At 71.4% G+C, this 56,303-nt stretch carries 51 protein-coding genes (1 of these 51 running past the window's edge); 29 read left to right on the forward strand and 22 right to left on the reverse strand.

Annotated features, from left to right (window positions below):
• On the reverse strand, positions 1-644 hold a 644-nt coding region (locus tag ABZT14_RS16015; protein WP_356302293.1), incomplete at its 3' end, for a serine/threonine-protein kinase.
• Between the two features lie 836 nt (positions 645-1,480).
• On the reverse strand, positions 1,481-2,326 hold the full coding sequence (locus tag ABZT14_RS16020) for a menaquinone biosynthesis protein (RefSeq protein WP_356302296.1): 846 nt from the start codon (positions 2,324-2,326) through the stop codon (positions 1,481-1,483).
• A 432-nt stretch (positions 2,327-2,758) separates the two neighbouring features.
• Between ABZT14_RS16020 and ABZT14_RS16025 the strand changes: the two genes are divergently transcribed.
• Positions 2,759-2,962, forward strand: a complete 204-nt coding sequence (locus ABZT14_RS16025) for a cold-shock protein (RefSeq protein ID WP_356302298.1) — start codon at positions 2,759-2,761, stop codon at positions 2,960-2,962.
• A gap of 213 nt (positions 2,963-3,175) precedes the next feature.
• Here ABZT14_RS16025 and ABZT14_RS16030 read toward each other — a convergent pair whose 3' ends face one another.
• Complete coding sequence (locus ABZT14_RS16030) at positions 3,176-3,610, reverse strand: hypothetical protein (RefSeq protein WP_356302301.1); 435 nt, start codon at positions 3,608-3,610, stop codon at positions 3,176-3,178.
• Positions 3,611-3,775: 165 nt separating this feature from the next.
• On the opposite strand from ABZT14_RS16030, the gene ABZT14_RS16035 reads away from it, so the two are divergent.
• Positions 3,776-4,327, forward strand: coding sequence for a helix-turn-helix transcriptional regulator (locus ABZT14_RS16035; protein WP_356302304.1), 552 nt, complete (start codon positions 3,776-3,778; stop codon positions 4,325-4,327).
• Positions 4,328-4,377: 50 nt separating this feature from the next.
• Entirely contained in the window at positions 4,378-4,845 is a 468-nt protein-coding gene (locus ABZT14_RS16040) for a VOC family protein (protein WP_356302306.1), read from the forward strand.
• Between the two features lie 209 nt (positions 4,846-5,054).
• Here ABZT14_RS16040 and ABZT14_RS16045 read toward each other — a convergent pair whose 3' ends face one another.
• Positions 5,055-5,525 carry an NUDIX hydrolase gene (locus ABZT14_RS16045; RefSeq protein WP_356302309.1) on the reverse strand — a complete coding sequence of 157 codons (471 nt, stop codon included), beginning with the start codon at positions 5,523-5,525 and terminating at the stop codon, positions 5,055-5,057.
• A 214-nt stretch (positions 5,526-5,739) separates the two neighbouring features.
• Here ABZT14_RS16045 and ABZT14_RS16050 point away from each other — a divergent pair, with 214 nt between their 5' ends.
• The 6 genes from ABZT14_RS16050 (at position 5,740) to ABZT14_RS16075 (ending at position 17,616) form a co-directional block, all read left to right on the forward strand.
• Positions 5,740-6,177 (forward strand): GNAT family N-acetyltransferase, encoded by a 438-nt coding sequence (locus ABZT14_RS16050; RefSeq protein WP_356302312.1) that lies wholly within the window; start codon positions 5,740-5,742, stop codon positions 6,175-6,177.
• Positions 6,178-7,282: 1,105 nt separating this feature from the next.
• Positions 7,283-8,086, forward strand: a complete 804-nt coding sequence (locus tag ABZT14_RS16055; protein WP_356302315.1) for an alpha/beta fold hydrolase — start codon at positions 7,283-7,285, stop codon at positions 8,084-8,086.
• 21 nt (positions 8,087-8,107) lie between these two features.
• The gene (locus ABZT14_RS16060; protein ID WP_356302318.1) at positions 8,108-13,162 is read left to right on the forward strand and encodes an amino acid adenylation domain-containing protein; all 5,055 of its coding nucleotides are present in this window, start codon (positions 8,108-8,110) and stop codon (positions 13,160-13,162) included.
• Positions 13,163-13,369: 207 nt separating this feature from the next.
• Complete coding sequence (locus ABZT14_RS16065) at positions 13,370-15,289, forward strand: condensation domain-containing protein (protein WP_356302321.1); 1,920 nt, start codon at positions 13,370-13,372, stop codon at positions 15,287-15,289.
• 704 nt (positions 15,290-15,993) lie between these two features.
• Positions 15,994-16,458 (forward strand): hypothetical protein, encoded by a 465-nt coding sequence (locus ABZT14_RS16070; RefSeq protein ID WP_356302324.1) that lies wholly within the window; start codon positions 15,994-15,996, stop codon positions 16,456-16,458.
• Between the two features lie 81 nt (positions 16,459-16,539).
• On the forward strand, positions 16,540-17,616 hold the full coding sequence (locus ABZT14_RS16075) for an inositol-3-phosphate synthase (protein ID WP_356302327.1): 1,077 nt from the start codon (positions 16,540-16,542) through the stop codon (positions 17,614-17,616).
• A 275-nt stretch (positions 17,617-17,891) separates the two neighbouring features.
• On the opposite strand, the gene ABZT14_RS16080 is transcribed toward ABZT14_RS16075, so the two are convergent.
• From ABZT14_RS16080 to ABZT14_RS16100, 5 genes are all read right to left on the reverse strand, one after another.
• On the reverse strand, positions 17,892-18,389 hold the full coding sequence (locus ABZT14_RS16080; protein WP_356302330.1) for a GNAT family N-acetyltransferase: 498 nt from the start codon (positions 18,387-18,389) through the stop codon (positions 17,892-17,894).
• A gap of 507 nt (positions 18,390-18,896) precedes the next feature.
• Positions 18,897-19,070, reverse strand: coding sequence for a DUF397 domain-containing protein (locus tag ABZT14_RS16085; protein ID WP_356302333.1), 174 nt, complete (start codon positions 19,068-19,070; stop codon positions 18,897-18,899).
• A 329-nt stretch (positions 19,071-19,399) separates the two neighbouring features.
• Positions 19,400-19,597 (reverse strand): DUF397 domain-containing protein, encoded by a 198-nt coding sequence (locus ABZT14_RS16090; RefSeq protein ID WP_356302336.1) that lies wholly within the window; start codon positions 19,595-19,597, stop codon positions 19,400-19,402.
• 296 nt (positions 19,598-19,893) lie between these two features.
• Positions 19,894-20,079 carry a DUF397 domain-containing protein gene (locus ABZT14_RS16095; RefSeq protein WP_356302339.1) on the reverse strand — a complete coding sequence of 62 codons (186 nt, stop codon included), beginning with the start codon at positions 20,077-20,079 and terminating at the stop codon, positions 19,894-19,896.
• Positions 20,080-20,093: 14 nt separating this feature from the next.
• Entirely contained in the window at positions 20,094-20,918 is an 825-nt protein-coding gene (locus ABZT14_RS16100) for a helix-turn-helix transcriptional regulator (protein ID WP_356302342.1), read from the reverse strand.
• 427 nt (positions 20,919-21,345) lie between these two features.
• On the opposite strand from ABZT14_RS16100, the gene ABZT14_RS16105 reads away from it, so the two are divergent.
• Positions 21,346-21,735, forward strand: a complete 390-nt coding sequence (locus ABZT14_RS16105) for a hypothetical protein (RefSeq protein WP_356302345.1) — start codon at positions 21,346-21,348, stop codon at positions 21,733-21,735.
• A gap of 76 nt (positions 21,736-21,811) precedes the next feature.
• Here ABZT14_RS16105 and ABZT14_RS16110 read toward each other — a convergent pair whose 3' ends face one another.
• Both ABZT14_RS16110 and ABZT14_RS16115 read right to left on the reverse strand, forming a co-directional pair.
• A complete protein-coding gene (locus ABZT14_RS16110; RefSeq protein ID WP_356302348.1) occupies positions 21,812-22,423 on the reverse strand; it encodes a hypothetical protein in 612 nt (203 codons plus the stop codon).
• A 94-nt stretch (positions 22,424-22,517) separates the two neighbouring features.
• On the reverse strand, positions 22,518-23,447 hold the full coding sequence (locus tag ABZT14_RS16115) for a LysR family transcriptional regulator (protein WP_356302351.1): 930 nt from the start codon (positions 23,445-23,447) through the stop codon (positions 22,518-22,520).
• Positions 23,448-23,565: 118 nt separating this feature from the next.
• On the opposite strand from ABZT14_RS16115, the gene ABZT14_RS16120 reads away from it, so the two are divergent.
• From ABZT14_RS16120 to ABZT14_RS16135, 4 genes are all read left to right on the forward strand, one after another.
• Positions 23,566-23,772, forward strand: a complete 207-nt coding sequence (locus tag ABZT14_RS16120; protein ID WP_356302355.1) for a hypothetical protein — start codon at positions 23,566-23,568, stop codon at positions 23,770-23,772.
• A gap of 150 nt (positions 23,773-23,922) precedes the next feature.
• Entirely contained in the window at positions 23,923-25,227 is a 1,305-nt protein-coding gene (locus tag ABZT14_RS16125) for a lipase family protein (protein WP_356302358.1), read from the forward strand.
• Between the two features lie 248 nt (positions 25,228-25,475).
• Entirely contained in the window at positions 25,476-25,673 is a 198-nt protein-coding gene (locus ABZT14_RS16130; RefSeq protein ID WP_356302361.1) for a hypothetical protein, read from the forward strand.
• A 142-nt stretch (positions 25,674-25,815) separates the two neighbouring features.
• Positions 25,816-26,331, forward strand: a complete 516-nt coding sequence (locus ABZT14_RS16135) for a hypothetical protein (RefSeq protein WP_356302364.1) — start codon at positions 25,816-25,818, stop codon at positions 26,329-26,331.
• A gap of 20 nt (positions 26,332-26,351) precedes the next feature.
• Here the strand turns inward: ABZT14_RS16135 and ABZT14_RS16140 are convergent, their stop codons facing one another.
• A complete protein-coding gene (locus tag ABZT14_RS16140; RefSeq protein ID WP_356302367.1) occupies positions 26,352-27,275 on the reverse strand; it encodes an LLM class F420-dependent oxidoreductase in 924 nt (307 codons plus the stop codon).
• A gap of 111 nt (positions 27,276-27,386) precedes the next feature.
• On the reverse strand, positions 27,387-28,694 hold the full coding sequence (locus ABZT14_RS16145) for an acetyl-CoA C-acetyltransferase (RefSeq protein WP_356302370.1): 1,308 nt from the start codon (positions 28,692-28,694) through the stop codon (positions 27,387-27,389).
• An 87-nt stretch (positions 28,695-28,781) separates the two neighbouring features.
• Between ABZT14_RS16145 and ABZT14_RS16150 the strand changes: the two genes are divergently transcribed.
• Together ABZT14_RS16150 and ABZT14_RS16155 are read left to right on the forward strand one after the other, a co-directional pair.
• On the forward strand, positions 28,782-30,131 hold the full coding sequence (locus tag ABZT14_RS16150) for a 3-oxoacyl-ACP reductase (protein WP_356302373.1): 1,350 nt from the start codon (positions 28,782-28,784) through the stop codon (positions 30,129-30,131).
• Between the two features lie 17 nt (positions 30,132-30,148).
• A complete protein-coding gene (locus ABZT14_RS16155; protein WP_356302376.1) occupies positions 30,149-30,979 on the forward strand; it encodes a MaoC/PaaZ C-terminal domain-containing protein in 831 nt (276 codons plus the stop codon).
• Between the two features lie 3 nt (positions 30,980-30,982).
• Here the strand turns inward: ABZT14_RS16155 and ABZT14_RS16160 are convergent, their stop codons facing one another.
• Positions 30,983-31,759, reverse strand: coding sequence for a class I SAM-dependent methyltransferase (locus ABZT14_RS16160; protein WP_356302379.1), 777 nt, complete (start codon positions 31,757-31,759; stop codon positions 30,983-30,985).
• A 157-nt stretch (positions 31,760-31,916) separates the two neighbouring features.
• Here ABZT14_RS16160 and ABZT14_RS16165 point away from each other — a divergent pair, with 157 nt between their 5' ends.
• The 3 genes from ABZT14_RS16165 (at position 31,917) to ABZT14_RS16175 (ending at position 37,200) form a co-directional block, all read left to right on the forward strand.
• Entirely contained in the window at positions 31,917-32,768 is an 852-nt protein-coding gene (locus ABZT14_RS16165; protein WP_356302382.1) for a peptidoglycan DD-metalloendopeptidase family protein, read from the forward strand.
• Between the two features lie 1,010 nt (positions 32,769-33,778).
• Positions 33,779-36,130 carry a hypothetical protein gene (locus ABZT14_RS16170; protein ID WP_356302385.1) on the forward strand — a complete coding sequence of 784 codons (2,352 nt, stop codon included), beginning with the start codon at positions 33,779-33,781 and terminating at the stop codon, positions 36,128-36,130.
• A 98-nt stretch (positions 36,131-36,228) separates the two neighbouring features.
• Entirely contained in the window at positions 36,229-37,200 is a 972-nt protein-coding gene (locus ABZT14_RS16175; protein WP_356302388.1) for an LLM class F420-dependent oxidoreductase, read from the forward strand.
• Positions 37,201-37,233: 33 nt separating this feature from the next.
• Here the strand turns inward: ABZT14_RS16175 and ABZT14_RS16180 are convergent, their stop codons facing one another.
• Complete coding sequence (locus ABZT14_RS16180) at positions 37,234-37,620, reverse strand: helix-turn-helix domain-containing protein (protein ID WP_356302390.1); 387 nt, start codon at positions 37,618-37,620, stop codon at positions 37,234-37,236.
• Between the two features lie 169 nt (positions 37,621-37,789).
• Here ABZT14_RS16180 and ABZT14_RS16185 point away from each other — a divergent pair, with 169 nt between their 5' ends.
• A complete protein-coding gene (locus tag ABZT14_RS16185; protein WP_356302392.1) occupies positions 37,790-38,530 on the forward strand; it encodes an SDR family oxidoreductase in 741 nt (246 codons plus the stop codon).
• Positions 38,531-38,957: 427 nt separating this feature from the next.
• Here the strand turns inward: ABZT14_RS16185 and ABZT14_RS16190 are convergent, their stop codons facing one another.
• Entirely contained in the window at positions 38,958-39,254 is a 297-nt protein-coding gene (locus tag ABZT14_RS16190) for a DUF2530 domain-containing protein (protein WP_356302395.1), read from the reverse strand.
• Between the two features lie 227 nt (positions 39,255-39,481).
• Between ABZT14_RS16190 and ABZT14_RS16195 the strand changes: the two genes are divergently transcribed.
• The gene (locus ABZT14_RS16195) at positions 39,482-40,942 is read left to right on the forward strand and encodes an NCS2 family permease (protein WP_356302398.1); all 1,461 of its coding nucleotides are present in this window, start codon (positions 39,482-39,484) and stop codon (positions 40,940-40,942) included.
• Between the two features lie 219 nt (positions 40,943-41,161).
• On the opposite strand, the gene ABZT14_RS16200 is transcribed toward ABZT14_RS16195, so the two are convergent.
• Positions 41,162-41,368, reverse strand: a complete 207-nt coding sequence (locus tag ABZT14_RS16200) for a ribbon-helix-helix protein, CopG family (protein ID WP_356302401.1) — start codon at positions 41,366-41,368, stop codon at positions 41,162-41,164.
• A 185-nt stretch (positions 41,369-41,553) separates the two neighbouring features.
• Between ABZT14_RS16200 and ABZT14_RS16205 the strand changes: the two genes are divergently transcribed.
• The 3 genes from ABZT14_RS16205 to thpR all read left to right on the forward strand — a co-directional run bounded on the left by ABZT14_RS16205 (position 41,554) and on the right by thpR (position 44,057).
• Positions 41,554-42,012, forward strand: a complete 459-nt coding sequence (locus tag ABZT14_RS16205) for a MarR family transcriptional regulator (protein WP_356302404.1) — start codon at positions 41,554-41,556, stop codon at positions 42,010-42,012.
• A gap of 26 nt (positions 42,013-42,038) precedes the next feature.
• Positions 42,039-43,385 carry an MFS transporter gene (locus ABZT14_RS16210; RefSeq protein WP_356302407.1) on the forward strand — a complete coding sequence of 449 codons (1,347 nt, stop codon included), beginning with the start codon at positions 42,039-42,041 and terminating at the stop codon, positions 43,383-43,385.
• Between the two features lie 105 nt (positions 43,386-43,490).
• Positions 43,491-44,057, forward strand: a complete 567-nt coding sequence (gene thpR / locus ABZT14_RS16215; protein ID WP_356302410.1) for an RNA 2',3'-cyclic phosphodiesterase — start codon at positions 43,491-43,493, stop codon at positions 44,055-44,057.
• Between the two features lie 181 nt (positions 44,058-44,238).
• Here the strand turns inward: thpR and ABZT14_RS16220 are convergent, their stop codons facing one another.
• The 3 genes from ABZT14_RS16220 to ABZT14_RS16230 form a co-directional block, all read right to left on the reverse strand.
• Positions 44,239-45,357, reverse strand: a complete 1,119-nt coding sequence (locus ABZT14_RS16220) for a hypothetical protein (RefSeq protein WP_356302412.1) — start codon at positions 45,355-45,357, stop codon at positions 44,239-44,241.
• Between the two features lie 176 nt (positions 45,358-45,533).
• Positions 45,534-46,799 carry a threonine ammonia-lyase IlvA gene (gene ilvA / locus ABZT14_RS16225; RefSeq protein ID WP_356302415.1) on the reverse strand — a complete coding sequence of 422 codons (1,266 nt, stop codon included), beginning with the start codon at positions 46,797-46,799 and terminating at the stop codon, positions 45,534-45,536.
• A 287-nt stretch (positions 46,800-47,086) separates the two neighbouring features.
• On the reverse strand, positions 47,087-47,578 hold the full coding sequence (locus tag ABZT14_RS16230; protein WP_356302417.1) for a hypothetical protein: 492 nt from the start codon (positions 47,576-47,578) through the stop codon (positions 47,087-47,089).
• A gap of 807 nt (positions 47,579-48,385) precedes the next feature.
• Here ABZT14_RS16230 and ABZT14_RS16235 point away from each other — a divergent pair.
• Positions 48,386-48,679: a LysR family transcriptional regulator gene (locus ABZT14_RS16235; protein WP_356302420.1), complete on the forward strand. Its 294-nt coding sequence runs from the start codon at positions 48,386-48,388 to the stop codon at positions 48,677-48,679.
• Between the two features lie 111 nt (positions 48,680-48,790).
• Here ABZT14_RS16235 and fahA read toward each other — a convergent pair whose 3' ends face one another.
• Positions 48,791-50,014 carry a fumarylacetoacetase gene (gene fahA, locus ABZT14_RS16240; RefSeq protein ID WP_356302423.1) on the reverse strand — a complete coding sequence of 408 codons (1,224 nt, stop codon included), beginning with the start codon at positions 50,012-50,014 and terminating at the stop codon, positions 48,791-48,793.
• 333 nt (positions 50,015-50,347) lie between these two features.
• Between fahA and ABZT14_RS16245 the strand changes: the two genes are divergently transcribed.
• The 4 genes from ABZT14_RS16245 (at position 50,348) to ABZT14_RS16260 (ending at position 55,492) form a co-directional block, all read left to right on the forward strand.
• Positions 50,348-51,361, forward strand: a complete 1,014-nt coding sequence (locus tag ABZT14_RS16245) for a polyprenyl synthetase family protein (RefSeq protein WP_356302425.1) — start codon at positions 50,348-50,350, stop codon at positions 51,359-51,361.
• A 730-nt stretch (positions 51,362-52,091) separates the two neighbouring features.
• Positions 52,092-53,384 carry a DUF2092 domain-containing protein gene (locus tag ABZT14_RS16250; RefSeq protein ID WP_356302428.1) on the forward strand — a complete coding sequence of 431 codons (1,293 nt, stop codon included), beginning with the start codon at positions 52,092-52,094 and terminating at the stop codon, positions 53,382-53,384.
• Between the two features lie 142 nt (positions 53,385-53,526).
• Positions 53,527-54,591, forward strand: coding sequence for an ABC transporter ATP-binding protein (locus ABZT14_RS16255; protein ID WP_356302431.1), 1,065 nt, complete (start codon positions 53,527-53,529; stop codon positions 54,589-54,591).
• Complete coding sequence (locus ABZT14_RS16260; RefSeq protein WP_356302434.1) at positions 54,578-55,492, forward strand: ABC transporter permease subunit; 915 nt, start codon at positions 54,578-54,580, stop codon at positions 55,490-55,492. The genes ABZT14_RS16255 and ABZT14_RS16260 overlap by 14 nt, the downstream gene beginning before the upstream one ends.
• Positions 55,493-55,751: 259 nt before the next feature.
• Here ABZT14_RS16260 and ABZT14_RS16265 read toward each other — a convergent pair whose 3' ends face one another.
• Positions 55,752-56,303, reverse strand: partial view of an SDR family oxidoreductase gene (locus tag ABZT14_RS16265; protein ID WP_356302437.1) — the 3' portion only. The gene runs 240 nt beyond the window's last position; the window shows 552 of its 792 coding nt (coding positions 241-792); the start codon falls outside the window, past its right edge — the gene reads right to left on this strand; its stop codon occupies positions 55,752-55,754.

Consider the following 56,303-nt stretch of genomic DNA (forward strand, 5'->3'; position numbering starts at 1 on the left):
CCGGTGAAGGGGGCGTTGCCGGTGGCGGCGTAGGCGAGGACGGCGCCGAGGGAGAACAGGTCGGTGGCGGGGGTGAGGGGTTGGGCCAGCACCTGTTCCGGCGACATGAACCCGGGGGAGCCGAGGGTGGCCCCGGTGTGGGTGACGGTGGTGGTGGCCTCCATCGCGCGGGCGATGCCGAAGTCGATCAGCCGTGGCCCCTCGGGGGTGAGCAGGACGTTGCTGGGCTTGACGTCCCGGTGCAGCAGCCCCGCCTGGTGGACCTCGTGGAGGGCCTGGGCGAGTCCGGCGCCGAGGGTGCGCAGGGTCTTCTGGGGGAGGGGTCCGTGGTGGTCGATGGCTTGGGCGAGGGAGGGGCCGGCGACGTATCCGGTGGCGATCCAGGGGATGGTGGCGTCGGGGTCGGCGTCGAGTACGGGTGCGGTCCAGGTGCCTTGTACGCGGCGGGCGGCGGCTATTTCGCGGTGGAAGCGGTGGCGGAAGTCGGGTTGTTCGGCGAAGTGGGGGTGGACGACCTTGACGGCGACGGTGCGTCCGCCGGTGGTGCGGCCGAGGTAGACGCGGCCCATGCCGCCGGCGCCGAGGCGGCGGAGCAGGCGGTAGTCCCCGATCGTCCTCGGATCGTCGGGCTCCAACGGTCGCACTGCGTCCCCCTCGCTGCTTCGCGGATCTTCCCCGGGCGTACGGTTCCGGGCCTTCCGTTCCGGTGTCTCCCGGCGTCCGGCCCCGTCACGGCACCCGGGTGTTCCCCCGGTGTTGTTCCCCACCGCGGGCCCCACGCCCCACCGTCCTCGACGGCCAAGAGTCGGACCCTCGCAGTGTCTCGCGGCGTCCCGGTGCGTTTCTCGTCCCGGGGCCCGCTCCCCTCGCACTCCCTCGTACCCGACCGGACCGCCCTGGCGCCAGTGTGGTTCCCGCCGTTGGGGGACGCGCCCGCGCGGCCTCCCCGTGGACGGCGCCCCCGGCCCCGTGACCAGGCGGACCCCCGTCCGGCCCGCCCCGCTCGCGTACGCGGACCCCACGTGAACTCCCCGTGGGTACGGCGGCCGGGTACCGGGCCACGGGGGGCGTGACCCCGCCGACCTTCCCCCGTGGCGGAAACGGTGCCCCTGCCGCCGACGTACCGGTGCCGCACCCGTACTCCCGGGGCGCGCTGGTGGACGGGGAGGGCGGACCGTCGGGGCGGGCGCCCTTCCGACCGCCCCCGAACATGTCCGACGCGTCGCCCGACCTGCGGCGGGGTGCCGCCCGGACGGTGGGGCCGGTGACCGGGTCGCCCCCCGAGGGTGCCGACCGTTCCGTCACCAACCCCCCGGCCGCCCACCGGAGTTGGGCCAGTGGGCGGTACGGGACCGGGTGCCCCGAGGGGCCGGTCAGCCCGTCGGCTGGGGGCGCGGAGTACGCCAGCCGCTGGGGCACCGAAGCGGGTGGCCCCGCCCGGTGGGGGCGCCGGGCGGTGCCGTACGCGGGCCGGGGTGGGTTACAGCAACCGGATACGCGGTTCGGTGGGCAGCCCCAGGTCGCCCCCCACCCGCCGGGCGAACTCCTTCACCCCGGTCAACTGCTCGGGGCCCAGCCGGAAGTCCAGGGTGCGGAAGTACCGTTCCAGCAGCTCCGGCCCGAACGCCTCCCAACGGGCGGTCTGTTCGGCGACCTTGGTGACCTCCTCCAGGGACAGGTCACGGGAGGCGAGGAACGCCCGGTGGACCTCGCGGGTGGTCTCCGGTTCGCGCTCCAGGAACTCGCGCCGTACCGCCCATACCGCGAACACGAACGGCAACCCGGTCCAGTCCTTCCACATCTGACCCAGGTCGTGCACCTCCAGACCCAGCCGGGGGGCGTCGTGCAGCGCGGCCCGCAGGGCGGCGTCCCCGATCAGCACCCCGGCCTGGGCGTCACGCATCATCACGGCCAGGTCCGGTGGGCAGTCGTAGTAGTGGGGGCGTACCCCGTGCCGCTCGTCCAGCAGCAGCCGGGCCAGCCGGACCGAGGTACGGGAGGTGGAGCCCAGCGCCACCCGGGCGCCGTCCAACTCCTCCAGGGGCACCTGGGAGATCACCACACAGGACATCACCGGGCCGTCGCAGCCCACCGCGATATCCGGCAGGGCCACCAGGTCGTCGGCGTTCCGCAGGAATTCGACCAGGGTGATCGGGGCGATATCCAGGTCGCCGTTCACCAGCTGTTCGCTGAGCTTTTCCGGGGTGTCCTTGGACAACTCAAGATCGAGCAGAGTGCCGGTACGGGCCAGACCCCAGTAGAGGGGTACGCAGTTCAGGAACTGGATGTGCCCCACACGGGGGCGTGTGCGCTGCTGTCGGGTCACCCTTGGGAGGGTACGCCCGCCGTCCCGGACCCCCACCCCGCCTCCGGGTACCGGTGCGCGACGGGTGGTCAGGGGCGCTCCGGCGACGGCGAGGGCGGCGCCAGGGGTGGGCCCGGGGGAGTACGGGCAAGTACTGTCGGCGACAGGTCCCCGAGCCCGGACAGCGCCCGGCGAGGAGCGGGGTGAGACCTCGGTCACGGCGCCCGGCCGGCACCCCCGCCGAGCACACATTTCGAGAGCGGGACATCCCATTCCGGGAAGATCCGCAACTCTTCCCCAGCCCACACAGTGCGTGCTAGGCTCCCGCACAAGTTGCAGTTTGGTTTCCCTTGCAGTACAGAGCCTGCGGAGCATGTGACCGCGGGCTCTCGTCGTTTCAGACTTCTTGCAGGTTCTGGGGCAGGGCGACCCTATTAGGCCCAGGGAGGGCTTATGGCTACCGGAACCGTCAAGTGGTTCAACGCTGAAAAGGGCTTTGGATTCATCGCCCAGGACGGCGGCGGTCCCGACGTCTTTGTTCACTACTCCGCTATCAACGCGACTGGTTTCCGCTCTCTTGAGGAGAACCAGGCCGTGACCTTCGACGTGACCCAGGGCCCCAAGGGCCCGCAGGCCGAGAACGTCACCGCGGGCTGATCTCGGAGCCGGTCCCCAGGGCCGGACCCGTGCCCCAAGGAAGGCCCGCCCGGACCGACAGGTCCGGGCGGGCCTTCCGCCGTGTCGGGGCGGCGTACCCCCTCGGCTCGGGGGACGCCTCGGGCCGGGTCCCCTACGCGGGACACCCGCCACCGGGGAAACCGTCGCTTCCTGGGTGCCTCAGCCCCGGATGCCCCCGAGCCCCGGACCCCCTCAGCCCTGGAAGCTGAAGTAGGCGGCCACCACCTCACCGTCCGGGTCGACCAGGTCCATGGACTCGTTCTCCACCCCGTCCAGTACCAGCCGCAGGTCCTCCGCCGGGGGACACAGGGGGTTCTTCTTCCCGCTGACCCACTCCGACTCGTCCAGCTCCAGGGTCAGCTCGTCCGGGGAATGGCCGGTCGCCCGCGCCTCGCACCGCTCCCCGGCCACGGTCTTGAAGATCAGCGTCGCCTCGTGCCGGGTTTCGCTGTCCATCACCGTCACCCGGTCGTCCCCGCTGGGTGTCTCCCAGGTGCCGAGGAAGTCCCGGGGGATCGCCGTGCCGCCCGCCCGGCCCTCGTCCTGGGCCTGGGCGGTACCGACTCCGGCCAGGGTCAACCCGAGGGCCAGCGCCCCGAGTCCGGCCAGGGTCCGCGTACGCGTCATCACAGTGGTTCGCCTTCCTGCCAGGTGGCGCCGTCCTCCGTCGTCCGGGCCGAGGGCCCGGCGTCACGACGCCGGATGAACCGGGGAAGACGCCCCGGCCCGACCACCGGTTCCCGGCGTACGGGGACCCCGTCCGCTGTCGGCGCCGGGTGCCACCATCGGGGTATGAGCCCCACACCCGGTGTCGCCCACGCCCAACGGCTGCGTCGGCTGCGCCTGGCCAAGGACACCATGGACCGGGACTGGGCCCGGCCCCTCGACCTCGACACCCTCGCCGCCGAGGCCGGGTACTCGCGGTACCACTTCCTCCGCGCCTTCCGCTCCGCCTACGGCGAGACCCCCGGGCAGTACCTCTCCCGCCGCCGCGTCGAACGGGCCGAGGACCTGCTGCGTACCGCCGACCTGTCGGTCACCGAGATCTGCCACCTGGTGGGCTTCACCAGCCTGGGCACCTTCCACGGGCGGTTCAAGGAGTTCACCGGGCTCACCCCCGGCCAGTACCGCCGCGTCCACCAGCGGCCCGACGCCGGCCTGATCCCCGGCTGCTTCGTGCTGATGTGGGCCGGCGGCTTCCCCCACCACCGGCCCAGCCCGCCCGTGGAGCGGCGGGACGGGCGGCGGCCGGAGGGCGAGGACCGGGCCCTGGACCAGGACCAGCCCCCGGAGCAGGACCGCAATTTCCGAGAAGCGGACAGCGCCCACCCGCTCCTACCGTGAATCGCGTGGGGCCCGCCTCGGGCCACCTCACGAGACACGGAGACGAGATCATGATCAAGGGCATCGCACTGGTCACCATCTGGACCCTGGACCAGGAGCGCACCAAGCGCTTCTTCATCGACAAGCTCGGACTTCAGGAGCGCGCCGACATGACCATGGGCGACATGCGTTGGGTCACCCTGGGCGCCCCGGACCAGCCGGACGTCCAACTGGCGCTGATGCGCCCGGACGGCCCCACCCTGGACCCCGAGTCCGGCCGCGCCCTCACCGAACTGGTCAGCAAGGGCGTACTGGGCGCCGGCGCCTTCACCACCGACGACTGCCGGGGTGACTACGAGAGGTTCCGCGCCAAGGGCGTGGAGTTCGTCTCCGAACCCCAGGAACGCCCGTACGGCACCGAGGCGGTGTTCCGTGACGACAACGGCAACTGGTACTCCCTCACCCAGCCCAACAAGGACCTGGACCTGTCCAAGGACTGGAACGAGTGCGTCTACGAGGAGGACCCGCCCCGGGACTGACCCGTCCACCCCGACCGCCCGACCCGGTACGCCAACTCGCCCCGTACGGCGGGACGTCGGGCCCGCCACGCCCCGCCCGTGAAGCGCCTCGGCGCCCGGACGGTTCCTCCCCGTACCGGGACGGCCTCGTACCGCCACGGTCCAACCCCCGGGCGACGGAGGGGAGTCGGGGCGCCCCGGCATACGGGGTGCCCTGAGGTGGCCGGGCGTCAGTGCTGGAGCAGGCCCCCGACCGGTACCGGGGGAACGTGACCGGACGCAGGGGCGGTACGGGCCAGGGCGAGGCCGACGTCCACCAGCGAGGAACGGCGGAGGCCGGTCACCTCGGAGACAGGGGTCCACACCGACTCGGCGGTTTCCCCGTTGGGCTCGGGCCGGCTCTCCCCCGCCGTGACACGTACCCGGTAGAAAACGCCGACGTTCTGGTGCTCCACACCCGCCCAGGCGTCCTCCGCGGGGATCACCCGCGAGTCCACCCCCAGCAGCGCCTCGACCACCGCCTCGTATCCCGTCTCCTCGGCCACCTCCCGAACCACCGTGTCGAACGGGTCCTCGGCGTGCTCGACTCCGCCACCGGGCAGGGTCCACGTGGCCTCGCCCTCCGGTGGCATGTGTCGGGCGAGGAGAACCCTGCCGTCTTTCACACACACGGCGTACGCCGCCAATCGAAAGCTCGTCATCGTCACCGATCCTCCCCCATGGACGGTCCAGGCGTCGCGGCGGCCTGAGCATCCGCGACGGCTACGCGGCGGTCCTCCGTGTGGATCAAGGGTGTGAACCCTGTCCAGGCCGGTGAAGGTCGAGGGGGCTCCTTCGCTGGTGGCCCCCGGGCGTGTGGGAAGCGGTTCTCCATGTGCCGGGGTGTGGCGAGCCCCGCTCGGTAGGGTCGGGCGCATGAGCGTTGAGGTCGTGGTGGTCCAGGAGGCGAACGACGAGGTGGTCGGCGGGCTGGCGCGCCTGCTGCCCCAACTATCCGGTACGGCCGGCGTGTTGGACCACCAGACGGCACGGCGACTCCTCGACAGTGGCGCCACCACGGTGCTGCTGGCACGGGTCGGGGGTGAGGTGGTGGGGATGCTGACCCTGGTGGTGTACCCCCTGCTGTCCGGCCTGCGGGCCCGGATCGAGGACGTGGTCGTGGACGAGGCCGCGCGGGGTCACGGCGTCGGCGCTGCCCTGACCGAGGAGGCGGTGCGTCTGGCGGAGGCGGCGGGGGCCCGGACCGTCGACCTCACCTCGCGGCCCTCTCGGGAGGCGGCGAACCGGCTGTACGAGCGCCTCGGGTTCGAAGCCCGTGACTCCCGGGTCTACCGTCGCAGCCTGAACGGTTAAGTGGGACCGTGCCGTCGGGCCGGGCCGACAGGGGTGACGGCTCAGGAGCCCAAGTTCCGGGTACGGATGGGGAGTTGGCTCGACCGAGGGTATCCATGCCTGGCGTCTCGTCCGGGAACGGGGTGTCCGGGCTGGCGAGGTGGTGACGGGTCCGGCGCGTTGCCCCTCCGTCGCGTGCCATACCTGTCGTCCACCGAAGCCTGACGATGCCGTGACGACACTCGGGGCGACCGGGGACCTGTGGTGAGGGGCGGCGGACGGGGCAGGCGATATCGCCGCGAGCCGGTGCCCAGGAGCTCCGCATCCCCACTCGTCATGAGCCGCGTGGGGACCTCACACGGTAGTGAAGCCTTAGTAGACGCCCCTCTGCCCGAGGGATAGGATCCCCGCTGATAATTCGTCAACCGCCAGCAAAAACAGGGCAATAGACAGGAACCTCGGGGTGCATCCCATGGCCGGCGCGAACGCGTGACATCCACAGTGCCACACAAACGGAATTGTCCGGTCGCGCCGTGTGGGTGTCCCTTTTCGCGCCCGCTGGTCCGATTTTGTGCGGGCCCGAGGTTATCCCGAGTTCGCCGATCATGGGTGAACGGCCCTGACGTGGACGGTGCGATCAGGGAATCGGAACTGTTCTGGGAAGTCTCCGTCCACCGGGTCGAGTTGGTGCCGGTTCGGTGGCCCCGGCGTGATGCCGCCAGCCCACCAGGAGCCCTGTATGTCCGCCACGGTTGGTCGGGTCGCTTTCAGAGGGCGCCAACAGGTCTTGCCGGACCGGGTGTTGGGGAGGTCGACCAGCGTCCACCCACTCCGATGTGTCGATGGTCCTCCAGGGCTCCGACGCTCCGGGTGGGTGTTGGTCAACGATCACCGGGTCGTCTGGCGGCCCACCGGAAGGCAGCGGGGCAACCCGAGGACGCCGGACACCCGCGGCACTGCCTCCGGCCACCGTCGCGCTCCAGAAGACGAGGCTCTGATTCACTCGCCCCGATTCTCGGGACCTCTCGAACCGGAACGCCCTTTGCGACGGTCTCGAACTCGGCTACCCGGCAGGCGATCACCCGCATGACGAGTGGCAGCAACCACTGATCAGATGGAGATTCTCATGTCCGTGCGCCCCACCCTCGTCAAGCTGAACGAAAAAGCCGGTAACTCCCCCCTGTTCGCCGTTCACGGTGCCGCCGGCACCTCTTTCCACTATTCCCGGATTGCGCTCATGCTGGAGACGGAATGTCCCGTCCTCGGAATTGAGGCCAGCGGTCTGGAATCAGGTGACACGGTTCTCGACTCCATCGAGGAGATATCGGAATCGTATGTGGACCTGGTTCTCACCACACAGCCCGAGGGCCCCTACCGCCTCACCGGCTACTCTGCCGGCGCGCGCATCGCCTACGCCATGGCCGTACGTCTGGAGGACATGGGTCACGAGGTGGCGGACCCAGTGCTGATCGGAGGTGGTGGGCCGGTCATCACAGGGATCGACGGTCCGGTGGACGAGGCCCGGGCCTTCCACTCCCTCATCGAGTACCCGCTGGAGGAGTTCCGTCAGCTTCCGCCCGAGGTACGCGACCGGCATCTCCTGGAGGTCTACGCCAAGGAGTTCTCGGTGGACCTGGACACCCCCGAGGACGTCGAACTGGTGCGACGCCGCATCGCTGTCTACACGGCCAACTCGCGGGCCCTGTTCAGTTATGACACCCCGTCCTTCGGGGGCGGCGTGGTCCTCGTCGAGTCGGAGGACGAGATCGACGTACACGAGCACGCCCACCAGTGGGCCGAACTCGTCGACGGCGAAGTAACCGTGAAGGTCGTCCCGGGGGGCCACTTCACCATGGTGCTGCGCGAGGTGAACCAGCGGGCCGTCGCCCGCGCCATCGACGCCGCGCTCCAGGGGACAGCCGCCCGCTGAACACGTTGAAGGAACCACCTGATGCACACGACCGACCGACGTGGCCGGACGATTCCCGACCTGTTCGCCGTGACGGCGGCCCAGCGAGGCGACGCTCCCGCGGTCACCGACGGCACCACCGAACTCTCGTACGCGGAGTTGGCCGCCGAGGGGGCGAGGCTGGCCCGGTGGCTCATCGGCGAGCGCGTCGGGCCGGGGAGCACCGTTGGAGTGGCCGTACCCCGGTCTACCGAAGCGGTCGTCGTGTGGCTGGCGGTACTCCAGGCCGGCGCCTCCTACTTCTGGATCGACGTGGACTACCCCGCCGAACGCGTCGCGCACATGGTGGAGGTGGCTGATCCCTCCCTGGTCCTCACCACGGCGGAGACGACCGACCGGTTGGCCCCCCACCTCGGCGGTCGCCGAGGTGTCGGACTCGACGCCATCGAGGGAGAGGTACGTTCGCAGCCCTCCGCCTCCGTCACCGATGACGACCGGACCCTTCCCCTGTCCGCCGACGACACCGCGTACACCATCTTCACCAGCGGTTCCACCGGTGCGCCCAAGGGAGTCGCCGTCACCCACGCGGGCATCGGCAGTCTGGTGGACACCGCAGCGGAACGCCTTGGCATCACCGAGGAGTCGGTGGTGACGCAGTTCGCGTCGATGAGTTTCGACGTGTCGGTCTGGGAACTGTGCATGTCCCTGCTCCTCGGGGGGCGCTGCGTGGTCGTTCCCGCTGAACTCCGGGCCCCGGACCGCGCGTTCGTGGACTTCCTCCGCGCCCACGGGGTGACGGCCAGCGCTATTCCGCCAGCCTTTCTGCGCTACCTCAACGAGCATTCCTCCCTCCTTCAGGATGTCGCCGTCTTCACCGGCGCGGACCGGGTGCACACCGACCTGGTGGATCACTGGACACGGCGGGGGCCGGTCGTCACCGCGTACGGAGTGACCGAGGCGACCGTGAACTCCACGCTGTGGCGGGCGCGTTCGGGGTATGAGGGCACGGCCGCCCCCATCGGCCTGCCGGATCCGGGCACCACGGTCCACATCCTGGACGCGAACCTGTCCGAGGTGCCTCCGGGCGAGGTGGGCGAGTTGTATCTGGGCGGTGACGGACTGGCCCGGGGCTATCTGCGCAACACCCCCCTCACCGGCAGTCGGTTCGTTGCCAACCCGTTCGGTGCCCCCGGTTCGCGCATGTACCGAACCGGCGACCAGGTCGCCCTGGACCCTGAGGGGAACGTCCTGTTCCTCGGCAGGGTCGACGACCAGATCAAGGTGCGTGGTTTCCGCGTCGAACCCGGCGAGGTGGAGTCCGCCCTGGAGGACGTCCCGGAGGTCGAGCAGGCGGTGGTGGTGGCGGTCCCCGACAGCTACGGGGAGGCTCAACTCGTCGCCTATCTGCGTACGGTGGACGGTCGGGACCCCGACGAGGCGGAACTGCGGCGGACCGCCGCGAAGAGGATTCCCGGCTACATGCTGCCGTCCCGACTGCTGTGCGTGGACTCGTTCCCCGTGGCCGTGACCGGCAAGGTCGACCGGAAGGCCTTGGCCTCCCGGGAGATACCGTCCGGCGCACCAGCTCCTTCCCCGTATCCCGAGCACGGCTCGCTGGCGGGCGAACTGTGCGCACTGTTCGCGGAGGTTCTCGGGCAGGCCTCGTTCTCCGGCGAGGAGAACTTCTTCGCCCGGGGCGGCCACTCGCTTCTCGCGACCCGGTTGCTGGGCCAGATCCGCGAACGATACCGCCGAGAGGTCAGCTGGCGCGTCTTCTACGGTTCGCCCACCCCGGCCGGACTGGCGCGCACAATGGCCAGTTGTCCGATCACCCCTGCCTCCGACCCCACCCGGAGCGCCGCGTCCCGTCCCGAAGAGATCCCTCTCGCCCCGGCACAGCGGGGCCTGTGGCTGCTGAACCGGGACAGCCTCGGCGCGGACTCGTACCAGGTCACAGTGGGGATACGGTTGAGTGGCCCGGTGGACGAGAAGGATCTTCGTCTCGCCTGGACGAACACGGTCCGTCGACACGAGATCCTGCGGACGGTCTTTCCCGAGGTGTCCGGCACCCCGGTGCAACGAGTGTGGCCGGTGGACGACGGCAGCGTGCGCTTCGAGACGGTCGAGTACAGCGCGGAGCGGCTGTACCAGGCCGCGCGACACTCCTTCGACCTCACGGCAGAGGTGCCCGCTCGGGTGACGTTCCTCCGTTCCGCGCGGGAATCCCTCCTGCTCTTCGTGTTCCACCACATCGCGGTGGACGAGTGGTCGATCGCCGTTCTTCTCGCCGACTTCCGTACGGCCTACGCCACCGTGATCGGCGACACCGGGACCGGACACCACAGCGGTGAACCGCTTCCTCCACCGACCCAGTACGCGGACTTCACCGTCTGGCACCAGGCCCGCATGGGCGGGCCCGACGACCCGGGCAGCGAAATGGCCCGTCAACTCGAGTACTGGAAGGAGGAGTTGGCCGACCTCCCCGAGGAGATCCCGATGGCCACCGGGGACGACCGGACCTCCACGGAGACCGCATCGGCCGGGACACGGCTCCCCGCCGAGGTGGCTGAGGGCCTGCGTGGTGTGGCGGTGCGGGAGAACTGTTCGGTCTTCATGGTGGTGCATGCGGCTTTGGTGGCGGTGTTGGCGCGTCATGGTGCTGGTGGGGATGTGGTGGTGGGGTGTCCGACGTCGGGTCGTGGGGATGCGTCGGTGGAGCGTACGGTCGGTTATTTCGTGAATCCGGTGGTGCTTCGGGTGCGGGTGCCGGTGGGGGTTTCCCTGCGGGAGTTGTTGCCTCGTGTGGTGGCGGTGGACATTGAGGCTTTCGAGCGGGCTGAGGTTCCGTTCGAGCGGGTGGTGGAGGCGGTGAACCCCCGGAGGGTGGCGGGCCGCAACCCGTTGTTCCAGATCAGCCTCACCCAGACCTATCCGGAATCCGCCGTCCCCGACCTCCCCGGCCTCGACACCGAATGGGCCGACATCCCCACGGACTCCGTGCCGTACGACCTCGCGTTCTCCTTCAACGAACTGTCCGACAGCCCGGGGCTGGGCCTCGCCGCTCGTTTCCGTACCGGCCTCTACGACCGACACCGAGTGGAACAGCTCCTGGAGGACCTGGCCACCACCCTCACCGACCTCGCCAGGGGCTCCACCGCGCCGATCCCCGTGGAGGTGGCGGCAGCCCGGCAGGCGAGTCCACCGGCCCAGGTTCCCCACCTCGATCCCTCAGTGGATCCACGGGTGGTCGACCTGTTGCGGGACATGTTCGGAGAGGTGCTGGACCGGGCTCCGGTCCCGGCCACGGCGAACTTCTTCGACCTGGGCGGACACTCACTGCTAGCGGTCCGCCTCATCGGCAGGGTGCGCGAGCGCTTCAGCTGCCAGGTGTCGCTCAGTTCCCTGTTCCAGGCGCCCACTCCGGTCGAGCTCGCCGGACTGCTTCGGATTCCCGCATGGCCGCCCGCACCGAAGCGGCTGTCCCCGGAGTCGAGGGACGAGCACTCGGGACGGGACGTGTTTCCCCTCGCGCCAGGGCAGCGCGGCCTGTGGTGGTTGGAACGTGAACCCGGCACTTCTGGCGTCTACAACGTGGGCGTCTGCGTACGGTTGCGCGGTTCGGTCAGTGCGGAGGCGACGGCGTGTGCGTGGAGCGACGTCGTGGAGCGCCACGAGATCCTGAGAACCGTCTTTCCGCAGATGGCCGGGATGCCTGTCCAACGCGTGCTGCCTTCCGGCGAGGAGAACCTCCGCTTCTCGTTCATGGACGTCGAAGCCGATGCGGACCTCGTGGCGGCCGAGGAGGAGGCGGTGCGGGAACCGTTCGACCTGGAGTCGGACGTGCCCGCGAGGCTCACCCTGCTCTCCTCGGGGGAGGAGCACGCTCTGCTTTTCGCCTTCCACCACATCGCCATCGACGAGTCGTCCGTCCCGCTCCTTCTGGAGGACTTCGCCCAGGCCTACTCGGCTCGCCTTGAGGGGCGGGTGAACAAGTGGGACTCCACGCCCGCGCGGTACGCCCCCTTCACGCTCTCCCAGCGGCGGCGACTGGGAAGTCAGGACGACCCGGACAGTCCGTTGACCGATCTCCTGGACTACTGGAGCAGGACTCTGGCGGGCGCGCCCGCCACCACGGCGATAGCGGCCGACGGCACTCCGAAGGCCGAGGGGCAGCCGGGAGCCCGCATCCACCGGAGCCTTTCGGCGGACGTACTGCGTGAGCTGCGTGGTGTGGCGGTGCGGGAGAACTGTTCGGTCTTCATGGTGGTGCATGCGGCTTTGGTGGCGGTGTTGGCGCGTCATGGTGCTGGTGGGGATGTGGTGGTGGGGTGTCCGACGTCGGGTCGTGGGGATGCGTCGGTGGAGCGTACGGTCGGTTATTTCGTGAATCCGGTGGTGCTTCGGGTGCGGGTGCCGGTGGGGGTTTCCCTGCGGGAGTTGTTGCCTCGTGTGGTGGCGGTGGACATTGAGGCTTTCGAGCGGGCTGAGGTTCCGTTCGAGCGGGTGGTGGAGGCGGTGAACCCCCGGAGAGTGGCGGGCCGCAACCCGTTGTTCCAGATCAGCCTCACCCAGACCTATCCGGTGCCCCCGCCTCCGCGCGTTCCGGGCGCGGAGGTACGCGACATCGCTCATGTGGGGACCGGCTCGGCCGTGTTCGACCTGGCGTTCACCTGCGAGGAGCGGGAGGCGGACAAGGGCCTCACCCTCGCCCTGGACTACCGCGAGGACCTCTTTCGTGAGCGGACGGCAGACCGGTTGCTCGACGCCCTCGTCGACGCCGTTGGTGGCCTGCTGGACGACGACAGGACGCCGATCGTTCCCGTACTCCGTGAAGAGGAGCCCCCCACCGAGGTGGAGCGGGTCCACGACGGTGACCCGGCCGTGGTGGCCCAGCTGTGCCACATCTTTGGCCAGGTGCTCAGCCGGGAGTCCGTCACCGCTCAGGATGACTTCTTCGAACTGGGTGGTCACTCCCTGCTCGCGACCCGTCTCACCGCCCGCGTACGGGAGTCCCTCGACGTGGACCTGTCCATACGTGATCTCTACGCGACGGCGACCCCCGACGGCCTGGCCGCGCTGATCGCCGCACGGCGGTAGGACCGCTATGGGAGAAGGTGGCGTCCTCGACATTTCCCGGAGGGATCGCGAACACCGGTGCCCACCCGCCCGGTTGGCCGGTGTCCGTTGCGGTCGTGTTTCCCCGAGCGGTTTTGGCAGTCGGAGACGAGCGGGACGGGCGGCCCCTCCTCTGGGCTCGCCCCTTCCCGGATCGTCCGGTGGACAGGAAGAAGGATGAAGCCCCACATGTCACGCACCTCGGGGAACCACACCTCCATGCCCCTCACCTCGGGCCAGATCTCCGCCTGGCTCCTGTTCCACGGGTATCCCGCCACGGGGCTGATGAGGTCGGAACAGTGGCGGTTCCCCGCGCACGTCCGCGAGGAGCACGTGAAAGGCGCGATCCAGGAGATGGTCGCCCGCCATGAAGCGCTTCGCACCACGTTCGCCACCGACGAGGTCGGCCGGCTGGAACAACGGGTCCACGACTTCCACCCGGTCGAGGTCGAGTGGTACGACCGTCCGCCGATCCCCTGGAAGTCCATCAGCGAGGTGGTGGCCGAACTCACCCAGGAGCCCGTCGACATCACCTGTCAGTGGCCCGCCCGGTGGGTCATGGGTCGGCTCACCTCGGGTGACCTGTTCCTCGTCCTGATGGTGCATCACCTCGCCATGGGCGCCCGAGGGGGGCGAGTGATCCGACAGGAACTCGCGGACGTGGCGGGAAACCTCGTGGACGGCGGGTCCGGCAGCGCCGGGCTCTCGACCCACCTGAACCCCCGGGACTTCGTCGCCGAGGAACTGTCGGACCGGGGCGAGCGCACGCGGGAACGGGCTCGCCGGCACATTCGGAGCGTTCTGCGTGGTGTACCGAGCACCCCGTTCCCTCTGGACCTCGGAGCCGACGCCGAGCAGACCGACGCGCCGGGAGAGTCCCCGGCCGGGGAGCGCAGGGTTGTCGGGGAGCTGTACTCCCCGAGGTTGCGGTGGCACGTGGAGAAGCTCTCCGAAGAGTGGGGTGTCCCGGAGTCGGCGATCGTCCTCGCCGGCCTGTCCCAGGTGTTTCGGCGCGTGATTCCCGATGAGCGCGGCCTGGTGTGGCAGGTCTACTCGGACCGGGCCGGACCGGGCAAACGCAACGCGGCGTGCCACGAGCCGGTGATCGGTCTGGTGCGTGCGGTGGAACCGGAGAGCCCCGCCGGGGCTCCGCCGCGCGAAGCCGCCCGAGCGATGTGGGCCGAGATGCTCCGTGCTCTGCGGTACCAGGCGTTCGGCGAGACGGTACTCGTCGAGGAGATCTTCGCGGAGTCGAGGGAGCGGGGTGCCAGGGTCCAGGTCCCCTTCATCTACAACTACATCGCCTTCGGCGGAGGCGCCCTGTGGGACGGGGACAACGTCGCCCTCGACGACGAGGTACTGGACGGGGAGAAGATCAGCGTCAACCACTTCGACCACGCTCCGGGACTCACGTTCACCTGTTTCGTGAGGAGGCTGCCCGGGGCCTTCAAGGTCTCCGTGTACCTGCACGAGCGGTTGTTGGGGGACAACGACCTCCGTGATCTCATGCGGTGCCTCGCCGAGGTCCTCAACGCGGGACCTTCAGCCGAGGTCCCAGCCCTCATGGAGCCCCTGCGCAGGGTGCGACCACAGGAGGACTGGGCCCACCTCTCCGGCAACCGCTGGGCGAAACCCAGCACGGTCGAGGCCGAACTGGGCGGTTTGGCGGGGGTGTTCGACGCCAGGACCGAAACGATCACTGACGACGAGGGTGCACGACTCCACGCCACGGTGCGCGTCCACGACGCGGGACTGCGGGCGGAGAGCCTGCGGCGGCGATCCCTGGGGCTTCTCGACGTCCCTGGCTTCGCCGTTCCCGACACCGTTGACCTCGTCCCGGTTGCCACCTCCGTGGACGCTTCGCAGGCGGAGGATTCCGAGGTCCGGTCTCCGTCGCTCGACGCCCTGGTGAAAGCCCTGGACCCGTTGCTGAACTCGGATGACTGGAGTACGGGCCAGTGCTACTTCGACGCCGGCGGGGAGCTGTCCTCGGTGCCCGCCCTGTTGCTGCGGTTGGAGCGTGCGGGCTGGGAGGGACTGACGTGGCAGGAGATCTGTTCACACCGTCCGGTCAGGGACCTGGCAACCCGTATGCGGCGACGTTCCTGAGGACGACCGGGGTGTGTGCCGTCGTCCCAGGACACCGAAGGCTCTCTGGGTGTGGAGAAGCTCTCGGTGGGTCGGGCGCATGAGCGTGGAGGTCGTGGTCGTCCCCGAGTCCCACGGCGCACCGGTTCAGGCATTTGTGGGCTCGCTCCCTCAATTCGTGTGGGGGACAGACCTGTTGGTTCACCAGGCAGCGCCAGCCCGTGCTCGCGGCGAGGCGAGGGAGGGGCGGTGGTGGTGAGGCTCTCCTCCGCTCTCGAACTCCCCCTCCGTGCCCGCCAGCCCGGGTCGAGGCAATGCCGTGGACGCGGGGGCACACGGCACCGCTTGAGGCCGTTACCGCGAACCGCGTGAGTCCACCTCGTGACCCCGTTGGCCCGTCCGTCGAAGTGTGTGGTGGGGCGATGGGGAACAGCTCAGCTCAGGGGAATCGACGCGGGGGCTCTGGGGCCCCGCAAGGGGTGCAACGAGCCGGTCGGAGGAAAGCGGGGGAAGCGCGGTCCCTCGACTCGACGAGAGGCTTCCCGACGGTTCGACCGACCGCATTCCGCCGGTCGGTAAAGGTCCGACAGTGGGCCAAGGGTGCGGCCTGACGAGCCTTGGTGGGCCGCCTCGAACAAGACTTCCCAACTCCTGGGTTGATCGGTAGGTTGGCGGATCGCTGCCCCGATCTGGGTTGCCGTCAGTTCACACAAGGAGACTTCACCATGCGGGGGTTGGACGGGGAGGCCGCCATCGTCACGGGTGGCACCCAAGGCGTCAGCCAGGAGGTTGACGATCTCTCGCTGGGGGAAGGCGCCAAGACGGCCCTTGCCGACATGCCTCAGGTCCTCGCCCGGGTCATCGAGTTCCCGACCGTGGGTGGCTGTGGTTGGCACGCTCCTGTCGGGGGAATGGACACGGCCCGGGTGATGGGTGTTGCCCGAACGAACCGTGGCGCTTCCGGGGCGGCTCATCGGGGGAGCCGAGGCGACGTAGTCGGTCCGGTGAGAGCAGGGAAGGCACACGGCGAACGCTTCCCGTACGAGGTGCTCGGAAGGTCACGGGAGTCGACTGACAGGTATTGCGGGAACGGTGGCCCACACGCCCACAGGTGGCTGGTGGATCGCGTGGAGGACCCCTTCACCTTTTTCCAGCACGGCGATGTCGGATTCGTCCTGGGCAGAATTTGACGGTTGGCGCAGTTCATATCGCGACGTAGCGCGACCACCATCATTGTTTGGCATTTCCTTTATTTTCCTGGGGGAGGACCCATGGGCGAAATCAGAGTTGCTCTGGCGGGCATAGGATCCTGTGCCTCAAGTCTCGTGCAGGCGGCTGAATTCGTCCGGCTGGGCAGCGGGGCCATGAACGGCATCATGTACGAACATATCGGCGCCTACCGGGTGAGCGACATGCGGTTCGTCGCGGCCTTCGACGTCGATCGCCGGAAGGTCGGTCTGGACCTGGCGAAGGCGATCGTCGCCCCGCCCGTTGCCGCGGAGATCCATGTCGACGTCGAACCGAGCGGGGTCTCGGTGGAGGTCGGGCCCCTGTTGGACGGTGTCGACGGCAACCTGGTCGACGTCATCGAGCCGGATCCGTCCAGCCTGGAGACGACCGTCGACGACGTGGCCGCCCGGCTGGCGGTGGTCGAGGCGGACGTACTGGTGTGCCTGCTGCCAACCGGTGCCACCCAGGCCGTACAGGCCTACGCCCGCGCCGCGGTGCAAGCCGGCGTCGCCTTTATCAACGCGACGCCCGAACGAGTCGTCCACGACCCCGAGATCGCGGCGGCCTTCGTGAGCGCCGGTGTGCCGCTGCTCGGCGACGACCTGCGCAGCCACCTGGGCGCCACCACCCTGCACACCGCGCTGATCGAGCTGCTGAAGTCGAGGGGGCTGACCGTCGCGAACACCTACCAGTTGAATGTCGGCGGTAACACCGACTTCCTCAACCTGGCCGACCCCAAGCGCGCGGCCGGCAAGATGCGGACGAAGCGCAGCGCCCTACACACGGCCGGAATCGACGCGAGTAGTGTCTCCGCCGGCCCTAACGGATTCGTGGAGTATCTGGGCGACGACAAGACCTGCTTCATCCGTATCGAGGCGACCTCGGTCCTGGACTCCAATCTCGTCCTCGACGTCCGTATGCAGGTCGAGGACAGCCCCAACGCGGCCGGTGTACTGGTGAACGCGGTGCGTGTGGCGAAGGTCGCCGCCGAGCAGGGCCACGTCGGCTCGGTCGACGAAGTGTGCGCCTTCCTCTTCAAGAATCCGCGTGTGGGCGCCCAGGAGTCGGTCGGGCTACGCAAGTTCCGCGAGTACGTCGACGCCGCCGCCCGGAACTGACCACGAGGGTCCGACGGCAGCGCGTCGGGGCCGCGCTCTCGACCGGCCGGTGGCCGGGTACGGAGCCACAAGGCTGGCCCCGTTGGCGAGGTGCCGGACGAGATGGGGCGCGTGTGCGTCGCCGGTGGCCCTGGCCGGTGGCTGATGTGGCCCGGGGCCCGCTGGCCACCGGGTTACGAGCCGTGGGGGAAGGGCCAACCGCCTCGCGGGGCTCGGAGTTCATTCCCTCGCGGACCCCGGCCGTTACCCCCGAGTGCGGGTGGGTGGCCCCGACGTCACGGTGCGGGAGACCGTGCCCCGAATTGGAGGCGGGGGTCGGACCAGCTGCCTTCCGGTCGCGTAGCTACATGCAGTAACGCGGTCTTGTGAGGGAGTTCGATTTCTCGGACGGGGTTCATCCCGGCTTTGACCATCACCTTGGACACCGCCACGTTCCTGATGTTCGGCTCACCCACGACCCGTCGGGCCCTGGCGTACTGACGGAAGAGTGACGCGACCAACTTCGGTACGAACATGCTGCCGATCCCACGGCCGATGAACTCGTGGTCCACCACGGCGATATGGAACCCGAGGTCGTGGCTGGTCCAGTCGCCGAACTCCGCGAGGTTCGAGTGGAGGACCTCGTAGATCTCGACGTAGGCGTACTCCTCCTCCCCACGGTGGACAAGGAAGGGACGGGTGTGGCCACCGCGGATCTGTTCACGCAGCTCCTCGGTCCACTGTTCGGGGGGCCATGCCTGGTCCCAGGAATCGATCAGATAGGTCTGGCCCATCCAACGAGACAGTTTCTCGCCATCTTCGGGCGTTCCCCGCAGCGGTATCGCTGACCATGGAGTAGGAAGTTCCAGGCGGGGCTCGATCACGATGGCTCCCTGCGTGTGTGTGGCTGTGTCTCGGCCATTCCATCGGTTGCGGCCAGAGGCTGTTCGGGGAAGCTGTCCGTGGCCCCGTCTTCCCCGTGCCGTGTGGAATCCACGAACATATGTGGACGGAAGGCGGCGAGTAAAGTGCCGCGATCAAGGGTTTCACCGAGGCATCACCCCGTGGCGGCGGGGCGACCGCCGGGTCGGGGTGAGGCCCTCGTCGAGACCGCCCGAGCCGAGAGCCGTCTTGGCTGGTGAGGGCCCGTGGAGTGACAGAGGAGTCTTCTCCACCACTCGGGAGCGGGGCGGTGGAGAGGGCGAGTGCGCCCGATGCTGAGGGAGACAGTCGCGGAGTCGTTGTGCCCTTGCGTACGTCCCAAGCCCCTTACGTGGGCGGGGAGTTGGCCGCCGGTGGGGTTAGGCCTTGAGCTTCTGGGTGAAGGTGGTCCAGGCCTCGGGGGTGAGGGTGAGTTGGGGGCCGTGGGGTGTCTTGCTGTCGCGTACGAGGGTGGTGGGGAGGTTGGTGGCGACTTCGACGCACGCGCCGCCGTTGGTGCTGTGGGAGGGCTTGTGCCAGATGGGCTCGTTCATCGCTCGGTGTCCCTTCGTACCTGCGTGATCAGGGCTGTGGGATGGGCCAGGGGATGGAGCTTGGGCTCGTCTTGATGGTAGGAGCGGGGGTGGGGTTGGGAGGGTTTGTTCGCTCACCTGACGGGCTTTGACGGTGGATTTGGCCGGGGGTGCGGCCTTGACGTTCGGGTTGGTCGCGGTGCTGAGCGGGTGGGGACGCGAACGACGAAGCCCCCGCGTCTCCCGTGCCTTGGTGGGCGGGGTGCGGGGGCTTCGTTCCGCCGGTTCGCTTCAAGTCGCGGTCGTGGCGGGGTAGTTCAGGGGCGGGCTTCGCCTGGGTGTGGGTGTGTTCAGCCCTTGAGGTCCTGGACGAAGGCGTGCCAGGCGGTGGGGGTGAGGGTCAGCTCGGGGCCATGCGGCGTCTTGCTGTCCCGCACGGGAACGACACCCGAGGTCGACACGGACGACGGCGCCCACTCCACGCAGCTCCCACCTCCGTTGCCGGAGTAGCTGGACTTCACCCAAGTACGGGTCGGGTCGGTGTTCATGTGGGAGTCCCTCCAGAGGCTTGGCGTGGTTGTTCCTGGTACGAGACCTGTCAGCACAGGCCCGTAAGCGGCTGAGGTCGCTGACGAGGTGCTGTAGCTGGTCTGTCCATTCTGGAGGGGAGTCGAACCACGGCCATGGCACGCCTTCGCCGGATGAGCCTGGTGCCTGGCACGAAAGCCCCCGCGTCTCCCGTGCCTTGGTGGGCGGGGTGCGGGGGCTTCGTTCCGCCGGTTCGCTTCAAGTCGCGTTTGCGGCGGGGTAGTTCAGGGGCGGGTTCGCCTGTGTGCGGGTGCGTTCAGCCCTTGAGGTCCTGGATGAAGGCGGTCCAGGCGGCCGGGGTGAGGGCCAGCTCGGGGCCGTTCAGCGCCTTGCTGTCCCGCACGGGAACGATGCCATCGGTGGTGACGAGGTTCGTGGCGACCTCAACGCAGTCGCCGCCGTTGGAGCTGTAGGAGGACTTGTGCCAGCTGGGCTCGTTCATCGCGGGGGATCCCTTCATGCCTGCTTGATCAGGGCCACAGAGTCGGCTTGCGACAGGGCTTCGGCCTGTAGTTGATGGTAGGCCGTCAGAAGCGGTAGCACGGCCGTGGGCTCTCGTTCCACATGCCCCTTCACCTGCGATTCACCGTACGCGACGACAGAACGGTCCGCCAACGTCAATAGGTTTACCGGGAGGTTGAAGGGCCTCAGGGCCCCGAGGGTGTGGGGGGCCACCTGTACCACCCAGTTGGGGAGGGCTGCTATCTCTACCAACCGTTGAAGCTGCGCGCTCATGATCTCCGGCCCTCCGATGGGGTGGCGGAGGCAGCTCTCGTCCATCACAACGAGGACCATCGGGGGTTTGGGGCGATCCAGAGCGGCCTGCCGTTCGGCTACGAACGAGACGCGTTCGGTTGCCTTGTTGGGAGTGATGGCCCCTCGATGTACGTCGGCCTCCGCCAACGCCCGTGCGTACTCCGGTGTTTGGAGCAGCCCTGGAATGAGGCCGATCTGGAACAGCCTGATCTCGACTGCTCGCCCCTCGTATCCGACGTACTCCGGGAAGCCCTCCAACAGCACCCCGTGGGTCAACTCACGCCAGAGACGCTCGAACGAATCCGCCGTACCGGCCAGGTCGAACGTCTCGTCAGCGCTACGCGAGAAGCGCAAGGTTGGAAGCTTGCGGCCAGTTTCGACAGCGCTGATGTGGGTGCTGGAATAACCCATGAGGGACGACAAGTCCTCCTGTTTCCAGCCGCGTTGCTCTCTCCATGTGCGTAACCGCGCCCCGAAAGCGGCTTGAGGAGAACTGTCCGGGCTCAACTCCTTGATGTTGACCACGACACGGCCCAACTTTCCGTTCCTGTCTGACAGGTTGCTCGACCAGCAAGGCTAGGCCACGCTGAGACCGCTTGGTAGTGGCAGCGCTACGGAGAGGTACGTCGTCTGTGGTGCACCGCTTCAACGAACGTCGCCCCTGGTGGGTGCTCATCCCTGCCAGGAATCTCCCGCCAGGGGCGACCTCCAACCTCCGTGGAGAAAGAAGGAGTTGACCCATTATGGACGAGACGGCGACCCCACCACTACCGGAACGCACACTGCCCCCGGCGCACTGCGACCGGTGCGGGCACTGGGCGGAGGAACCCGTTCTCATCGTCGCGATCCGGCTCGCCAACGGACCGGGGAAGGGGCACGTCGGGTGCCGTGACCGGTTGGAGGAGAGGGCGGGGTTCCGCCAGCCCCTCCGTGCGGTGACGGGGGTGGCCGCGTGATCTCCGACGCCGTATCAGACACCGACGCCGTATCGGGTGCCGCGCCCCAGGTCGGGCCGGCGAACCTCCGCCTGCTTCCGTGGACCGACGCGGCGGGGCGGGCGTGCTACCTGAAGCAGGGGCGTACACCCGGCTACGTCTCGCGCATGGCCGACAAGGTGGAGGCCGAGCAGATCGACAACGCGCGGGAGTGCGTGGAGTACGCGGACGAGGTGCTGGCCGACGAGGAGCCGGACGAGGCCGAGTTGCTGTTCCTGGTCGAGCCGATGAGGGACGCCCTGCGGGACCTCCTGCGGGTCATCAGGTCCCGGGAGGACCGGCTCCCGGACGGGGAACCGGACGAGGAACCGGACGAGGAGGAGGACGCGGGGGAGGCCTCCGGCTGACCGCCCCGTTCACCGGAGGACCCCCGCACCGTGAGCCGGTACGGGGGTCCTCCGGGGTGGGCCGCTGGTGGGCCGGTCAGTCGCGGGGGCCGTCGACCTTGCCGAAGCCGCCGTTGCCGCCCTCCCAGCGCAGGGTGTAGAGGCCGGCATCGCTGTTGTAGAGGAACACGACCTTGTCGCCCTCGTCGGTGATGCTGGTGTCCTGCCAGCCGTCGAAGCCCTCGGTCATGTTGATGTCCCACTTGGTGAGGTTCCCGGTGCCCACTCCGGCGACGGACTCCTGGGGCGGCTCGCCGTCCGAGCAGTACAGGCCGAAGTCGGCGATCAGGGAGACGGTGCCGTTCTTCTCCTCCAGGCCCACGCCCTGGCAGAGGTCGGCCTTGGACTTGTAGAGGGTCTTCCAGGCGCTCCACTCGGTGGAGTCGGCGGTGGTGTGCCGCTCCCGTACGCCGGTGCCCTTGACCAGCTTGACCTGGACCTTGCGGCCGTCGCTGAGCTTGAGCGTGGACTGGTAGTCGTCGTCGGCCCGCCGCTCGGTCTGCTGGGTGGTGCTCGGAGGCGTGCCGCCGTTCTGGTCGTCGCCGGCAAGGGCCACGCTGGTTCCGTAGCCGGTGGCGAGCAGACCGGTGGCGGCCAGGGTGGCCAGTGCGGCCCGACGTGACGTACGTGTCCCCACGATGTTCCTCACCGTTCCTCGATTCCTGTAGGGGGTGGTTCGGTGCCAAGACCCACCAGGGACGGTGAGGGTTGTACGGGATACGGAATCTGTGGAGGCCCCTGGTTCAGGCGGTGTCGAGCTGGCCGGCCACCCGTTCCAGTTCCTCCAGGGCGGCGGTGACCGCCGGGTTCGCGTCCGCCCCGGACCGGGTGACCGTGATCAGCTTGCGGCGGGGGCGGGGCGCGCTCCCCAACCGGACGCGGCGGACCGGCAGTTGCTCCGAGAGGCACGCCAGCCGGGGCACCAGGGCCACCCCGAGGTCGTGCGCCACCAGGTTGGCGACCGCGTTCCACTCCAGGGCGTAGTGGGAGACCTGGGGGTTGAACCCGGCCGCGCCGCAGGCCGACATCACGTGCTCCCGGCAGGTCACCCCCGGCATGGAGAGGACGAACTCCTCCCGCGCGGCGTCCGCCAGGGCCACCGATCCGGGCTCCCGCTCGTCCCGGGCGGCCAACGGGTGGTCCTGGTGCACCAGCAGGTCGAAGGGGTCGTCCAGCAGGGGCCGCTGGTCGAAACGGCTGTCGCCGCTGGGCGGGTTGCTGGCCACGGCCTCCACCACGGTCAGGTCCACCTCGCCGTCGAACAGTTCGTCGAAGGCCTCGTGTGGCTCCAACTCCCGTACGCGGGCGGTCAGTCGGGGGTGGCGCTCTCGTAGGGCGGCCACGGTCGGGGCCAGCAGCCGGGAGACGGCCACCGGGAAGCCGGCCAGCCGCAGGAGTCCGGCCGGGGCCCGGTCCGCCATCCGCAGTTCGGCCTCGGCCCGCTCCCAGCGGGCCTCGATGGCGTCGGCGTGCTCCAGCAGTCCCAGGGCGGCGGGGGTCAGCCGTACCCGGCGGCCGTGGGGTTCCAGCAGGGTGACGTCGAGTTCCCGGCCGAGCTGGCGGATCTGCTGGGAGGCGGCGGAGGGGGTGAAGTGCAGGGCCTCCGCCGCGGCGGTGACCGTGCCGTAGTGCGCGACCGCGCGGAGGACCCGGAGCCGGCGTACGTCAATCATGTAGTCGAGGCTTCACGGTTCCGTGCGGAAAGTCAACCTGGACCTGGGGGGTTCCCGCCCCCAGTCTGGAAAGCACGGGCAGCCGCCCGGACCCGTACCACCCGAGGAGGAATGCGGCGTGACCAGCAGATGCCCCCACTGCGGATGGCCGGACGCGGAGCCGTTCCAGGTCGTCTCCCGCCACCACACCGGCCGGGGACAGACCGTGTGGACCCGGTGCGGCTGCGGCTCGTTGCAGATCCGTTCCGTCGACGAGACCGGAGTACGGGTCCTCAGCCGGGGAGCCCCCTCCGAGCCGGCCTCGGACTACTGCGACAGCCAGTGAGCCACCCCGGTGGTGGGGAACACTCACTTCGGTGAGTGTTCCCCACCACGAGCGGGCGCGAGTTGGACGTACCGGGGTCTACGCAAGCGGCCTCCGCCTGGCTACCGTTCGGGCAGTCAACCCAGCACCTTCCGCCGTTGGGGGAGTCGCATGACCAGACCGTCACCGCACAACGGAGCGCGGTGGGGAGCGGCCGTCGCCGTCCTCGCGCTCTCCACCCTCGCGCTCACCGGCTCGGCCGGTGCCCGGGAGGCGACCACCACAGACCGCACCGGCAACGCGGACCAGGCCCGCGACGGTGAGCGGGGTGGCACGACCCCGGGGAAGAAGACCAAGGCGCCCCGCACCGCCCACCCGGGCGACATCGTCAGCGCCGAACCCTCCTCCTACCGGCCGCTGCCGGACCTGCCGTCCGACGCCAAGGCGTGGAAGATCCAGTACCGGTCCACCGACGCGAACGGCCAGCCCAACGTGGTGTCCGGCACGGTGATCATCCCCGACGACGACCGCACCGGTCCCCGTCCCCTGATCACCCACGCCGTGGGCACCGTCGGCCTGGGCGACCAGTGCGCCCCCTCCGCCGGCTTCCACGACGGCTCCACCCGCGAGGGCGCGCTGATCCACGGCGCCGTCCAGCGGGGCTGGGCCGTCGCCATCACCGACTACCAGGGCCTGGGCACCCCCGGGGACCACGCCTACACCGTCGGGCCGGCCGCCGGTTCGGCCGTACTGGACGCGGCACGCGCCGCCCAACGGCTCCCCGACTCCGCCGGGTTGGGCGTGAGCACCGACTCCCCGGTGGGCCTCATGGGCTACTCCCAGGGCGGGCAGGCCAGCGCCTGGGCCGCCGAGATGCACCACTCGTACGCCCCCGAACTGAAGGTCAAGGGCTCCGCCAGCGGCGGCACCCCCGCCAACCTGTTCAAGGTCGCGGAGGCCAACAACGGCGGCGACCACGCCGGGTTCCTGCTGATGGCGGCGGTCGGCTTCAACGCCTCGTACCCCGAACTGGACCTGGACAAGTACTTCAACGACCGGGGCAAGAAGCTCACCGACGAGGCCCGGAACCAGTGCGGCGGCGACATCCTGGCCGCCGCCAAGGGCGTACGGATCGAGGAGCTGACCACCACCAACCCCCTCGAACAGCCCGACTGGCAGCAGCGGTTGGGGGAGTCCACGCTCGGCACCAAGAGCCCGGGCGTACCGGCCCTGCTCTACCACAGTGACGCCGACGAGATCATCCCGTTCGAGGTGGGCCGGAAGCTGCGGGCCGACTGGTGCGCGGCCGGCAACCCCACCGACTGGTACACCTTCCCCGGCCTCAGCCACACCACCGCCGCCATGAACGGCTACGGCTGGGCGCTGGAGTGGATGAACGACCGCTTCGAGGGCAAGCCCCAGGACGGCTGCGGCACCAACAAGCTGCGCGTCGGCAAGGCGTCGTCGGCGCGGTAACCGCAGGAGTGGAGCCCCCAACGGCCCGCCGGTGACCGGCCGTTGGGGGAGGCGGGGGCGCGGCGTCGCTGGGCGCGCCCCCGGTCGCCGGTCCCGAGCCGGTCGCCCCGCACGGGTCGCCCTGTTGGCCTGTGCTGGTCGCCCCGCGCGGGTTGCCCCGCGCGGGTTGCCCTGCGGGGTGGAGCGGTACGGAGCGGATGCCCTACCGTCGGGCGGGCCCGTCCGGCGTCCCCCAGCGAGGAGTTCCCGTGCCCACCCCACCGCGCGCCACCGGCCCCCGGGACCTGCTGCGACGGCACGGTACGAGCCTGCGGATCGCGGCCTGGCTGGCCGCCACCGTCTGCTGGGTGGCCGCCTACGTGACCCACGAGCCCCTGCTGTACCTGCCCCTCGGGGTGGTGGCGGTCGCCACCCTGCTCGCCACCGCCCTCCGCCGCCGCGACTGAGGCCCCCTCGGTCGGCGCCCCCGGAGCCGGGTGCCGGCTGGAGGCCCGCGCACCTGAGCCACTGACAGCCGTGCGGGTGGCGCGGGGCTCGTCAGCGCCCCGCCCGGAGCCGGGGCCGCGACCTGGCCTACGCTCCGGTGGCGTGGCCGACATTCACGAGGTTCTCCTCACCGCCGAACTCCCGGCCGAGCTGCCGGACACCGAACTGGCCGAACTGCGCTGGCACCTCGGGCTGGGCCCCCACCCCGAGCGGTGCGTCATCGTGGTCGACCACTGGCCGGTGCGGACCGTCGACGAGGAGGGCGAACCCCTGCCCGAGGACCGGTGGGAGGTCGAGCGGTACCCGCTGCTGGACGCGCGGGGAGCGGCCGATCCACGGATCGGTGGGGCCGTCCTCTCCGCGCTGGTACGCCGGGACGGGCCGGGCGACCCCGGCTGGGCGCTCACCTCGCGACAGGTCCTGCACGCCGAGGAGTTCCCGCTGCTGGAACAGCTGCTGCGGTGGCTGCGCCAGCGGGCCACCGGGCACCGGGGAGGGCCGGCTCGCCTCCACTGCCACATCCGTTCCCCGGAGGACGGGCCCGTTCTGAGGCCGGTGCCGCTGGACGGGGCGGGACTCGACGGGTTGGGGTCGGAGGGGGCCGGGGTGGAGCCGTAGCCGTGTCGGCACGTCGGCGCTCAGTCGGCCAGCTCCCCGAGGAGTTCCCAGGTGCGCAGGCGGTCGGACTCCCCGGCGATCTCCGTACCCGAGAAGACCACCTCCGTCGCCCCCGCGTCCCGGTAGCGCCGTACCTCGGCCGTGACCGTCGCCTCGTCGCCGATCACCGCCACCTCCACGGCCCGTTCGGCCCCGGAGAGCCCGATGGCCCGCGCGTAGGACGGGAACCGCTCGTAGAAGGCCAGCTGTTCGGCGGCCTTCTCCCGTACGGAGTCCACGTCGTCGGTGACCACCCCGTAGACCAGGGCGACGATCCGGGGCGCGGGCCGGCCGGCGGCCTCAGCCGCTGCCGTCACCGCCGGGACGATGTGCTCGTCCAGTGCGCGGGGCCCGGCCAGATAGGGCAGGATGCCGTCCGCCAACTCGCCGCTGGCGCGCAGCGCCTGGGGCCCCATCGCGGCGACCAGCAGCGGCACACCGCCCTCGGCGCCCGGCACCCGGGCGGACATCGGTGTCCTCGCGGTGAGCAGTTCGCCCTCGAAGTCGGCGGTTCCGGTCTCCGTCAGCTGGCGCAGCGCGGTGAGGAACTCGCGGAGTCGCCGGATGGGCCGTTCGTAGGGGATACCGAAACCGGCTTCGGTCAGCGGTTTCGTACCGAGGGCCAGTCCGAGGCTGTAGCGGCCGTGGGTGGCCGCCTGTGCGGTCTGGGCCTGGCTGGAGAGCGGCAGCGGATGGCGACCGAAGACGGGAACCGCCGACGTCCCCACGCGCAGCCCGGGCACCTCGCGACCGACCAGCGCCGCGAGCTGGGGCGAGTCCGCGCCGAAGGTCTGCCCGAACCAGGCTGACCGCAGACCGGCCGCCGCGGCCTCGTGTGCGAGCCGTACGGAGGCGTCGACCTGGTTGCCGGCGTCGGACGCGTTGAGTGCTACTCCTGTGGTCATGGCAGCAGAACCAGCGCCGTCCGCCCCACATTCCGGTCTGGCATGACAGCCGTGTGTCGTTCGTGTGTACGGAGGCGCCCACCGCCGCGCGGCGGGGCGGCGGCTCCACGGTCAGGCCTTCTCCAGCACCGCCGTCACGCCCTGACCGCCGGCCGCGCAGATGGACACCAGACCGCGCGCCCCCGGCTTCGCCTCCGTACGCTCGGCCAGCAGCTTGGCCAGGGTGGCGACGATGCGGGCACCGGTGGCGGCGAAGGGATGGCCGGTGGCCAGGGAGGAACCGGCGACGTTGAGCCGCTCCCGGTCCACCGGCTCCAGGCCCTGCTTCTCCCAGGCGGCCAGGGTGGCCAGCACCTGGGAGGCGAAGGCCTCGTGGATCTCGTACAACGCGAAGTCCTCCAGGCCCAGTTCGGCCCGGCGCAGCATCCGGGGCACGGCCAGGGCGGGGGCCATCAGCAGGCCGTCGTACTCCCCGGTGCCGTCGACGAAGTCGACCGCGGCGGTCTCGTAGGCGCTCAGATAGGCCAGCGGGCGCAGCCCCCGTGCCTCGGCCCACTCCTCGCTGGCCAGCAGCACGGTGGCCGCGCCGTCGGTGAGGGGAGTGGAGTTGCCGGGCGTCATGGTGGCCGACTCCGGGTCGTCCCGGAGCCCGAACACCGGCTTGAGCTGGGCGAGCTTCTCCGGGGTGCTGCCGGGGCGGAGGTTCTGGTCCCGGGCCAGCCCCTCGAAGGGGGTGACCAGGTCCTGGAGGAAACCGTCGTCGTAGGCGGTGGCCAGCCGCTGGTGGCTGGCGGCGGCCAGCTCGTCCTGGGCCTCGCGGGGGATGCCCCACAACCTGGCGGTACGGGCGGCGTGTTCGCCCATCGACAGCCCGGTACGGGGCTCGGCGTTGCGGGGGACGTCCGGCACCAGGTGGCGGGGCCTCAGCCGCGAGATGATCTTGGCGCGGGCGGCCGGGGTCTTGGCGCGGCGGGCGGCCAGCATCAGGGTGCGGGCCTGGTCGTTGACGCCCAGCGGGGCGTCGCTGGCGGTGTCCGAACCGCCCGCGACACCGGCCTCGATCTGGCCGAGGGCGATCTTGTTGGCGACGGTGATGACGGCCTGGAGGCCGGTGCCGCAGGCCTGTTGGATGTCGTAGGCGGCGGTGGTGGGGTGCAGCCGGGAGCCGAGGACGGTCTCCCGGGCGAGGTTGAAGTCACGGGAGTGCTTGAGCACGGCACCGGTGACGACCTCCTGCACGGCACCGGGCCCGTCCAGGGCGTAGCGGTCGACCAGCCCGTCCAGGGCGGCGGCCAGCATCCGTTGGTTGGAGCAGGTCGCGTAGGGGCCGTCGCTGCGCGCGAAGGGGATACGGCTGCCGCCGATGATCGCCACCCTGCGGGGTGCCTCGCTGCGCATGAGGCCGAACGTCGCACTCATCCTCGACCAAACTCCTGACCTGAAAGTAACCTTACCGCCTGGTAAAAACCGCCCGGCAAAAATACCGCGAGCCCGAGGAGTAAGGGAATGGCCGACCACTACCTCCGCTGGACGAACACCGGGCCGGGACGCTTCGTCTCCAGCCGCCTCGGCCTGCCCCAGCCCACCCCACTGGACCGCTGGAAGGACAGCCAGACCACCCTGCGCGGCGGCCCCCTGCTGCACCTGACCGCCGGCGAGTCCACCCTCGACGCCCCCGCGCTGGCCACCCTACTGAACACCAGCGGCATCCCGGTGCGTACCGAACCCCTGCCCGAGGGCGGCCGGCACGCGGCCGTGGTGGTGGACGCCACCGGGGTCCGCGAGGTCGCCCAACTGCGCGGCGTGCACCAGGCGTTGCACCCGGTGGCCCGAGCCCTGACCACCTGCGCCCGGGTGGTGGTGCTGGGCACCGTGCCGGACCGGAACGACCACCACCAGGCCGCCGCACAGCAGGCGCTGGAGGGCTTCGTACGGTCCCTGGGCAAGGAACTGGGGCGCGGGCGCACCGCCCAACTGGTGCGCTACGCGCCCGGAACGCCCACCGCCGCCGCGACCTCCACCCTCCGCTTCCTGCTGTCACCCCGCTCCGCCTACGTCAGCGGCCAGGTGATCACCGTCGGCGACGGGGTGGAACCGCTCGCGGTGAAGGAGGTCGGCCAGCCGCTGAAGGGCCGTACCGCCCTGGTGACCGGGGCCTCCCGGGGCATCGGCCGGGCCGTCGCGGAGAAGCTGGCCCTGGAGGGCGCCCGACTGGTCGTGCTGGACGTGCCCCAGGCCGAGGAGGAGCTGGGCGAGGTCGCCCGCCTGCTCGGCGGCACCCCCCTGACCCTCGACATCACCGCCGAGGACGCCGGCGAGCGGATCACCGAAGCGCTGCCCCCCGAGGGGCTGGACGTGCTGGTGCACAACGCGGGCATCACCCGGGACCGCAGGCTGGCCAACATGGCCGGCGACCGCTGGGACTCGGTGCTCGACGTCAACCTGGACAGCGTGCTGCGCACCACCGACCACCTGCTGCGGGCCGGGGCGCTGCGCGAGGGGAGCGGGCGGATCGTGGGCACCGCCTCCATCGCCGGCATCGCCGGCAACGTGGGCCAGACCAACTACGCGGCCAGCAAGGCCGGCGTCATCGGCCTGGTCCGCTCCCTGGCGCCCCGCGCCGCCGCCGAACACCGGGTGACCGTCAACGCGGTGGCGCCCGGCTTCATCGAGACCCGGATGACGGCGGCGGTACCGCTGCTGATCCGGCAGGCCGGACGGCGGATGACCTCGCTCGCCCAGGGCGGGCTGCCGGTGGACGTGGCGGAGACCGTGACCTGGCTGGCCCACCCCGGTTCCGGCGCCGTCAACGGCCAGGTGGTCCGGGTCTGCGGCCAGAGCCTGTTGGGGGCGTGAGCGGCATGGGTGACTCGATGGCGTCCACCCTCGTCCGGGGCGTGTGGGGCTCGTTCCGCAAGCGCGGACCGTACGAGGGGGCCGTACTGCCCCCGGTACGGGAGGTGTGGGGCCACGCCCGGGTCGACCCGGACCGGCTGGCCGCCTACACCCGGGTGTGCGGGTTCCCCCCGCCCGAGGCGGGCCGGCCCCTGCCCGTCACCTACCCCCATGTGCTGGGCTTCGGCCCGACGATGCGGCTGATGTCCCGCCGCGACTTCCCGTTCCCGCTGCTGGGTCTGGTGCACACCGACATCGAGATCCGGCAGCAGGGGCCACTGGACCCGGCGGAACAGCCCGAACTACGGGTGTGGGCCGAGGACTTGGAGCCCCACCGCAGGGGCAGCCGGTTCACCGTGGTGACCGAGGTACTGCGGGACGGGGAAGCCGTCTGGCACTCCCGCAGCGGCTACCTGTGCCGCCACCGCCGCGAACAGCCGGTCGAGGGCACCCGGCCGCCCGCCCCCGCGCCCCTGCCGGTGCGCGGAGTGTGGGAACTGCCCGGCGACCTGGGCCGCCGCTACGGCGCGGCCTCCGGCGACCGCAACCCCATCCACCTGCACCCGCTGACCGCCCGGGCCTTCGGCTTCCCCCGGGCCATCGCCCACGGCATGTGGACCTTCGCCCGCTGCCTGGCCGAGGCCGGCCCCGAGGCGGAGGGTGAACGGCTGCGGGCGCGGGCGGAGTTCCGGGCGCCGGTACCGCTGCCGACCCGGGTGGCCCTGGGCCGGGACGGCCACCGCTTCGAACTGCGGAAGGAGAGCGACCCGGAACGGCTCCACCTCACCGGGGAGTGGTGGACCGGGTGAGGCTCAGGCGGGCGCCTTCTCCCAGACCGACACGTGCTTGCGGCTGTCGGCGGTGAAGGGCTCACCGTCCCAGCCGGCCCAGCGCTCCACCCGTCGCATCCCCGCGATCCGGGCCATCAGGTCCAGTTCGGAGGGCCACACGTAGCGGAACGGGATGGAGCGGTGGGAGGCCCGCCCCTCCCCGGAACGCAGGTGGTGGGACCACATCGCCTGGGTCACGGTGTCGTACTCGTCGAAGCCCCAGTAGCCGGGCGTGGAGGCGAACGGCACCACGGTCTGACCGGGCGGCAGCAGACGCAGGTCCGGCACCCCCACCTCGACCAGGAACCGTCCCCCGGGCGCCAGATGGCGGGCGGCGTTGACGAAGCACTCCACCTGCGCGTCCTGGGTGGTGAGGTTGTTGAGGGTGTTGAACACCAGGTACGCCAGCGAGAACCGCCCCGGTACGCGGGCGGTCGCCATGTCCCCCTCGGTGACCTCCACCCGGTCACCCCCGGGCTTGGCCCGCAGCCGCCTCAGCATGGCGCGGGACATCTCGATACCGGCGACCTCCACCCCGCGTTCGGCCAGGGGCACGGCCACCCGCCCGGTGCCCACGGCGAACTCCAACGCCCGCCCCCCGTCGGCCAGTCGCTCCAGTACGTCGACGGTGCGCCGTACCACCTCGGGCCGGAACTCGGCGTCGGTGGACTGGTCGTAGACGGCGGCGACCTCCTCGGGGAAGTAGCCGTCGTCGTGGGAGAGGTCGGAAGGGGAGGGGCCAGCAGGGGTGTCGTCCATGGCGACCGACTGTAGGAGCGCGGTAGCGCACGGCACCAACGGTTTTCCGTGGTGGGGGTGTTCGGGAATGCCGACGGGCGCCACTTCTGGTGGCCGGGGGGCGGCCCGGGTACGTTCAGCGGGTCCTGCTCGGCCGCTCTTCCCCCAGGGAGTACCCATGAGTGAACGTCGTCCCGTCCCCCTTCCCGGACTCAGCCGAAGAACCCTCCTGCGCGGGGGCACCGTCGGACTGGGCGTGGCCCTGGGCGGCGGCCTGATCACCAGCGGCACCGCACGCGCCGCCGACTTCTACCACCCCTTCGAGGCCTACCCGCTGACCGGGACCTGGCAGGAGCACCTCGACCGGGGTTCCCTCGGCGGCCTCGACTTCGGCATGGGCGTGGGCACCGAACTGCCCGCCGCCGGTGGGGGTACGGTCACCAACATCCCGGAGAACGGCACCGGCGGGCACACCGTCAACATCCAGCACGACAACGGCTACCAGACCCAGTACATGCACCTGTCGGCGTTCGTGCTGAACAACGGCGACACCGTGGCGAGGGGCGGAGTGGTGGGCCTCTCCGGCGGTGAGCCGGGCGCCCCCGGCTCGGGTTCCTCCACCGGCCCCCACGTGCACTGGCACATGATCGACCCCAACGGCACCCGCATCAATCCGCTGGACTACCTCGGCGGAGGCGGCGGGGGCAAGCTGCCCAAGACCAGCACCGAACAGGACGGCGAACCGGGCCCGGTGATGTGGCAGCGCGCCCAGAAGTGGCTGTCGGTGGAGTCCGGTTACACCGGCCCCATCGACGGTGACCCCGGCAAGGCCACCTACTCCGCCCTCCAGACCAACATGCGCGGTTACGGCTACACCGGCCCCATCGACGGGGTACCCGGTACGGCGACCTGGTCCGCCGTACAGCGGCTGGCCGCCAAGCACGGCTACGGCGGCCCGATCGACGGCGAGATGGGCCCCGAGTCCTGGAAGGGCTTCGCCCGCTTCCTCAACCAGGATGCCTGGGACTGAGGCCACGCGGGCCGTCCGGGCCGCACTGGCCGGCGGACGGCCCGCCGGGACCCGGCCGGGGCTGACGTCGGGGCCCTGCTGGGCCTGACGTTCCCCCGGCGGGTCCCGCTGCCGGCCCCTGCCGGGCGGGCGCCCCTGAGGACGCCGGGGGCGCGGGGGCGCAGGGGGTGCGGGGGCGCCGGCTCCTCCGGCCTTCGCCGTCCGGTCTTTTCGCCGGGTCTCGGGTGGGGGCTCGGGTGGGTGGGCCTGCCTCCGCGCTTCGACCTCGCGGACGGTTCGGCGGTGACCACCGGCTCCCGAGGGCGCCCGGCTCCCGGAGTCCCAGGACCCGGTGATCGCCGCCCTCTACGAGCGGGGCGAGCTCGCCCCGGGCCGCAAGCGCACCCCCTCGGCCAGGGTGCTCGCACCCCGGCTGGGTGACCGGGCGGAGGGGGTCTGCCACCCGCTACGGGTCGCGGCTGGGCGGACCCGGCACGCTTGCCGGGCATGACGGTCGCCGGCCCGTACCCGCCACCGACCGTCGCCCGGAGCAGGGGTACGGCCCCCGGACCGGCCATCGGCCCCACCGGTCCCACTGGTCCGGCCGTACCCGCCACCAGGCGAGCCCCGAGTGCGGGGGCGGCCCCGGACCGACGGCGACCTGGCGCGCCCCGACCCACGGAGCCGGTCCGGGGCGGCCGGACAGGGGTGCGCCCCGGACACACGGGCGGGGCCACGAAGGGGAGACAGCCGGCGTCGGCGGGAGCGGTGGGGCGAACTACCGGGCGCCGAGGGGGAGTTGGCCGGACGTACCCGACACCCCCGCCGTGCGGTGCTCCCGGTGGCCGGGAGAACGGGCGCCACATTCCCTACCGCGTACTTCTCAGCGCACTTCGTGAATTCCCGTGACCGTGCTCGCCCGCGCTTGCCGAAAGAAAATCCCGTCCGTTATCTTCGGGGGTTTGTGTGGCAAAAGAAAAAGCCACCTCAACGGTGGCTGCTGAACACAGTGTAGCGGAGGTCGGGGCCGAATGTCGAGTGCGGAAATCGAAAAGGAACAGAGTTATGTGTCGATGCTCTACGGGCGACTCGACCAGATGCGTGAGGAGGAGCGCCGGTACCTCAACGAGGCGCTGGCGCCCACGAGTTCGGGACACCAGGCCCGTACCGAACGAGAGGCGACGGTGGGCCGGCGGGCCCGCGCGCTGGCCCGTCTGACCGGAGTGGAAGAGGGCCTGTGCTGTGGCCGTATCGACCTGGAGAACCCGGAAAGGAATCCGCCCCGCTATGTGGGACGAGTGGGAATCCGGGACGAGCGGGACGATTTCCGTCCCCTCCTGGTGGACTGGCGCGCACCGGCCGCCCGCCCCTTCTACACCGCCACCGCCGCCTCACCCGAGGGAGTACGGAGGCGGCGGCACCTGGCCACCCGTGGACGTACCGTCACCGGACTGCACGACGAGCCGCTCCACGTGACCCCGACCGACCCGGAACACGAGAGCCTCACCGGCGAGGCGGCCCTGCTGGCGGCCCTCACCGCCCGGCGTACCGGACGGATGCGGGACGTGGTCGCCACCCTCCAGGCCGAGCAGGACCGGATCATCCGCGACGACCACCGGGGGGTACTGGTCGTGGAGGGCGGGCCCGGCACCGGGAAGACCGCGGTGGCCCTGCACCGGGCGGCCTACCTGCTGTACTCGCGGCGGGAACTGCTGGAGCGGCGCGGGGTGCTCATCGTCGGCCCCCACCCGGTGTTCCTGCGCTACGTGGAACAGGTGCTGCCGTCCCTGGGGGAGACCTCGGTGATGCTGGCGACCGTGGCGGAACTGTTCCCCGGGGTGCGGGCCACCGGGGTGGAGTCGTCCGAGGCGGCCGAGGTGAAGGGGCGGCCGGAGATGGTCCGGGTGCTGGCCCGGGCGGTCGAGGACCGGCAGGGGAGAGCCGAGGGGGAGTGGGAGGTCCCCTGGGAACGGGAGACGCTGTGGCTGACCCCCGAGATCCGGGAGCGTGCCCGGGGCCGCGCCCTCGCCGCCGGGCTCACCCACGAGCAGGCCAGGCCCCTGTTCGTACGGGCCCTGCTGGAGGAACTGTCCGACCAGGTGGCCGAGTTGATCGGCACCGACCCACTGGGCGGGGAGAACCTGCTGGACGAGCCCGAACGGGCCCAGATCCGCGAGGAGTTGGCGGACACCCCGGAGTTCCACCGGGCGCTGGCCGAACTGTGGCCCTCGCTGACGCCGCAACGGCTGTTGCGCGAACTGTTCGCCGAGCCGGAACGGTTGGAGTGGGCGGCGGACGGGCCCGGCGGGCTGACCGCCCGGGAACGGCGGTCCCTGCACCGGCCGGCCGACAGCCCCTGGACGGCCGCCGACGTGCCGCTGCTGGACGAACTGGCCGAACTCCTGGGCGCTGAGGGCGCTGAGGGCGCTGAGGGCACGGACGACACTGAGGGTGCCGAGGAGCGCGGCGCCGAGGAGGCCGAACGGGAGGAGGAGGTGGCCTACGCCCGGGGAGCCCTGGAACTGGCCTACGGCTCCCGCTCCCAGGACGAGGAGGAGGCCGAGGTGTCCGAGGTGCTGTCGGCCTTCGACCTGCTGGACGCCGAGGCCCTCGCCGAGCGCTACCGCGAACGCGACCAGCGCACCGTCGCCGAACGGGCCGCCACCGACCGGCACTGGGCCTTCGGACACCTGATCGTCGACGAGGCCCAGGAACTGTCCGCCATGGACCTGCGGCTGCTGATGCGCCGCTGCCCCTCCCGCTCCATGACCCTGGTCGGCGACCTGGCCCAGAGCGGTTCGCCGGGGGCGGTCCGCACCTGGGCGGAACTGCTGGAACCGCACCAGGGCGACCGCTGGCGACGCGAGCGGCTCACCGTCAACTACCGTACGGCCGCCGAGATCGCCGAGGTCGCCTCCGGGGTACTGGCCGCCACCCACCCCGACACCCGGCCACCCCGGGCGGTACGGCACTCCGGCGTCCCGCCCTGGCGGATGCCGGTCACCGAGGACCGACTCCCGGCCGTACTGGGGGAGTTGGTGGCCCGGGAAGCCGCCGAGGTGGGTGACGGGCGGCTGGCCGTGGTGGTACCCGACGCCCTGCGCGCGCGGTTGGCCCAGACGGTGCGCGCGGCCGTACCGCACGCCTCGGTCGGCCCCCGGCCGGACCTCACCCGAGGGGTGACCCTGCTGGGCGCGCGCCAGGCCAAGGGGCTGGAGTTCGACTCGGTGCTGCTGGTGCGGCCCGAGACGATGGCCGGCGCCCCGGGCGGGCCGGGCGACCTCTACGTGGCGGTCAGTCGCGCCACCGAACGGCTCGGCGTCCTCCACGTGGGCCCGCCACCGGCCGGGCTGGACCGGCTGCCGGTACGGGGCGGGGGGTGACGGCGCCCTCTCGCCGGGCGGGGTGACGGGCCGGTGGGCCGGGGGCCGGGCGCGGAACCGGGAGGTTTACCGGGCGCGGAAGGGGCACTCGGGGGCCCATGGTGCGAATCGGATACACGATGATGACCGAACAGGCCGACCCCCGGTCCCTGGTGGAACACGTGGTCGGGGCCGAGTGGGCGGGGTTCGACTTCGCCGTCTGCTCCGACCACTACTTCCCGTGGCTGGCCTCCCAGGGCCACTCGCCCCACGCCTGGACGGTACTGGGCGCGGCGGCCCAGGCCACCGAGCGCATCCCGCTGATGACGTACGTCACCTGCCCCACCTTCCGGTACCACCCGGCCGTGGTGGCCCAGCAGGCCGCCACCCTCGCCCTGCTCTCCGACGGCCGGTTCCGCCTCGGCCTGGGCGCCGGGGAGAACCTCAACGAACACGTGGTGGGCGGCGGCTGGCCCCCGGCCGACGTACGCCACCAACGGCTGGAGGAGGCGGTGGAGATCATCCGGGAACTGTTCGCCGGCGGCTACGTCAACCACCGGGGCGAACACTTCACCGTGGAGTCCGCCAAACTCTGGGACCGCCCCGACCGCCCGCCCCCGATCGGCATCGCCGTCTCCGGCCGGCAGTCCTGCGAGCTGGCCGGCCGGCTCGCCGACCTGCTGATCGCCACCGAACCCCGACCCGAACTGGTACGGGACTTCCAGCGGGCCGGAGGTCAGGGCAAGCCCTGTGTGGGACAGCTCCCGCTGTCCTACGACACCGACCCCGACGCCGCCCGGAAGCGGGCGCACGACCAGTTCCGCTGGTTCGCCGGCGGCTGGAAGGTCAACTCCGAGCTGCCCGGCCCCTCCTCCTTCGAGGCCGCCACCCAGTTCGTACGCCAGGAGGACGTGGCCGCCTCCATCCCCTGCGGGAACCGGGTGGACGCCGTGATCGAGGCGGTACGGCCGTTCGCCGACGCGGGGTTCACCGAGGTGGCGCTGGTGCAGATCGGCGGCGACCAGCAGGCCCCCTACCTGGACTGGGCCCGCGACGAGCTGCTCCCCGCCCTCCGCGAGGCCCTGCCCTGAGGGCGGCACGGCACGCCCACCGCCCGTGACCCGTCACCGGCGCCGGGGCTCCGGCGGCCCGGGAGGTGACGCGGGGTGCGGTCCCCGCCGCCGGGCCTCCTCGATGGCGGGGGCATGGCGGCGTAGCCAGTCCGACAGCGCGCCCAGGGGTACCGAGACGCCCTCGCCCAGTTCGGTCAGCGCGTAGCTGACGGCAGGCGGAGAGGTGGGCTCGACCGTACGCAACACCAGGCCGTCGGCCACCAGGGTGCGCAGGGTCTGGGACAGCATCTTCTCGCTGACCCGGCCGACCCGGTCGCGCAGCTGGTGGAAACGGAGCGGGCCGTCCCGCAACGCGCCCAGCACCGCCACGCCCCAGCGGCTGGTGACGTGGTCCAGCACGCCCCGGGCGGGGCAGTCAGCGTGAGCCGTGTCACCCACTCCCGTACCCCTCCCCGGCTGACCTCCGAGCCGACCTCGACGTGCGGCCCTTACCCCGAGGTGCGTTCTTACCCGGGTGAGCCCGCCGAACCTAGCGTAGGCGCCGCATTCGACGGCGAGGCGGCGTGTGGAGCCCCGGGGGTCCGCACGCCCACCCAGGGGAGGGCACGTGGTGGAACGGTGGGCACTGGTCACGGGAGCGGGACGGGGCATCGGGGCGGAGACCGTACGGGAGCTGGCCCGGCGCGGCTTCGCCACCGTGGTCAACTACCGGGGAGACGCCCGGTCCGCCGAGGCGGTGGCCCGGTCGGTCCGGGACGCCGGGGGCCGGGCCGAGACGGTGCGGGCCGACGTGACGGACCCGGACCAGGTACGCCAACTCCTCGACCAGTGCCCGAGGTTGGACGCGCTGGTGTGCAACGCCAACATCCAGCCGCCCTTCGCCCCGCTGGCCGAGATGGGCTGGGACGACTTCGCCCGGAAGGTGACCGGTGAACTCGCCGCGGTCTTCCACGTCAGCCAACGGGGCCTGGCCCGGATGCGCCGGCAGGGGAACGGCCGGGTGGTGTACGTCTCCAGCGTCAGCGCGGACCGGGTACGGCCCGGAGCGGTCGCCCACGCCACGGCGAAGGCGGCCCTCAACACCTTCGCCGACCACGTCGCGGCCGAGGCGGCACGGGACGGGATACGCGTCAACACCGTCGCCCCCGGACTGGTACGCACCGACGCCACCGCGGGGCTGTTCACCCCGGAGGCGGAGCGGGCCCGGGCCGCCACCTCGGTGCTGGGGCGGCTGTTGGAACCCGGCGACATCGCCCCGGTGATCGGTTCCCTGGTCGCCGGTGACCTGGACGCGGTCTGCGGCGTCCACCTGCGCGTCGACGGAGGGGAACGGGTGCTGGCCGGGTAGCTCGCGGGCCCGTTCCCGGTGGGCGGCCACGACGGGGCCCTCGGGGCGGTGTGGGGCGGGGGGAGCGCCGGTTCGGGCGTGGTGTGGGGCTGTCGCGCTCCCGGTGTCGGCTGGCCCCGGCGTGGGGCTTCGCCCTCGGTGGTTCCCGTGGGGGCGCGTCCGTACGTGGCCGGTTCCGTGGCCCGGCCGCCGGGGTGGGTGGCCGTGACCTGGCGGGGTCGGGGCCTTCGGGGTGGGGGGCCGGGGGTGGCCGCGCCCCGTGCGAGGACCCCCGCGCTGGGCCGCGCCCTGTCCCTCCGCCCCTCGGGTGGTTGCCGGCGCGAGGCGGGGCCGGGCTCGCGGGGTGCCGTGGCCGGGGTGCGGTGTCAGGGGAGCCCCGGTCTCCTCGGGGTCGAGGCTCCTGGAGGTCGCGGGAGTTCCCGGGGCTCTACGGGGTGGTGTCCTCGGGGGCGGGCCCCGAGGCGGCGGCCTCCGCCTCGCGCTGTAGGGCGGCCTCCCGGCGCCAGACGTACCAGAGCCCGGGGAGCCCCAGGACGCCGCCGGCCGCGCAGGTCCACAGCCACCAGGTGTGGCCGTTGTCCCGGAACCAGCCGTAGAAGGGGAGTTGGACCAGCAGCAGACCGAGCCAGATCGCGACACCGACCAGGACCGTACCGACGACGTTGCCCTCCAGGGGCTCGGGTGCCTCCCGCTCGCCGCTCGTCCACTTGCTGAACAGGCCCATGCCCCTCGCTCCCTCCCGTGACCGGCGGGCTCGCCGGGCGTGCCCAGCGTACTGCCGGGCCCACGGCCGGGCCCGCGCCCGCCCCCGGGGACGGCCCGCGCCACGAAGCCCGCGCTCGGACACACCCGGAGATTTACCGCGACACCCCCGCTCGTCCATACTGCGACGGTTGCCCAGCAGCGCCCCAGTGTCGTCGGCGCGGCCCCAGCCAGTCACCGAGGTTCCGCATGTCCGCCACACCTCCCGCCCCCTCGTCCCCACCCACCAAGTCCGGCCCCGGAGCGGAGGCGCTCGACCGCTTCTTCCACCTGTCGGAGCGCGGCTCCTCGGTCAGCCAGGAGATACGGGGAGGGCTGGCCACCTTCTTCTCGATGGCCTACATCATCGTGCTCAACCCGATCATCCTCAGCGCCGGCCAGGACAAGTTCGGCCAGCAGCTGGAGATGGACCAACTGGTCACCGCCACCGCGCTGATGGCGGGACTGTCCACCCTGCTGATGGGGGTGATCGGCAACGTACCCATCGCCATCGCCGCCGGCCTGGGCATCAACGCGGTGGTCTCCCTCCAGCTCGCCCCCAGGATGAGCTGGCCGGACGCCATGGGCATGGTGGTGCTGGCCGGACTCGCCCTGCTGATCCTGGTCGCCTCCGGCCTGCGGGAACGGGTGATGGACGCCATCCCCGGCAGCCTGCGCCGGGCCATCGCCATCGGCATCGGCCTGTTCATCACCCTCATCGGGCTGGTGGACGCCGGCTTCGTCACCCGTAACCCGGACTCCGCGCACACCACGGTGCCGCTGTCCCTCGGGGCGGGCGGGCAGCTCCAGGGCTGGCCGGTGCTGATCTTCGTGCTCGGTATGGCCACCACCTTCGTCCTGCTGGTACGGAAGGTGAAGGGCGCCATCCTGCTGTCCATCGCGGCGATGACCGTACTGGCCATGACCATCCACGCCCTGGCGAACGTCCCCGAGCGGGACTGGGGACTGACCGTGCCCAAGCCGCCGGCCGACGCCCTGGGGGCGCCGGACTTCGGCCTGCTGGGGGAGGTGTCGCTGTTCGGCGGCTTCCACGAGGTCGGGGTGCTCACCGGCTGCCTGTTCGTCTTCACCGTGCTGCTGTCCGGCTTCTTCGACGCGATGGGCTCCATCATCGGCGTCGGCGAGGAGGCCGGACTGGTCAACGAGAAGGGCCAACTGCCCGGCATGGGGCGGATCCTGATGGTGGACGCGGTGGCGGTCGCCGGCGGCGGGGCCGCCTCCTGCTCGGCCAACACCTGTTTCGTGGAGTCCACGGCGGGCGTCGGCGAGGGGGCCCGCACCGGACTGGCCAACCTGGTCACCGGCGGGCTGTTCCTGCTGGCCCTGGTCTTCACCCCGTGGGCGACCGTGGTCCCCTCCCAGGCGGCCACCCCGGCCCTGGTCGCCGTGGGCTTCCTGATCATGGCGGCCAACGTGCGGGACATCGAGTGGTCCGACCCCACCCTGGCGATCCCGGCCTTCCTCACCATGATCGGCATGGCCTTCACCTACAGCATCACCAACGGCATCGGCCTGGGGGTGCTCGCCTTCATCCTGCTGCGCGCGGCCACCGGCAGGCTGCGGGAGGTGCCCTGGCTGATGAACGCGGTGGGGGTCAGCTTCCTGGTCTACTTCCTGCTGCATCCCATCGAGCAGGCCCTCGGGGTGTAGCCGGGCGGCCGGCCCGGAGGGGCTGGCCACGGGCCCAGCGCCGTACGACCTCCGGCCGGGCCGGCGTACGAGGGGCGTGCGCCGCCTGGCGCGAGCCGGCCCCCGGGCGGGCCCGGACGTACCGGAGCCGGGGTCGGTGGCCCGGCTCGTGGCGCGGCCTGCGTCGCCGGACGCGTCCGGTCGCCGTGCCGGTCACGCCGCCGGGGCGCGCCCGTACGGTCAGTGGCCGTGGTCGCCGGGGGAGCAGGGGCCGCCGTAGAAGGCGTCGACGCGTTCCACCGAGGCGCGGAACCGTTCGTCGAAGTCGTCCCGGTGGAGTGCGCGGATCACGTAGTCCTGCACCGTCATCCCACGTTTCGCGGCGTGCTCCTGGAGGCGGTCCAGCAGCTCGCTGTCTATGCGGAGGCTGAGCACTGAGGAGGTCATGCCCCTCACCGTCGCCGGCGGCGCGGGCCCGGTGCCGGGGGATCGCCTGGAGGCTCACCCTTATGTGTGAACCCTCGGTCAACTCCCGCCCCGAGGGCTCACCGGTCCGGTCGTCCCGTGGGGTGGGCGGGCTCACTTTTGCCAGGACTTTTCCTTAGGTCAAGTAATGAGTTACCCTAACGACCATGTCGGAGATCCTCCCCACCCAAGACGCGACAGCGATCAACGCCCTCAGGTCCGGCGTGATGCGACTGTCCCGCCGCATCCGACACCAACGCGTCGACGAGTCCCTCAGCCCCAGTGAGATGTCCGTGCTGGGCACCCTCACCCTCTGCGGATCGGCCACCCCCAGCGAACTGGCCCGACGGGAGCACGTACAGCCCCCGTCCATGACCCGGCTGGTGGCGATGTTGGAGGAGAAGGGCCTGGTGCGGCTGGAGCCGCACCCCGACGACCGCCGACAGAAGCGCGTCAGCACCACCGAGCGCGCCGAGGACATGCTGGCCGCCGCTCGCACCAAACGGAACGCCTGGTTGACCGAGCTGACGACCCAACTCGACGAGGACGAGTGGGCCACCCTTCGAGCCGCCGCACCGGTCCTGGAGAAGCTCGCCCGCCTGGAGGGTCCCCGACAGCCCCGATAACCACCCGCCAAGGAGGCGAAAACCCATTGAGTACGGGCCACGGAGCAGCTTCCGCACCCGCACCAGCCACCCCCGAGTCCGCGAAGACCTCGATGTTCAGCTCGCTGAGGATCCGTAACTACCGGCTCTTCGCCATGGGACAGGTGGTCTCGAACACCGGCACCTGGATGCAGCGCATCGCCCAGGACTGGCTGGTCCTCAGCCTCACCGGCTCCGCCACCGCCGTCGGTGTCACCACCGCCCTGCAGTTCCTGCCGATGCTGCTGTTCGGCCTGTACGGAGGCGTGCTGGCCGACCGCTGCAACAAGCGCCGACTGCTGCTGGCCACCCAGGCGTCCATGGCGCTGACCGGACTGGTGCTGGCCGCCCTGACCCTCAGCGGCCAGGTCCACGTCCTCCACGTCTACGCGCTGGCCTTCGTGCTCGGCATGATCACCGTGGTCGACAACCCCACCCGGCAGACCTTCGTCTCCGAGATGGTGGGCCCCGACCAGCTGCGCAACGCCGTCTCCCTCAACTCCGCGAACTTCCAGAGCGCCCGGCTGATCGGCCCGGCCATCGCCGGTGTGCTGATCACCGCCGTGGGCAGCGGCTGGGCGTTCCTGCTCAACGGACTGTCCTTCGCCGCTCCGCTCGCGGGGCTGCTGATGATCCGCACCGGGGAACTGCACCCGGCCGAGCGCGCGCCCCGCGCCAAGGGCCAGCTACGCGAGGGCCTGCGCTACGTCGGCAACCACCCCGAACTGGTGTGGCCGATCGTGCTGGTCGGCTTCATCGGCACCTTCGGTTTCAACTTCCCGATCTGGCTCAGCGCCTTCACCGACCGGGTCTTCCAGGAAGGTGCCGGCACCTACGGCCTGCTCAACTCCCTGATGGCCGCCGGTTCGGTGGCCGGGGCGCTGCTGGCCGCCCGCCGCAGCCACACCCGGCTGCGGCTGATGGTCGGCGCCGCCGGACTGTTCGGGCTGCTGGAGATCGTCGCCGCCGTCAGTCCCTCGTTCTGGCTGTTCGCCGCCCTGCTGGTCCCCATCGGGGCGGTCGGCCTCACCTTCAACGTGACCGCCAACTCCACCGTCCAGCTGGCCAGCGACCCCGCCATGCGGGGCCGGGTGATGAGCCTGTTCATGATGGTGTTCGTCGGCGGTACGCCCATCGGCGGGCCGCTCATGGGCTGGATCACCGACACCTTCGGGGCCCGCGTCGGCTTCCTGTCCGGCGGGGTGATCGCGGCCGTCTCGGCACTGCTGGTCGGACTGATCCTGGCCCGCGCCAGTGGACTGCGGCTCAACGTCGACCTGAGGCGGGGCCGGCGCCAGCTGGCCTTCGTACCGCGCGAACCCGCCGACCGGAAACGGCTGACCACCACGGCCTGACCCCCGCCGCGTCCTGGCCCCGCCGTCGGACCATGGCTGGACCGCCGTCGGACCGCCGACCCGGGACCGGGCGGTCACCGGGGGGCGGCGAGGGACACTGGAGGTATGCGCCTCTTCGTCGCCCTGCTGCCGCCCGCCTCCGTGACCGCCGAGCTGGGCCGGGAGGTGGAGCGGCTGCGCCCCCTGGTGGAGGCCGAACGGCTGCGCTGGACCGACCCCGCCGGCTGGCACATCACCCTGGCCTTCCTGGGCGAACTGGAGCCGGCCCGACTCCCGGGCCTGGGCCGGCGGCTGGAACGCGCGGCCCGAAGACACCCGCCCCTGCGGCTGAGGCTGCGGGGCGGTGGACGGTTCGGGGACCGCGCCCTGTGGACCGGGGTGGACGGTGACCGCCGACCGCTGAGCCTGCTGGCCGCCTCGGTGGCGGCCGGTTCCCACCGGGCCGGTGCCGAGGTCACCCGGGGCGGGGCCTTCCGGGCCCACCTCACCCTGGCCCGCGCCCAGGGGAAGGGCGCCGAACTGGGGCCGGCGGTGGCCGCGTTGGCCCACTTCACCGGGGCCGAGTGGACGGCGGGGGAGGTCAGCCTGGTGCGCAGCCATCTGCCGGCGGGCGGGGTTCCGGGCGCCCGACCGCGTTACGAGCCGTTGGACTCCTGGGCGCTGACCGGCTGACCCGCCGCCTGCCGGACGGCCGGCCGGGCCGGCCGGCTACCTTGGAGCCGTGGACCCCAAGACGCGTATCCGCGTAGTACGAGCGACCCTGGCCCTGCTGTTGGTGGTGGTCGTGGTGGCCGCCCTGGTGGGCGGCTGAGCGTTGCCGGTGCCTCCCGGTCACCCGGGAGGCACCGGGGGGTCACCCGTAGCGCTCGACCCTGGCCAGGGCCGGGGGAGAGGTGGAGTAGCGGGAGTCGGAGCCGACCGACCAGATCTGGTCGGTGCCCGGTACGGCCGCCAGGTGCCGCATCATCGGGGTCTGGGTGCCGGCGTCCGGGCCCCGTTCGCTGACCCAGTCGTCGCCGTCGCGGCGGAGGTAGTGGGTGCGGTGGCCGTCCCAGAAGTCCCAGCCGACGACCAGGTCCGGCCGGTGGTCGGCGTCGCCGATCATCGCGTACAGGCCGCCGACCCGGAAGGGCAGCCCCTCGGTGAGGTCGGTCCACCCGGTGCCGTCCCAGTGGGAGAACACCGCGCTGGTCGGCTTGTCCGGTGGGCCGCCGACGCCGAAGGAGGCGCCTACCACCCACACGTCGTCCGGTGCGGGGGCCAGCAGGTCGCCGATGCCCTGGCGGATGCCCTCCGGCTGGGGGAGCACCGTCCAACTCCCCTGGTCCCAGCGGGCGATGACGTCACCGGAGACCCACACCGCGCCGGCCGGCCCCACCCGTACCTGGTACGGGGTGCCGCTGTCCTCGGGCAGGGGGTCCAGCCACTCGAAGGTCCCGTCCGTGCCGCGCAGCAGCGCGTACCGCCCGTCCCGCTCGCCGGACGCCCACACCGTCCCGTCGTCCGCCACGGCCAGGCCGATCAGCCGGGTGCCCGCACGGGTGGAGTCGGGGAACGCGGTCTCCCGCCAGCTGTCCCCCTCCCAGCGCAGCAGGTGGCTGGACTCGCCCTCGCCGCCCAGTGCCCAGGCCGACTCGGGGGAGGAGGCGGCCAGTTGGGTCAGCGGCCCCTCGAAGTCCAGGTGCCCCAGGTCGAGTTCCGTCCACTGGTCGCCGTCCCAGCGCAGTGCCAGCGGGGTGCCCGGGGTGGTGCCGTTCCGGCCCGACTCGCCCACGGCCCAGGCCAGTTCGGTGGAGACGGCCGCCACCCGGGTCAGCCGACTGGCCGGCTGCCCGGTCGGTACGGTCACCTGCCCCCAGCCGGCCGCCTCCCGGGCGCCGGGCGCGGCCACCGCCGTACCGGTGCCCAGCCCCCAGCCCACGGTGGCGGCGGCGACCCCGGTCACGCCGGTCAGGAATCTTCGTCTACGCATGGCGCTCATCCCCTCCTCGAACGGTGAGCCCACATCGTCGACCCCTGAGGGGCACCGGGCAATGGCGGGGAGTGAGCGGGTGCCGGCCGGTCCCTGTCACCGGGGTCGGCCCGTCGTCCGGTCGCCCGTCGTGTCCCGCCGTCCCCCGGTGTGGTGCGTGCCCGGGTACGGGCGGGTCAGAGCAGGAAGCGGAACAGGGGGGAGTCGGGGCGCACCTGCTCGATGGACAGCGGGCTGGCCGCCATCCGCGTCCGCAGCCCGGCCAGGTCCTCGGGGCGGTCCAGGTCGATGCCCACCAGGGCGGGGCCGGTCTCGCGGTTGTTCTTCTTGACGTACTCGAAGACCACCACGTCCTCGCCCTCGCCCAGCACCTCGTCCAGGAAGTGCCGCAGCGCGCCGGGCTGTTGGGGGAAGGTGACCAGGAAGTAGTGACGCAGCCCGACGTGGAGCAGGGAGCGTTCCACCACCTCCGCGTACCGGCTGACGTCGTTGTTGCCGCCGGAGGTCACGCACACCACCGGGCCGGGGCTGTCCGGCACCGCCCAGCGGGCCGCCGCGCTGGCCAGGGCGCCGGCCGGCTCGGCGATGACGCCGTCGGTCTGGTAGAGGTCCAGCATCTCGGTGCACACCGCGCCCTCGTCCACCGGCACGATGTCGTCGACCAGGTCCCGCACCAGGGGGTAGGTCGCCGAGCCGACCCGGCCGACGGCCGCCCCGTCCACGAAGGAGTCCAGCTCCGGCAGCCGTACCGGGCCGCCCTTGTCCAGCGCGGCCCGCATACTCGCCGCCCCGGCCGGCTCGGCGCCCACGATCCGGGTACCGGGGGAGTGCTCGCGCAGCCAGAGGGCGATGCCGCTGATCAGCCCGCCGCCACCGACCGGCACGATCACGGTGCCGGGGGGTTCCGGGGACTGCTGGAGCAGTTCCCGGCCGACGGTGCCCTGGCCGGCGATGGTGCGGGGGTCGTCGAAGGGGTGGGCGTGGACCGCGCCGGTCAGCCGCTCCTCTTCCCGGGCCGCCGCGCTGGCCTCGTCGTAGCTGGAGCCGGTGACCACCAGTTCCACCGCGTCGCCGCCCAGGGCGCGGATGCGTTCCCGCTTCTGCCGGGGGGTGGGGTTGGGCACGAACACCCGTCCCCGTATGCCGAGTTGGCGGCAGGCGAAGGCGACTCCCTGGCCGTGGTTGCCGGCGCTGGCGCACACCACGCCCCGGGCGCGCTCCTCGGGGGTGAGGGAGGAGATCAGGTGGTAGGCGCCGCGCACCTTGTAGGAGCGGCACAGCTGGGCGTCCTCCCGCTTCAGCGACACCGGCCGGCCGAGCAGTTCGGTCAGCCGCGCGTTCGGCTCCAGCGGGGTACGGCGTACGACGGGCTCCAGCACCCGGGCGGCCCGCTCGACACGGGAACTGGTCAACGGTGCTGGCTGGGGGGCGGTTCGGGTCATCGCGCTTCCCTGGGTGCCGGGGTCGTGAGTGCCCGGGCCGTACCACGGGGCCGGCCCGGCGAGGCAGCAGCATCGCACGGGGGCCACCGGGGAGGTCGCCAGTGGTCACCTGTCGGGACGGGTGCTCGGCGAGGGCTCGCGTGACCCGATCGTTACGCCGGGGGAGCGCCGCGGGGGAGGGGCGTACGACGGAGGAGGGGCACCCCCGGCAGTGGGGGTGCCCCTCCTCGTCGACGGGTGCGGGACCGGGCGCCCTCCCGCGTGGGGCGGGCCCGGTCCCGGTCGCGTCAGGGTGCCTTGGTGGGCAGGTCCGACAGGTCGGGCATCTCCCCGGGGTCGCCCTTCAGCCGCTGGAAGGTCTCGTCGCCACCGCCGTCCCAGGCGATGGTCAGGGTCTTGCCGTCGGCGTTCTTCACGGTGCCCTTGGCGCGGTCGGTGCCGCCCTTGGCGCACTTCATGTCGACCTGGGAGCTGGCCTTGAGCACCTCACCGGTGCAGGTCTCGCCCTCGTAGGTGACGCTGATCTTGCCCTTGTACACGGACAGACCCACGCTCTTCTCGCCCGCCGTGGTGTACCAGATGCCCTCCATGCCCTTGGCGGTCGTCTCGTCCAGCGGGTCGTCCGCGCCGCCCTTGTCCTGGCTCTCGCTCTGACTGGGCTTCGGCTCGGCCTTGTCTCCGCCGTCGTCGTCGCTGCCGCCGCATCCGGTGAGGCTCAACGCGAATACCGTCGCCACGGCCACGGCCCCCGTCATCCGCGCGGTCTTGCGCATGGTCATGTCCCTTCGCTGGGTGGGTTTCGAGTCAAGCTAGCAGTTGGCTGGGACAGCCGAGGGCCGGCCGCTGTCCGGCCCCGGCCGGGCCGCCGGAGCCCGGTACGTGGCCGGTCGAGAGTGACAGGTGTGGGTTGGTGAGGTGTGGGAAGGCGCTGGGGAAGTATCGGGATGTCGGAGGGATTCGCATGGTTCGACAATGCGGCGGTGGTGGTCCCGGGCCGGACTGGTTGACGGGTAAAGCGATTCCGTGAACTTTGTACGGCGTGTTTCACGGAGGTGTCGCGGTACGTACCTTTCCCCTTGTCGGGTGTCGGGACGTTGAATTCTTGGGCCGTGTTTTCCGGTCGGGAGTTCCACCGCGATGAAGTGTTGTCGAAATTGCTGGCCGTAATCACCGACTTTCGGCGCGCGTTCAACGCGTGGTTGAATTACGGGGATGTCGTTTTCGTCTCAACCGTCCCCAACCGCCGGTGGTTGGCCCAATGTAAGACGGCATCCGACAGGTAAGCGCATTCCCTCAGGGTGTGCGACGGACCCCGAGACGTGGCCCGTCGCCGCTCGTCGAGGAACTTCGGCCCCCAGGCCGGGTGTTCGGAAACTCCGAAGACCTATTCACGGCCGTTGCCGCGGGGGGTTCGGAGGGGCTGAACCCTCAGATCTGGCTCAAATGGAGATCTGAGGTGTGGCGGTGAAGGGTGGGAACGTGATACCCACGAATGGCAAAATCCTCCCGGGGCGCCTGACCATCGCCCCGGGAGTAAAGGCTAAATGACGGAATTCACGGTCTTGTCGCTCCAAAGGGGGAGCCTCGTGAATGATCGAATGTTGAGGGCGTTCGTCACCTGCGCACGGACGGGAAGCCTGACGAGGACCGCGCGAGAGCTGGGGTACTCCCCGGCCAGCATCAGTGAACAGATCCGCCAACTGGAGCGGCTGACGCACAAGTCGCTGTTCCACCGCTCCCACGAGGGCATGATGCTCACCGCCGCCGGCGAGGACATGGTCCGGGTGGCGAGCGAGATCCTGCGTCTCATCGACGAGTTGAAGCACCGTGGCCCGCTGGAGGAGCTGCGCCGCCGGCCGGAGCCGGTGCGCGTCGCCTGAGGCGGCACACCCCGACGCGGTGACCGTCTACGGGGGCCGAGGCCGAGCCTCGGCCCCCGTAGACGGTTCGTGAGGCGTCCCACCCCGACCCGGGACGCGTTCACCGGGACCTCAGGACCCCGACGCCCCGTCCTGACGGGCGGCCTCCACCCGGCCGGTCACCTCGCCCAGCCCGACACGTGAACCGTCCGGCCCCGGGGCCCAGGCGGTGAGGGTCACCTCGTCGCCGTCCTGGAGGAACGCCCGCTCGCCGTCGGGCAGTTGGACCGGGTTCTGACCGGACCAGGTCAGCTCCAGCAGGCAGCCGCGCTGGTGCTCCCCGGGCCCGGACACCGTGCCGGAGGCGAACAGGTCCCCGGTACGCAGCGAGGCCCCGTTGACCGTCATGTGCGCCAACTGCTGCGCGGCCGTCCAGTACATGGCGGAGAACGGCGGCTCCGCGACCGGATGCCCGTTCAACGACACCGTGATCCGCAGGTCCAGCCCGGCCGGCTCCCGGTCGGCGTCGTCCAGGTACGGCAGCAGCGGATGGCTGCGCTCCGGCGGGCGGACCCGGGCGGCGTCCAGCGCCTCCAGCGGGGTGACCCAGGCGGACACCGAGGTCGCGAAGGACTTGCCGAGGAACGGCCCCAACGGCACGTACTCCCACGCCTGGAGGTCCCGCGCGGACCAGTCGTTGAGCAGGCACACCCCGAACACGTGGTCACGGAACGCGTCCTGGTCCACCGGCTCCCCCAGCGCCGAGGGCGCGCCCACCACGAACCCGACCTCGGCCTCGATGTCCAGCCGCACCGACGGCCCGAACAGCGGCGCCGGCTCGGTCGGCGGCTTGCGCTGCCCGACCGGGCGCCGCACCGGCGTACCGGACACCACCACGGTGCCCGCCCGGCCGTGGTAACCGATGGGCAGGTGCTTCCAGTTGGGGGTCAGCGGCTCACCGTCGGGGCGGAAGATACGGCCCACGTTGGTGGCGTGGTGTTCGCTGGCGTAGAAGTCGACGTAGTCCGCCACCTCGAACGGCAGGTGCAGGGTGACCTGGTCCAGCGGCAGCAGGTGGCCGGCCGCCCGGCCGTCCGTGAGCACCTGCCGCACGGCGGCCCGTACCTCGCTCCAGACCGTCCGGCCCGCCGCCATCAGCGGGTTGAGGGTGGGCGCCGAGAGCGTGCGCGGGTGCAGGTCCACCGCCGAGGCCACGTCCAGCACCTGGTCGCCGTACCGCACGCCCAGCCGACGCCGGTCCGGGGCGTCGGCGGTGGAGAAGACGCCGTAGGGAAGGTTGCCCAGGCCGAAGAGGTGGTCGTCGGGCAGGTCCAGGGGGCCCTGGCTGTCGGCCATGTCGGATGCCTCGCCTTCGAGAGTGCGTGCGCCGGATCGGGTCGCCCCACAGGCTACGTGCGCCCCCGGTCGGCGGTCACCGGTGCCCGATGTCCGTATAACGGATGCCCCACGAAGGGCAGTTGACACCCGACCGCCCCACCCGACCACCCCGCCCCACGGGCACCCTGCGACCCGCTTACCCCATCCGGCGCACCGGCCGGCTGTCCCGGGTACGCGCCCATGATGATCGAACACGAACCGGATACGCTGCCCTGAGGAAGCGGGTGGTGGTGGACGGACCACCCGGAACGCCCTGTATCCACCGACCGTGTGTGCAGACGGGAGACCCCAGTGACCCTCCACGGGCCCTTTGGGCTGAGCGTGCGCGACCAGGCCCTGGAAGCCCACATCCGGGCCGGACTGACCGGAGTGGAAGAGGGACTTCTGGAGGCCACCAAGAGCGAGGTGCCCTTCATCACCGAGGCCGCCCAGCACCTGGTACGGGCCGGCGGCAAGAGGTTCCGCCCCCTGCTGGTGATGCTGGCCGCCCGGTTCGGCGCCGAACCGCAGTCCCGCGACGTGATCTCGGCGGCCGTGGTGGTGGAGCTGACCCACCTGGCCACCCTCTACCACGACGACGTGATGGACGAGGCCGAGGTACGCCGGGGCGTCCCCAGCGCCAACGCCCACTGGGACAACTCGGTGGCCGTCCTCACCGGCGACTTCCTGTTCGCCCGCGCCTCCCACCTGCTGGCCGACCTCGGCCCGGAGGCGGTACGGGTCCAGGCCAAGGCCTTCGAACGGCTGGTGACCGGTCAGATCCTGGAGACCGCCGGCCCCGCCGAGGGCGAGGCCCCGGTGGACCACTACCTCCAGGTACTGGCCGGCAAGACCGGCTCCCTGGTCGCCGTCGCCTGCCACCTGGGCGCCCGGATGGCCGGCGCCGACGAGGAGGCCACCGCGGTCCTGACCGAGTACGGCGAACGGATCGGCACCGCCTTCCAACTGGCCGACGACGTACTGGACATCGCCAGCGACAGCGAGGACTCCGGCAAGACCCCCGGCACCGACCTGCGCGAGGGCGTCCCCACCCTGCCGGTGCTCCACCTGCGGGCCCAGGCCGCCGCCGGCGGCTCCCCTGAGGACCAGGCCCTGGTACGCCTGCTGGAGAGCGACCTGCGCGACGACGCCCGGCACGCCGAGGCCCTCGCTGGACTCCGCGCCCACCCCGCCCTGGCCCTGGCCCGCCAGGACACCGCGCGCTGCGCCCACTCCGCGCGGGAACTGCTCACCCGCCTCCCCGAAGGCCCGGCCCGTACCGCGCTGCACGACCTGTGCGACGCGGTGGTGCACCGCGTCGGCTGACCGGATCGGCTATCGGAGACGAGACCCGGGGGCCAGCCTCCGGGGCGTCCCCGTCAGCTCGTCGGCAGCGCCCGTTCGACGCCCTTGCGGCGTCTTTTCGGCACCTTTCCGGCGTTTTCTCGGCGCTTCCCGGTGCCTTTCGGCCGCGACCACGACCGCCGCTCCCGGACGGGAGCGGCGGTTCGCGTGTCCGGTGCGGTGGCGGTCGGGGCGGGCTGACGTTCCTGGGGGCGGTGCCCCGACCTCGCCCCGGACGCGGGACCCCCATGGGTGGGCGGCCCCGTACCGGCCCGGTGGCCCGGTACGGAGTCGCGTCGGGACCTCCCCTGTCGCGGCGCCGGCCGGAACGTACGCCCCGGCCACCTCCGTTCACCCCGGGCGCCCCAGCCGGTACGGCCCGGGGAACCCCGGGCGGTGCCGCGTCCGTTACCGGAGTGGTCACCCTAGGGGCGGACCCCGCCCCGAGATGGGGGTTCGTCCTCCCAGGGGCGTACACGAGGTTGATCCCGGCGGCTGACGCCCCCGGCCGCGGACTCTGGTGACATGGAAGGCGTAAGTCAGGCAGTCACACCGCTGGACTTGCCGCACTCCCACTCCGGGCCCTGCCGGGCCACAATGACGGGGTGGGGTTCACCGCCGGGCGCAGGGGGTGGGTGGACACGTGCGAGAGCCACGGCTCCACACGACAACCACGAGCACGCAGCCGCCGACCACGGAGGTAGGCAACGAGATGGCAAGGACCCACGGCAACGAATCCGACCAGGCGGGCCAGGGGGAGGTCGGCGAGACCGCCTCGCGCCCGGTGAGAGGCTCGGTCCGCTACGGCGTACCCGCGGCGGTGGCCGGTCTGGCCGCCCTCACTCTCGGCCTGGGCCCCGCGCTCGCCGACAGCGGCGACCCCGACCTGCCCAAGATCAGCACCGAGAAGCTGTTGGCCAAGCTGGCCAAGTCCGACGTACGCAGCATGTCCGGCACCGTGAAGATCGACACCGACCTGGGCCTGCCCCAGCTGCCGGGCGGCCAGCGCGGCGGCGGCGCCTTCGGCGGGGACCAGGGCTCCGGTGAGGACGGCGAGGGCTCCAAGGGCTCCCAGGCCGACCCCCGGAAGAAGCTGATGGAACTCGCCTCCGGCAGCCATGTGCTGCGGGTGGCGGTGGACGGACCCGAACGGCACCGGGTCTCGGTGGTCGAGGAGACCGCCGAGTACAGCGCCATCCACAACGGCGACGAGCTGTGGACCTACGACAGCGCCAGCAACTCCGCGTACCACGTCGAACTCCCCGAGGGCCACGGCGAGAAGAAGGGCGGGGACCGGTCCGGTACCCCCCGGGGCCTGGAGCAGCTCACCCCGCAGGAGGCGGCCAAGCGCGCCCTCGCAGCGGTGGACGACACCACCTCGGTCAGCGTGGACGGCACCTCCCGGGTCGCCGGACGGGACGCCTACCAACTGCTGATCAAGCCCAAGGAGTCCGGCGACAGCACCATCGGCGCGGTACGGATCGCGGTGGACGCCCAGAAGGGCGTACCCCTCCAGTTCAGCGTCGCCCCGCGCGGCGGAGGCAAGGACATCGTCAAGGCCGGCTACACCAAGGTCGACTTCGGCAAGCCGGCCAAGAGCACCTTCGACTTCTCCCCGCCCAAGGGCACCAAGGTGACCGAGGGCAAGGTGCCCGGCGAACTCGCCGAGAAGCACCAGAAGAAGAAGGAACCCCAGCGGGACCTGGACCCCTCCGGGCTGAACCTCCTGGGCCAGGGCTGGGACACCGTGGTGGAGCTGAAGGGCCCCAAGGGCGCCCTCCAGGGGCTGGGCTCCTCCCCGGGCCGTGACGCCGGCGAGGGCCGGGCCGGACAGGCGGAGAAGTTCCTCGACAGCCTCACCGACAAGGCCAAGGGCGAGTTCGGCGAGGGCCGGGTCGTGGGCACCCGGGTGGTCAACGTCCTGATCACCGACAAGGGCAAGGTCTACGCCGGCACCGTCACCAAGGAGGGACTGGTCAAGGCGGCCAACAAGGCCGCACGGTAAGCGAGTCGGCCGCCCCGCCCGCCCTTCCCACCAGCCACCGGGAGGGTGGGCGGGGCGCCGCCCGTAGACCGCCCGAGTATCTTCCCCCCACCGCCCGGTACCTCCCGCCCACCGCCCAACCACCCCGGGGACGCACCCACTCATGAACGGCACAGCAGGCCCTCCCACCGGCGACCCCGCCCCACCGGCCGCGCGGCCGACCACCGACACGGCGCCCACGGCCACGGAACCCACCGCCACGGCGCCCTCCGGCACCGCGTCGGACACAGTGGTGCAGACCTCTGACCTCACCAAGCGTTTCCCCGGCGGCCACACCGCCGTGGACTCCCTGGACCTGAGGGTGCCGCGCGGCAGCGTCTTCGGCTTCCTCGGCCCCAACGGCTCGGGCAAGACCACCACCATCCGCATGTTGCTCGGCCTGATCGCCCCCACCCGGGGCACCGTCCGGGTGCTGGGCCAGCCCATGCCCCGGTCCGCGAACCGGGTACTGCCCCGGGTGGGCGCCCTCATCGAGGGCCCCGCGCTGTACGGGCACCTGTCCGGCCGGGCCAACCTCGTACGGCTGGACACCGCCGACGCCACCGCCCCACCGGCCACCCGGTCCGCCCGGGTCGCCGAGGCCCTGGACCGGGTCGGCCTCACCGCCGCCGCCGACCGCAAGGCGCGTGCCTACTCCCTGGGCATGAAGCAGCGACTCGGTCTGGCCTCCGCCCTGCTGCGCCCACGGGAACTGCTGGTGCTGGACGAGCCGACCAACGGCCTCGACCCGCAGGGGATGCGCGAGATCCGCGCCCTGGTACGGGAGTTGTCCCGGGACGGCACCACCGTGTTCCTCTCCTCGCACCTGCTGGACGAGATCGAACAGCTCTGTGACCACGTCGCCGTGATGCACCAGGGGCGGCTGTTGACGCAGGGGCCGGTGAGCGCCCTGTCCGGCGGACTGCCGGTACGGCTGACGGTCACCACCCCGGACCCGGCCGAGGCCGCCCGGGTGCTGAAGGAGCACGGGGTGACCGACGTGACGACCGACCGGGACCGGGTCACCGGCGTCCCGCCCACGGACGCCGACCCCCCGACGGATCTGGCCGACCTCAACGCCGCACTGGTCCACCAGGGCGTGCGGGTACGGGCCTTCGGCGCCGAACGCACCTCCCTGGAGGACGCGTTCGTGGCCCTGACCGGGGAGGGCTTCGATGTCGCGGGCTGAACCGCGCGCCCAGGCGCACGCCGTGAACGCGACCGGCCCCAAGGGCGGCCCCCCGCCGGCCACCTGGTGGTGGACGTGGGGCCTGCTGCGCAGCGAACTGTCCCTGACCTTCCGCCGCTGGCGCACCCTCGCGCTGCTCGCCGTGCTGGCGGCGGTGCCGGTGCTGGTGGGGATCGCGGTCCGTATCGAGACCCGGGACGGCGGCACCGTCGGCGACGGAGGCGGGGAGGGGCCGCCCTTCATCACCCAGGTCAGCAACAACGGGGTGTTCCTGGTGTTCACCGCCCTGGCCGTGACCCTGCCGATCTTCCTGCCGATGGCCGTCGGGGTGGTCGCCGGGGACGCGCTGGCCGGCGAGGCGGCGGCCGGTACGCTGCGCTACCTGCTGGTCGCCCCCGCCGGCCGTACCCGACTGCTGCTGGTCAAGTGCCTCACCAGCCTGACGTTCAGCCTGGTGGCCACGGTGACCGTGGCGGTGTCGGCGCTGCTGACCGGGTTGGTGCTGTTCCCGGTGGGCGAGGTGACCCTGTTGTCCGGCACCACCGTGCCGTTCTCCGAGGGGCTGTGGAAGGCGCTGGTGATCGCCCTGGTGGTGGCCGGGTCCCTGGTGGGGTTCGTGGCGATCGCGCTGTTCGTCTCCTCGCTGACCGACAGCGGCATCGCGGCCATGGCGGCCACCGTGGGCCTGCTGGTGGCGGTGCAGATCGTGGACTCCATCCCCCAGCTCCACGCCGTGCACCCCTACCTCTTCCCGCACCACTGGCTGTCGTTCGGCGACGTGCTGCGGGAGCCGATCTACTGGGAGGAGATCTCCAAGAACCTCGGCCTCCAGGCTCTCTACCTCGCGGTGTTCGGCTCGGCGGCCTGGGCCCGGTTCACCTCCCGGGACGTCACCGCCTGACCGGGGACAGAAGACTGCTGAGGTTCTGGGGTCGGTCTGGCCCTGTCGAAGTGTTGGGGCCGGAGCTGTTGGGCTCTTGCGCTGTCCAGGGGGAGCGATCCTGGGGCGCCGACGACGGACGACGCCTGGGGCCGTCGGTCAACCCGTTTGGTGCGTCCAGGAGTTGTGGGTCGGTTCCGTCGCCCGGTGCCTGGTGGTGCCACTTCGTACGCGCCACCACCAGGCACCGGGCGCTCCCTCACCTCCGGGTGGCCGTACCTCAGGGCGCTTCGGCCATCGATGCCTTGTCCTTCCCCCCCGCCTCGGCCAGCAACGCGTCGAAGTTGTCCGTACCTACGTGCAGAAACCGCCCGGCCAGCGCGTCGAGTTCGCCGTGAGCTACCCGGACCAGCGCGGCTACGAAGCGTGCGGGATCTGTCCAATCCTCGCGACCTGCGCAGACGGCCATGCCCAGCGTCATGTCAGTGCGGACCATGCCGGGGCTGATGTCGAAGAGGTGAACCCCGTTCTCCCTGAGCGAGTCTGCTAGGACGGCGGACAAGGCCAGCACGGACGCTTTGGACGCGCTGTAGGCGGAGTAGCGGATGTCTCCTCTCACCGCGAAGATTGAACTCATATTGACGATCCGGCCCGACCGGCGCTGGATCATCTCGGACGCGACCGCCTGGCAGCCGTTGACGGTGCCACGCAGGTTGGTCTCGAAGACCTCCCACCAGTGCTCCTGGTCGGCTTCCCAGAAGGGGGCCTCCCCCCGGTCCACGAGTCCGGCGTTGTTCACCAGCAGGTCCACTGGGCCGAGTGCGGTACGCAC

This window comes from Streptomyces sp. NPDC005438 (assembly GCF_040606315.1).
In the GTDB taxonomy this organism is placed as follows: Bacteria; Actinomycetota; Actinomycetes; order Streptomycetales; family Streptomycetaceae; genus Streptomyces.

Excerpts from the sequence above, each read along its gene's own strand:
- ABZT14_RS16200 (WP_356302401.1), bottom strand. The coding sequence starts at position 41,368 with ATGACCTCCTCAGTGCTCAGCCTCCGCATAGACAGCGAGCTGCTGGAC.
- ABZT14_RS16230 (WP_356302417.1), bottom strand. The coding sequence starts at position 47,578 with ATGACCATGCGCAAGACCGCGCGGATGACGGGGGCCGTGGCCGTGGCG.
- ABZT14_RS16205 (WP_356302404.1), top strand. The coding sequence starts at position 41,554 with ATGTCGGAGATCCTCCCCACCCAAGACGCGACAGCGATCAACGCCCTC.
- ABZT14_RS16115 (WP_356302351.1), bottom strand. The coding sequence starts at position 23,447 with ATGATTGACGTACGCCGGCTCCGGGTCCTCCGCGCGGTCGCGCACTAC.
- ABZT14_RS16090 (WP_356302336.1), bottom strand. The coding sequence starts at position 19,597 with ATGAACACCGACCCGACCCGTACTTGGGTGAAGTCCAGCTACTCCGGC.
- ABZT14_RS16060 (WP_356302318.1), top strand. The coding sequence starts at position 8,108 with ATGCACACGACCGACCGACGTGGCCGGACGATTCCCGACCTGTTCGCC.
- ABZT14_RS16150 (WP_356302373.1), top strand. The coding sequence starts at position 28,782 with ATGGCCGACCACTACCTCCGCTGGACGAACACCGGGCCGGGACGCTTC.
- ABZT14_RS16030 (WP_356302301.1), bottom strand. The coding sequence starts at position 3,610 with ATGACGCGTACGCGGACCCTGGCCGGACTCGGGGCGCTGGCCCTCGGG.
- thpR (WP_356302410.1), top strand. The coding sequence starts at position 43,491 with ATGCGCCTCTTCGTCGCCCTGCTGCCGCCCGCCTCCGTGACCGCCGAG.
- ilvA (WP_356302415.1), bottom strand. The coding sequence starts at position 46,799 with ATGACCCGAACCGCCCCCCAGCCAGCACCGTTGACCAGTTCCCGTGTC.
- ABZT14_RS16085 (WP_356302333.1), bottom strand. The coding sequence starts at position 19,070 with ATGAACGAGCCCATCTGGCACAAGCCCTCCCACAGCACCAACGGCGGC.
- ABZT14_RS16040 (WP_356302306.1), top strand. The coding sequence starts at position 4,378 with ATGATCAAGGGCATCGCACTGGTCACCATCTGGACCCTGGACCAGGAG.
- ABZT14_RS16125 (WP_356302358.1), top strand. The coding sequence starts at position 23,923 with ATGACCAGACCGTCACCGCACAACGGAGCGCGGTGGGGAGCGGCCGTC.
- ABZT14_RS16165 (WP_356302382.1), top strand. The coding sequence starts at position 31,917 with ATGAGTGAACGTCGTCCCGTCCCCCTTCCCGGACTCAGCCGAAGAACC.
- ABZT14_RS16055 (WP_356302315.1), top strand. The coding sequence starts at position 7,283 with ATGTCCGTGCGCCCCACCCTCGTCAAGCTGAACGAAAAAGCCGGTAAC.
- ABZT14_RS16255 (WP_356302431.1), top strand. The coding sequence starts at position 53,527 with ATGAACGGCACAGCAGGCCCTCCCACCGGCGACCCCGCCCCACCGGCC.
- ABZT14_RS16175 (WP_356302388.1), top strand. The coding sequence starts at position 36,229 with ATGGTGCGAATCGGATACACGATGATGACCGAACAGGCCGACCCCCGG.
- ABZT14_RS16050 (WP_356302312.1), top strand. The coding sequence starts at position 5,740 with ATGAGCGTTGAGGTCGTGGTGGTCCAGGAGGCGAACGACGAGGTGGTC.
- ABZT14_RS16195 (WP_356302398.1), top strand. The coding sequence starts at position 39,482 with ATGTCCGCCACACCTCCCGCCCCCTCGTCCCCACCCACCAAGTCCGGC.
- ABZT14_RS16080 (WP_356302330.1), bottom strand. The coding sequence starts at position 18,389 with ATGGGCCAGACCTATCTGATCGATTCCTGGGACCAGGCATGGCCCCCC.
- ABZT14_RS16160 (WP_356302379.1), bottom strand. The coding sequence starts at position 31,759 with ATGGACGACACCCCTGCTGGCCCCTCCCCTTCCGACCTCTCCCACGAC.
- fahA (WP_356302423.1), bottom strand. The coding sequence starts at position 50,014 with ATGGCCGACAGCCAGGGCCCCCTGGACCTGCCCGACGACCACCTCTTC.
- ABZT14_RS16075 (WP_356302327.1), top strand. The coding sequence starts at position 16,540 with ATGGGCGAAATCAGAGTTGCTCTGGCGGGCATAGGATCCTGTGCCTCA.
- ABZT14_RS16170 (WP_356302385.1), top strand. The coding sequence starts at position 33,779 with ATGTCGAGTGCGGAAATCGAAAAGGAACAGAGTTATGTGTCGATGCTC.
- ABZT14_RS16140 (WP_356302367.1), bottom strand. The coding sequence starts at position 27,275 with ATGACCACAGGAGTAGCACTCAACGCGTCCGACGCCGGCAACCAGGTC.
- ABZT14_RS16065 (WP_356302321.1), top strand. The coding sequence starts at position 13,370 with ATGTCACGCACCTCGGGGAACCACACCTCCATGCCCCTCACCTCGGGC.
- ABZT14_RS16045 (WP_356302309.1), bottom strand. The coding sequence starts at position 5,525 with ATGACGAGCTTTCGATTGGCGGCGTACGCCGTGTGTGTGAAAGACGGC.
- ABZT14_RS16220 (WP_356302412.1), bottom strand. The coding sequence starts at position 45,357 with ATGCGTAGACGAAGATTCCTGACCGGCGTGACCGGGGTCGCCGCCGCC.
- ABZT14_RS16190 (WP_356302395.1), bottom strand. The coding sequence starts at position 39,254 with ATGGGCCTGTTCAGCAAGTGGACGAGCGGCGAGCGGGAGGCACCCGAG.
- ABZT14_RS16095 (WP_356302339.1), bottom strand. The coding sequence starts at position 20,079 with ATGAACGAGCCCAGCTGGCACAAGTCCTCCTACAGCTCCAACGGCGGC.
- ABZT14_RS16035 (WP_356302304.1), top strand. The coding sequence starts at position 3,776 with ATGAGCCCCACACCCGGTGTCGCCCACGCCCAACGGCTGCGTCGGCTG.
- ABZT14_RS16250 (WP_356302428.1), top strand. The coding sequence starts at position 52,092 with ATGGCAAGGACCCACGGCAACGAATCCGACCAGGCGGGCCAGGGGGAG.
- ABZT14_RS16145 (WP_356302370.1), bottom strand. The coding sequence starts at position 28,694 with ATGAGTGCGACGTTCGGCCTCATGCGCAGCGAGGCACCCCGCAGGGTG.
- ABZT14_RS16025 (WP_356302298.1), top strand. The coding sequence starts at position 2,759 with ATGGCTACCGGAACCGTCAAGTGGTTCAACGCTGAAAAGGGCTTTGGA.
- ABZT14_RS16260 (WP_356302434.1), top strand. The coding sequence starts at position 54,578 with ATGTCGCGGGCTGAACCGCGCGCCCAGGCGCACGCCGTGAACGCGACC.
- ABZT14_RS16155 (WP_356302376.1), top strand. The coding sequence starts at position 30,149 with ATGGCGTCCACCCTCGTCCGGGGCGTGTGGGGCTCGTTCCGCAAGCGC.
- ABZT14_RS16070 (WP_356302324.1), top strand. The coding sequence starts at position 15,994 with ATGCGGGGGTTGGACGGGGAGGCCGCCATCGTCACGGGTGGCACCCAA.